Origin of the sequence: Nocardiopsis metallicus (genome assembly GCF_014201115.1) — a bacterium.
Lineage (GTDB): Bacteria > Actinomycetota > Actinomycetes > Streptosporangiales > Streptosporangiaceae > Nocardiopsis > Nocardiopsis metallicus.
Genome location: NZ_JACHDO010000001.1, coordinates 4242012 through 4299682, shown reverse-complemented (window position 1 = coordinate 4299682; position 57671 = coordinate 4242012). Strand labels below are relative to the sequence as shown.

Sequence of the window (57671 nt, the reverse complement as noted above, 5' to 3'; positions counted from 1 at the left end):
GACGCCCCGCTGGTGGGCCGACCCTGGCAGGAGCCGGACGCGGTCCTGGTCTCCTCGGGCCGCACCGACCTGCACACGGAGATCGACACCGAGGGCCGCACCGGTGACCGGCGCGGCGACTTCGACGCCGTCTACGGCGACTGGGACGAACTCACCCCGGGCGTGGACCGCCAGGGCGCGCGGCCCCGGCGCCTGGACCCGGAGATCTCCGCGGCCCTGCGCAGCGCCGAACGCGACCCGGCGGGGCTCAGCGACTCCGAGGCCCTGGCCCTGCTGCACGCCGACGGGGACGCCCTGGAGGCGCTCACCGGCCTGGCCGACCGGGTCCGCCGCGACACCGTCGGCGACGACGTCACCTATGTGGTGACCAGGAACATCAACTTCACCAACGTCTGTTACACCGGCTGCCGGTTCTGCGCCTTCGCGCAGCGGCGCACCGACGCCGACGCCTACACGCTCTCCCTGGACCAGGTCGCCGACCGCGCCGAGGAGGCGTGGAAGGCGGGGGCCACCGAGGTGTGCATGCAGGGCGGAATCCACCCGGACCTGCCGGGCACCGCCTACTTCGACATCGCCGCCGCGGTCCGCGACCGCGTCCCGGACATGCACGTGCACGCCTTCAGCCCGATGGAGGTGGTGAACGGGGCCGCCCGTACCAACCTGCCGGTACGCGAGTGGCTGACCCGCGCCCGCGAGTCAGGGCTCGGCTCGATCCCGGGCACCGCCGCGGAGATCCTCGACGACGAGGTCCGCTGGATCCTCACCAAGGGCAAACTGCCCGCCAGCGAGTGGATCGAGGTCATCACCAGCGCCCACGACCTGGGGATTCCCACCACGTCCACGATGATGTACGGCCACGTGGACTCCCCGCACCACTGGGTGGCGCACATCAAACTGCTGCGGTCCCTCCAGGAACGTGCCGTGGAGCGCAACGGCAAGCGCGGCTTCACCGAGTTCGTGCTGCTGCCGTTCGTGCACACCAACGCGCCGATCTACCTCGCGGGCCTGGCCCGCACGGGCCCCACCGTCCGCGAGAACCGCGCGGTGCACGCCCTGGCCCGGCTGCTGCTGCACGGCCACATCGACAACATCCAGGGCTCCTGGGTGAAGCTGCACGAGGACACCTTCCGCCAGCTCCTCGACGGCGGCGTCAACGACGTCGGCGGGACCCTCATGGAGGAGACCATCAGCCGCATGGCCGGCTCCGGGCAGGGTTCGTACAAGACGATCAGCGACATCAAGGCCCTCGTCGAACCCACGGGCCGCCCGGTCCGCCAGCGCACCACCACCTACGGCCCGGTCCCCGCCGAACGCCAGCGGGTCGCCGAGGCCAGCGACGGGGTGGCCCCCAGCATCCTGCGCCCCAACCTCCCGGTGGTCTGACCCGGGACGAACGGCAGGGGAGGGACGCCGGGGGACGGCGTCCCTCCCCTGGTCGGTGGGCGGCCCGTCAGGGAGGGGCCGGATGCGCCGGACCGCCCGGGTCAGCGGGTGTCCGGGTCAGCAGGTGCCCAGGTGTTCCCAGACCCCCCACTCACCCGTGGTGCCCGGCTCCTCGCCCTGGGTCCACCAGCGGGCGCGGTACTCGCTCCCGTCGTGCGTCACCTCGTCGCCGGTGTTGTACACCGTGCCGGAACTCCAGGACGGCGCGTCGCACTCGCTGGGCCCGCCGCCGTTGTCGTCCCCGTCGCCGGGGCCCTCCACCAGCTCGCCCTCGCGGGGGTGGTCGTAGGTGAGGGCGTACTCGACGCCGCCCACCTCGATGCGGAAGTTCGACGGCTGGGAGATCGGGAGCTGGTAGTTGATGGTGAAGTCCAGCGAGCCCCCGGCCGGGATGCTCTGCCATCCGGGCACGGTCAGTTCCACCCGGTGGAAGTCGCCGTCCAGGCCGCCGACGTTGTTGTCCCGGGTATGTCCCCTGTGTACGTGGGCCAGTCCCATGCCGGACTGGTCGCCCATGGACCCGGGGGCCGAGGTGCCGTAGTCGAAGGTGATCTTCGAGCCGCCGGGGATGTCGGTGGCGGAGTTGTTGGTGATGGTCACCTCCGGCGTGATCGGGTAGTTGTTGTCGCCCAGCGCGAAGCCGCCGAACTCCACGTCCACGTCCAGGACCTGTTCCGGGGCGGGTGTCTCGGCCTTGACCGCGCCGTAGGGGCCCGCGTTGCTCAGCGTCTGGTGCAGGGACGTGATGAGCGTGTCACCCATGAAGTACTGCTCGGCGTCGGCGTCGTAGGAGTAGTCGCCCGCCATCTCCCAGATCATCACGCCGCCCAGTCCGGTGTCGGCGACGTAGTCGGCCTTGGCGCTGATGGTCTGGTCGGCGTCACCCGACAGGAACGTGCGGGTCTGCGGGTTCCACCACCACTCGTTCTTGGTCACGTCGTCCCAGTGGCGTTCGTAGGTGCCCACCAGCTCGGTGTCCACCCCGTAGTCCTCGACGTAGTCTCCGACGACCCCGTTCTCCAGGTTGAGGACGTGCCAGATCGGGTTGACACCGGCCTCGATCGCGTCGCCGGTGATCGGGTCGCTGTCGAACCACAGGTTGTCGATGCCCCCGGCGCCGTGGCCGCAGGGGTCGTTGATGCCGGTCCCCGGTTGGCACTGGGTCTGGTCGGGCAGGGCCGAGGTGCCCCACAGGCCGTTCTCCCCGCCCTGCACGTCCTGCCAGCCGCGGGTGTAGAAGGGCACGCCCAGGTTGATCCGGCCCGCCTGCATGGCGCCTCGGAAGTAGTGGTGGGCCCAGTCGGCGTTCAGGTAGCCGATGCCGTCGAAGGCGTTGTAGACGTCCCTCAGCTCGGGGTCCTGGCCGCTGTCGAAGAGCGCGCCGTTGTGGCCCACGAAGTGGTTCCAGGTGCCGTGCAGGTCGTAGGTCATCATGTTGACGAAGTCCAGGTACTGGACGACCTGGTGCACCTCCTGGCCGCGCAGCAGCCAGCCGGACGAGGGAGCCGCCACGGTCAGCTGGTAGTAGGTGCCGTCCGCCACGGCGGCCTCGTCGAGCTTCTCGCGCAGGACGCGCATCAGCTCCTCGTAGCCCTCCCAGAGCAGGCCGCGCCGGGCGTCGGAGATCCAGTAGTCGTCCGGGCTGCCCGCTCCCTGCATCGAGGTCGCGTACTCGTAGTCGATGTCCAGGCCGTCGAACCCGTACTCGCGTACGAACTCCACCGCGGAGTCGGCGAAGGTCTCGATCCCGGCGTGGTTCACACCGGTCTCGGTGGTGGTCATCGAGTAGAAGCCGCCGCTGTCCACCCGCTCTCCGTCGGGCCCGAAGAACCCGCCGGTCTCGGCCCAGCCGCCCACGGCGACCAGGGTCCGGACCCCGGGGTTGTCCTTCTTGAACTTGTTCAGCAGGTTGAAGTGTCCGTCGTAGTCGAACTCGGGGTCGGGTTCGAGACCGGGCCGGTCCCAGGTCATGCCGGTGGCGGGGTTGTCGGGGGTGTCGGGTCCGACTGAGAGCTCGTTGTCGGAGTTCACGTGCCCGAACGCGTAGTTGATGTGGGAGATCTTGTCCCAGGGGATGTCGTCGACCAGGTAGCTGGGCTGGTCGTTGGCCCCGTTGCGCCAGCTGGTGAAGTAGCCGATCACCCTGCGGTCGAGGCCGTTGGGCAGGATCTCGCGCCCGTCGGAGTCGTAGACGTCGCAGTAGGGGACGTCCAGACCGGGCGTCGGATAGAGGCCGTCGGGACGGCAGTCAGCGTGGTCGGACGAGGCGGAGGGCGGGGCCGGTTCCTGGGGAGCCGCGGCGGCCGGGGGCGCGAACAGCAGGCTCGCCGCGGTACCCAGGCCCGCGGCTGCTGCCAGGGCGCGTGCCCATCGGCTGGACGGATTGACTGTCATGGGGGATTCCCTCTGTTCTGCTTGGCGTGCCGGGGTACCTGTCCCGGTCCGGGGAGACAGGGCTCTGGGGCACCGGTGGGGGATCAGTCAGGTGGGGAACGACAGCGGGCGTGCGAGAGGAGGGTGACCGCTGGGGCGGGGACCGCCCCCCCCGCAGGTGTGTGCGTGAGGGGGCGGTCCCCGGTGGCCGCGGGCGGGAGCGGCTCAGGTGGTGGAGCGGCGTCAGCAGCTGCCGACGCGGTCCCAGACACCCCATTCGCCGGTGGTGCCGGGCTCTTCGCCCTGGGTCCACCAGCGCGCGGTGTAGACCGAGCCGCCGTGGGAGACGGAGTCGCCCTGCGTGTACACGCTGCCGGCGTTCCAAGCGGCGGCGTCGCAGTCGGGGTCGGTCGGGCTGGGGGAGGGGGTGGGAGTGGGGCTGGGCGTGGGGGAGGGGGCCGTGCCGGGGCCGCTGGCCAGGCGGTCGGAGATGGTGTTGGCGAAGTCGTAGCCGTTGGTGGCGTCCCAGTTGATGGACCAGGTCATCACGCCGCCGATGGGTCCGTACGGGGTGTCGGGGGAGAAGGAGCCGCAGCTGGTCCCGGCCTCCAGGCAGTCCAGGGCGGCGATGATGTCGCTCGGGGGCATGTGGCCGCCACCGGCGGCGGAGGGCACGGCGGGCAGGCCCAGACCGACCTGGCTCGGCTCCAGGCCCATCTCCAGCTGGATACAGGCCTGGGCGGCGACGAAGTCGCTCGTGCCCTGGCTGTACACGCTGCCGTCACAACCCAGCATGGAGCCGGAGTTGTAGTACTGCATGTTCACGATGGTGAGGATGTCGGAGATGTTCTGGGCCAGCTGGTAGTACCCGGCGCTGGGGCTCTGGAAGTCGATGGTCTGCGGGGCCATCGCGATGATCAGGTCCGAACCGGCCCGGTCGCTGAGGTCGCGCAGGGCGTTGGTCAGGTGCTCGGCGTTGATGCCGTGCTCGAGGTCGATGTCCACCCCGTCGAACCCGTAGTCCTGCATGAGCTCGTAGGTGGTGTCGGCGAAGTTCTGCGCCTGGGTGGGGTTGGTGACGTCGACGTTGCCGATCTCGCCGCCCACCGAGATGATCACCTTGCGGCCCTCGGCCTGGATGGCGGCGACGTCGTCGCGGAACTGGGCGTCGGTGTACCCGTTCAGCTCGCTGCTGGCCAGGTTGAACGTGATGCCGCCGTCGAGGGTGGGGTGGTTGTCGGCGAAGGCGATCGCCACCAGGTTGTACTCGCTGGGGATCTCCGAGAGCGGCATCACGGTGGAGCCGTTGTCGAAGTTGTGCCAGTAGCCGGTGAGCCACTGGTGGGTCTGCTGGGTCTGGGCGGTGTCGGACACGGTTTCTACCTGGGTGGGTCCGGAAACCAGGGAGCCGCATGCGGTGACGAGCGCTGTGGCCGTCGCGGCGAGGCCGCCGAGAAGGGCGAGCCTGGTTCTGCGGGTGTTGAGCATGGGGGTGCTCCTTTCGTCGAGCGGGGGTGACGAAGGGTGTGATCTGCGACGCAGTAATTGTTAGGAAACCTTAGAGTTGCCGTTGATGCCCGTCAACGGAAACGGTTAAGAAAGTTTGTAGTTTTCTTGGGGGTTTGGTTTCAATAGGAACTGAGACCCATCAAGAACTCAGGCCCAATTCAGGCCCCGTACTGACCGCTTCCGCTGTCCCGGATGTCCATGTCCAGGGTCAGTCTTGTGAACACGTCGTAGTCGATCTCCCCCGAGCGGTACAGCGCCATGAGCGCGTCTCGGCGGGCCTGGGTGACCTGGTCCAACAGTGCCTTGCGGTTCCGCACGGCCTCCTTGGCCTCGCCAAGGTCCGGCTCCTCCGCGTCCAGCAGCCCCTTCACGTGAGAGATCCGCTTCGCGTACCGCTCGCGCACGGCGTCCGCGGTCTTCCCGTCCACGTCGCCCCCGGTGAGCATCTCGTCCACCTTGCGCACGGCGGCGCAGTCCATCTCGTACTCGGCCCGCAGGAACTCCTGCTGCCGGGTGCCCTCGTCGGACAGCCCCAGCCTGCGCAGCAGCCACGGCAGCGAGGTGCCCTGGCCGACCAGGGTGCCCATCACCACCGCCCCCGCCACGAAGATCAGTGCGCCCCGGTCGGTGAACTCCTCCCCGCCCAGCGTCGCGGGCAGGGACAGCGCGATCGCCAGGGACACCGCCCCGCGCATCCCGCTCCACCCGATCGCCACGCGCTCCCTGAACGCCGACACGTCCAGCCGCGACCCCGGCAGGTACCGCTGCACCGGAACCACGAACAGCATGAGCACCATCCGCAACACGATCGCGGTGGCGGTCACGGCCAGCGCCACCAGCACCAGGTGCACGAAGGCGTAGTCCTCCTGTACGGACCGCACCACGGCGTCCAGCTGCAGGCCCAGGAGCACGAACAGCATCGCCTCCAGAAGGCTCACCAGCGTGGTCCAGATGGTCTTACCGCTCACCCGGACCCGGGGCGGCAGCAGCCCCTCGCCGCGGGTGCCCAGGTAGAAACCGGCCACCACCGCGGCCAGCACCCCGGAGAACCCCGCCATCTCCGCGGGGATGTAGGCCACGAACGGGGTGATCAGCACCGTCATCAGTTGCAACGACGCGTCTGGCATCCGGCTGCGCGCCCAGGCGATCACCACGGCCACGACGGCGCCGTAGACCAGCCCGCCCACCACCACCCTGCCCAGCTCCCAGGCGGCGTCCGCCGGGGTCAGCGGGTGCAGCATCGCGGTGATCGCCAGACTGAACAGCGTGAGCGCGACCCCGTCGTTGATCAGGGACTCGCCCTCCAGGATGGTGAGCACCCGGCGCGGGGTGCCCGCCCGCTTGAGGATCGCCGAGGCCGCCACCGCGTCCGTCGGCGCGATCGCCGCGCCCAGGGCGATCGCCGCGGGCCAACCCGCGTCCGGCAGCAACAGGTGGATGATCGCGGCCAGCCCGAACGCCGTCGCCAGGGTCATCCCCACCGACATCACGATGATCGGCCGCGCGAGGTCGCGCATGTCCTTGGGGGAGGAGAAGAACGCCGCGTTGTAGATCAGCGGCGGCAGGAACACCAGCAGGATGACCTCGGGGGCGATGGACAGCGAGTGCATCCACGGAACCACCCCCAGGAGCATGCCCAGCATCACCAGGACCACCGCGCCGGGTATCCGGATCCGCCCGGCGACCAGCTGCCCCACGATGACCGCCACCACCACGACCAGCGTGGCGATCACGTACTCCTCGACGGCCACCCGAACCCCCTCGCCTCGGCCCCTCCCCGCCCCAGCATGCCGGGGCGGGGAGGGGCCGAAGGGAAGGACGCGCCGCTACCGCACCTCGACGAAGGCGTCCGGGTCGCGGGGCCCGCCACTACGGCGAAGAGCCCCAGTGCATGCCCGCGTTCGCCTGCGGGGTATTGTCGCCCGCTCCGAGATCGTGTTACATGACGGGGAGGAGGATGTTGACCGCCGCCCCGTCAGTCAGATCCGTGGCGGCGGCCAAGAGGACGACCAACAGAGCAAGGGAGCACCGGTTCATGGTGTTCACCCTCCGAGAGAGTCCTCATCGAAAGGGGCGGCGATGACCACCCGCCGTCGAGCGAGACCACCCCTCGAAGAGTTCCCGCCCGCCGCCACGAGATCCATGCGGCTAACCGGAACGGCGCAGGCGGGGCCAGGGGGTCAGCTCTCGGATCCACCGAGTCTGCCGCCTCGGTGCCCGGTGGCGGGCACGGACGTCGTTTTCCGGGTCACCCGCGCTCCTGGGCGGGGGCCGTCGAGGTGCCGGAACCCGCACCACCGGCGCCAGGTTCAGCCGTGGTGCGGTATCACCGGTCACCCTGCGGATCTCCTCGATCAGTTCGGCGGAGTTGTTTCCGGAGAGCAGGACCATTCGGCCGGTGTGTGCGGCCCAGTACTGGCCGGTCGCACCGCCGTGCCAGAAGGTCCACCCGCGTCCCCGGAAGGTGGCGCGCGCTCGGTCGAGTTCCTGCCTGATCGAGCCGCAGTTGTGGTCCAGAGTGATCATCGCTGACCTCCCTCGGGCTGGATCCCCAGTACCGAGAGAGCCTTCTGGAGCTCCGTAGCGCTGGCGGCCACGATCAGTTCCGGCTGGCCGCTGGGGACGGTTCGGGTGCTGGTCGCCACGTAGCTGGTGAGTTCGGAGTTCACCCCGTGGAGCTCGCAGATGAGGAAGTCGGGGAACTCGGCGCGCAGCTTCAGGATCTCCGCGCTCGGTCGCAGGTGGTAGCCGGTCATGGTCATCACCGCTCCCACGTCAGAGCGAAGAAGACCCCGGGGCCGCGGTTCGACTCGAAGCGACCCCATCGGGTGGCCAGAGCGTCGACCAGCCACAGACCCCGCCCGCTCTCGGAGTCGGGAGAGGGGGAGGGGGCACACAGGTCCGGCAGCTGTCCGCTGTCGTCACGGACCTCCGTTCGGAGACCGCCGACACACAGGTGTGCCCGGACCACGATGAATCCGGCCTCCTGGTGCGTCACGCAGTTGGTGACCAGCTCGGAGAGGAGGAGAAGGGCGGTTGAGGAGGAGTCGCCGGGAACCCCGGCCATGGACATCCTCCGGTCGAGCCAGCGACGGGCGTCCTTGACGCATTCGGGCCGAGCGGGGTAGCGGAAGGTCGAACGGCGCAGCGGTGCCAGCCGCCTGCCTTCCGGGCACGCGGAAACGATACGGTTGCTCATGGGTCCTCACCTGGTTCAGTCAGGTAGTGGGCCAAGGCCCTGATCAGGTGTTCCCGCACCAGGTCAGGGCCGTTTTCATGCCTTCTTCTCCACGACATTGCATCGCGCAATTTGTGATTTTGGAAGGCGTGCCTCCAGTGTGCACCGAAGGGGTTAGGTCCACAAGCCGTTTGGCAATTTATTGTTCGATGCAACTTGTGCGAAGTTGGTGCCGCGCATCGCATCAGTGAAACTGTGGAGTTCCACAGCTGTCTCAGGAGGTGTCGGGTGGCGGAGGCCAGCCCCACGGTTGCACGTCGGATCTTGGCCAAAGCGCTTCGGGAGCGTAGGGAAGCCGCCCGCATCACTGGGGGGAAAGCCGCTGGCCACGCAGGCATGCACGCTGGCACCCTGAGTCGGGTCGAGAGCGCCTCGACCCGTATCCAGCCCGGCACCGCTCAGCTCCTCATGCGCTTCTACGGGGCATCCGATGAGGAGTGCGAAGCTGCCTTCCAGCTCGCGCACCTGGCTCGCCGCAAGGGCTGGTGGCGCTCCTACAAGTCGGTTCCGAAGTGGTTCGAGCCCTACCTGGGGCTGGAGGCCGATGCTGTCTTCCTGCGTGGCTATCAGGACCAGCTGTTGCCGGAGCTGTTCCAGACCGAGGAGTACGCACACCTCGTGGCACAGGCATCTATCCCGGCGCTCTCTGAGGTTGAAGTGCGCGAACGGGTCGAAATTTGCCTGAAACGTCAGGAACGTCTTACCGGGCTGAACCCGCTGAGACTGGACGTGGTCATGAGCGAATCCGCCCTTCGCCTGGAGGTGGGCGGTGCCACGACTATGAAACCGCAGCTCAGTTCGCTTCTGGAGCGCTGCGATCTACCGAACGTGACCTGCCGGATCTTCCCTTACTCGGCCGGGGCATTCCCGCATCAGAGTGGGTCCTTCACTTCCCTGTCCTTCGAGGAGAAGAGTCAGCTCGGATTCTCCTTCGGTGAGGTCGTCTATCAGGGCCACGAAGCCGGGGCCTCCTACCTGGAGGATGAGGACACCACGACTCGCTTCCGCGCGATCTTCGAAAACCTGCGAGACCGCGCCTTGAGCGAGGACGGCTCCCGAGCCCTCATCGAGCGAGTGCTCACCGAGTATTCATAACGCCTCCCCTCACACTGAACTACCAGCGCATGAGGGGTGAGGGGAGACGTTCAGGCTGCTCAGATCAAGACTTCACGGTGCTGTTCACGAACTGCAGGAAGGCCGCGGGCGCGAACCCGAGAGCACCGTCTTCCCGGTTCTGTGTGTCACGGACGTACACAGCCTCGGGTGTCTCAGCCACCTCTACGCACTGTCCTCCCTGGTTCCCGCTGTAGGTGGACTTGTGCCAAGGCAGGTCATCGAGCCGGTCGCTCATGTCTCTCCAATCCGGGCCGCCAGTTGGTCGATAGATTCCTCTGGCGACAGGGCAAGGCCAATCAGTGCGCTCATCCGTTGATCGCATTTTGCCACCTCGTCAGCATCAGACGTCACTTGACCGCTCCCGGGTCGCTCGGTGTAGAGCATGCGGTCCCGGTTTCCCGTCTCCAACAGGGTGAACGCCCCGTCCATCGCGGCGTGTGCGCCTTTGCTGAAGGGGAGGATCTGGAGGCGAACGTGTGACCGTTGCGCCGTCTCCAGCAAGTGCTTCAGCTGATCGACCATGACGTTCCGCCCACCCACGGGGCGGCACAGGACTGATTCTTCTAGCACAACCCACAACAAGGGTGCAGTTGGATTCGTGCGGCATCGAACTGATGTTGCTTCAGTTCGGTAGACACCTGTGAGCTGGGGTTTTACGCGGCCTGAGACAGCGCCGCAAGCCTGTCTTGAGCAACTTCGGTGTGGCGACGTTCATACTCAGCCGGGCTGAGCTGACCATTGGCCGAATGCCGCCGCCAGGGGTTGTAGAACCCCTCGATATAGGAGAACACCTCCCGCTCCGCATCCGCCCTGGTGGCGAAACGGGTGCGGTCGATCAACTCGGTCTCCAACGACGCGAAGAAGCTCTCGGTGACGGCGTTGTCGTAACACGACCCCGTCCGCCCCGTCGAGGGAGCGATCCCTGCCTCTTCGCAGCGGCGACCAAAGGCCAGACTGGTGTATTGCGATCCCTTGTCCGAGTGATGGATCAGCCCCGGACCGGGACGGCGGGCGGTCACCGCCATGGCCAGCGCGTCGCAGACCAGATCGGCGCGCATGTGAGGGGCCATCGCCCAGCCCACGATGCGGCGCGAGAACAGGTCCATCACCACCGCCAGGTACACCCACCCCTGGTCGGTGGGCACGTAGGTGATGTCCGCGCTCCACTTGGTGTTGGGGGCATGGGCGGTGAAGTCACGACCGACCAGATCCGGTGGGGCTGTGGCCATCCGGTCCTGGGAGGTCAGGCTTTTGCGGCCGGTGCGGCGGTGGACCCCGACCAGGCCCTGGCGGCGCATCAGCCGGGTGATGCGGTTGCGTCCAGCGCGGATGCCGTCGAGCTCGGCCAGGTCGGCCTGGAGCCTGGGGGAGCCGTAGGTGCCGCGGGAGCGCTCGTGGTGGCCCTGGATGCGCTCGGACAGGTCAGCGTCGGAGCGTTCCTTGGCCGTGGGGCCGTCCTGGATTCGGTGGTGGTGTTTGTAGTAGCCCTGCCGCGATACGCCGAGCAGCCGGGACATCAGGGAGACGGAGTGGCGTGTCTTTTCTTCGTCGATCAGCCGGAACATCACCGACTGGTCTCCCGGACGAAGAAAGCCGTGGCCTTGCGCAGGATCTCGCGCTCTTCGCGCAGCTGGGCGTTCTCTCGGCGAAGGCGGGCCAGTTCGGCCTTGTCATCGCTGGTGGTGCCCTCTGCCTGGCCGGAGTCGATCTTGGCCTGATTGATCCAGGTGCGGATCGTCTGGGCCGAGGGTTCGAACTCAGCTGCCAGGTCCTCGGGGCTACGGCCGGAGCGGGCCAGCGCGATGATCTGATCGCGGTACTCCGGCGGGTACGCAGGGCGGGTCTTGGGCACTTCAATCTCCTCGTTCAATGACAAAGTATCCGAAAGCGGACACCTGTCCACCGAACCGAAGCAAGATCAAACAACCCAACTGAACCATGCCCGCAAGACGGACTTCTCACGCACAAGAGTGCCGCTGAGAACCTCACCTGGGCTCTCAAGGCCAAAGGCATCAGTGCTGAGGTGGACGGTCGTCGCAGGACGGTCACCGCGAAGCTGAACGGCAAGTCCCAGGTCGTCGCCCTGCGCGGTTCGGATGACGACCTCCGGTGGTGCTTCGTCTGGCCCCCTGAAGGCCGCAGCGGACGCCCCACCCTCGATCCGGTCACCAGCATCGGGAACGAGCAGATCCTGGCCGGAAGAATTCTCGGAGTCCTGGAACTCGCGCAGCTCAAGGTCTGAATCTGCGGTTCCGTGGTGCTCCAGTACTGGAACTGCTTTCGATGCGGTCATACCTCCACCGAAGAAGACGCCCACAGGACGCATGAATGTCCAAAAGAACAGAAATTGGACAGTTCGTCTTCGGGTGAGGATGACGAATCGGATAGAGCGCTGACCTGTGCGCTGCGGGGGCGGGCACAGGTCCGACAGATGCCACCCACGAGGGAAGAGGACGTGGGCATCACATCAGCACGAGCACCGCCTTCATGTCACACCAGACCCCATCCGCATCCGATGAAGGAGAACACAGCATGACCGTGACCGGTATCAGCACGCAGACCCAGCCGAAGCCCCGCACGCAGATGGACGTTGGTGACCTCCTCGTCGCGGTGGAGGACATCGCTACCCTGCGCTCGCGCGGCGACCAGCCCTCCGACGGCGGTGGCACCGGCCGCTCCGACACCAACGACGGCTTCCACTAAGAACGGAGGCACGACCTTGTCCGCTGATCTGATCAGCGGCCGTCTGGGCGGGGACACGTTCCCCGCCCAGGTGCTCGGCCGCCAGCACCGGCACTATCCCGCCCCCGGCAACGCCACCGACTCCTTCACACACCTGCTCACCTGGCAGGACCTGAACCAGCTCATCGCGACCCAACGCCTGAACAGCCCTCGTCTGCGATTGTCGGCCGGGGAGAGCATCCACGTGGGCCGCTACACCCAACGGCGCCGCTACCGACGTATGCCCGACTGGGACGCTCCCGTTCCCCATCAGTTCCACCGACAGCTCCGCGAGGGCGCGACGCTGGTGGTGGACGCGATCGACGAGATGCACCCGCCCATCGGCGAGACGGTCGCTGGGTTGGAGACCTGGCTGGGCACCGGAATCCAGACCAACGCCTACGCCTCCTGGACTCCGAAGGAGGGGTTCGGGATCCACTGGGACGACCATGACGTGCTCGTGCTCCAGGTGTCGGGCCGCAAACGGTGGCGCATCTACGGCACCACCCGGACCGCCCCCTTGCACAACGACGTCGAGTTCGACGAGGACCCTCCCACCGACCCCATCGACGAGTTCGTCACGGCACCCGGCGACATCCTCCACGTCCCCCGGGGCTGTTGGCACGCGGTCGCAGCCTCCGAAGGCGAACCCAGCCTCCACCTCACCTGCGGGCTGAACACCACCACCGGAGCCGACTTCCTCACCTGGCTGACCGCTGGCATGGTCGAGCACGAGGAGGTCCGCGCCGACATCCCGCGCGACCCCGGCCAGTTCTCGAACTGGTCCCACCGGATGTCCGAACTGATCACTGCGAGGCTCCAGGCCCCGGCTGTGGTGAGCGAGTACTGGGAGCGACAGAACGAGACAGCCACGGCCCGAGCGGCGTTCAGCCTGCCCGTCGCCGTGACCGGAGAGTTCACCGATTCCACTCGGCTGCGTCTGGCGACCAAGCGGGGCACCTTGAGCATCACCGCGAACAGCGTCATCTACCTCTCGCAGGGACGACGCTGGACGTTCGCCACCCAGGCCGCCCCGCTGCTCACCCACCTGAACGGGCAACACAGTGCCACGGTCAAGGAACTGTGCCAGCTCGTTCCCGACATCTCGCGGGATACCCTCATCGGTCTTCTCCGCAGGCTGCTGGAGGACGGAGCCCTGGTCTGGGAAGGCGACGAAGGATGACCCTGCTCGGCCTGGGCACTTACCGCAGCCGCGATGCCGTCACCTCGGCGACCATCGCGGCTGCGGCCGGATGTCCGCTCATCGACACCGCCCCGGTCTACGGACATGGAACCCACCAGGCGGCGATATCGCCGGTTCTCAGAGCACACCCCCGGATGAGGATCGCCACGAAGGTCGGACACATGACGGCCGACCAGGCGCGCGCAGCCCTGTACAGCCGGGTGATCTCCGAGGCCGAAGCTCTGCGACGGCACAGCATCGCCCCCGACTACGTGCATTACCAGGTCGCGATGAATTGCGCGGAGGTACAGCGCGACCAGCTGGATCTGGTCTACCTGCACAACCCGGAGCACCGCCATTCCGGTGACCGTGACGCACTGCTCGCACGCCTTCGCTCGGCATTCGTCGCACTCGAAGACCTCCGTGATACCGGCACCGTGCTCGGCTACGGAGTGGCTACGTGGAACGGTTTTCGAGACGGTGCCTTCTCCGTCCGCGAACTGGTCAAGCTTGCTGAGGAAGCCTCAGGTGGAGGAGAGGCGGGCCTGCGCGCGATCCAGCTTCCGGTGTCCATGGTGGAGATCGGGCCGATCAGGCAGGCACTCGCCGGAGATGGCCCCATCCCCGCTGCCGGACAGGCAGGATTGGAGGTATGGGGGTCGGCCCCGTTGCACGGTGGTGAGTTGCTCGGCCGGATCAACGAGGGCTTGGCTGACTACGTCGCCTTCGGAGCCACCAACGCGCAGGCGGCCCTGATGGTCGCCGTTTCCACTCCGGGGCTCACCGGGCTGTTGCTGAGCACCGGAAGCGCCGACCACTGGCGTGAGGCCGCTGATGTGGTGGACTCCCCACAGCTGCCTCCGCTCCGACTCAAGGAGATCTGTGACCTGCTCCAACCCGTTTCCTGACCTGGCCGACCGGTGGAACCGTGCAGCGCGCGAGCTCGACGCCACACCCGACCCCGGAGCCGATCTGTATCCCGGTTTGGGCGGCAGAACCCTGAGCGGCCCGGCCACCGTCGACGGAGTTCCGGCATGGTTGCGGGTGATGAGTGCGACCAAGCCGGGCGGGAGGATGTGGGAGGGTTCTACGCTCGCTGACGTGCTACTCGATGACACGATTCCGCGGCCGTCTCTGCTCGGTGAACATGCCTGGGCCGAGCCGGAGACGGGCCTGGTGTTCCAGGCCCACCTATGGGAACGGCTCACCGGCCGTATGGCGTCGAAGACCCCTGACCTGTCCGAACCGCCTTCGGTCTCGGACCGCTGGTGGAACGAGTTGCGGGGCGCGCTCGATCGTCTTCGTCAGGCATCCGTGCCACAGCACCGGCAGCGAAGCCACACACCCGGGTTCATCGAACGCCTTCCGAAGTTCATCCCGGAGTTGGCGGGCACGGACCTCACCGTGTCGGAGTGGGAGACCTCTCACGGAGACCTCCACTGGGCCAACCTCACCGCAGTCCCGCTAGCGATCATCGACTGGGAGGGGTGGGGGATGGCCCCAGCTGGATACGACGCCGCCGTTCTCCACACCTACGCGCTTCCCGAACCGAGAACAGCGGCCAGGGTGCGCGAGGTGTTCGCCGACGTGTTGGAGACCGAAGCCGGGCGGTTCTCTCAGTTGATCATCGCTGCGGAGGTGATCCAGGCAGCGGTACGCGACGACCTTCACGCCCGCTTGCTCCCGCATGTTCGGCGGCGGGTGGAGGAACTACTCACCCCACGGTAGTGGCCTTCTGCGTTGTTGTTGGTGATGACGAGGCCCGTTGCTCCATCGAGAGGACACCGGGCCTCGCCGTGCGCTCGATCCTCCCGAGTTCGGTAAGGACCCGTTCGGTCTGGATCAGTCCCAGATCAGGCCGACAGGGCAGCCAACCACCGACAGGGTCAGCGGATCTCGACGAAGGCGTCCGGGTCGCGGGGTGGCCGCTCCTTGGGGGCCTCGGCCGCGTAACCCACGGCCACCGCGCCCATCGGCTGCCAGTCCCCGGGCACGTCCAGCACCTCGCGCACGACATCGGCGCAGAACATCGTGGAGGAGATCCACGCCGAACCCAGACCCTCCATGGCCAGGCCCACCAGCAGGCTCTGCACCCCGGCGCCCATGGCCACCAGGAACATCGACCGCTCGGCGTCGGCCCGGCGCTCGTCCGGATAGGGGTGCGCGCCGTCCGCGACCAGGAACGGAACCACCAGGTAGGGCGCGCCGCGCAGTACGTCCCCGCGCCTGGTCCGCCTGGCGATCTGCTCCTCGGTGAACCCGTCACCGCGCAGGTCGGCCACCCAGGCCTGCAGCATCGCGTCCAGCAGCCGCTTGCGGGTGTGGGCGGACTCCACCAGCACGTACCGCCAGGGCGTGGTGTGGTGCGGGGCGGGCGCGGTCACGGCGGCGGCCACCGCCCGGCGCACCAGAGCCGGATCCACCGGCCGGTCGGTGAAGGAGCGCACGGTGCGGCGGGCCGCGACCACGTCCCTGGACCCGTACCGGAACAGGTCGGCGTCGGCCGAGCGGACCAGCTCCGCGGCGCCGGGCCCGTCATCCTCGGTGACCAGGTCGCCCAGGCCCGAGACCACGGCGACCGGCACCCCGGAGGTCTTGCCCTTGACCAGCTCACCGGCGCCCGCGATCTCGTCGGCCACCGCGTTGACCGTGGCCTCCATGAGGTTGCCGTGGGTGTCGACGGTGCCGCGCAGGTCCTGGGCGGCACGCAGCCCGGCCGCGCCGATGGCGACGTCGGTCTGGCCGATCCGCCAGGGGCGCCCGAAGGTGTCCGAGACGATGACTCCCACGCGCACGCCCAGGCGCGCGCGCACGCCCGCGCGCAGGGCGCGCGCGGAGGCGTCGGAGTCCTCGGGCAGCAGGAGCACGGTGCCGGGTTCGACGTTGGAGGCGTCCACCCCGGCGGCGGCCATGACCAGGCCCTGCCGGGTCTGCACGATCCGGGTGCGGCCCATCCGGGCCACCACGCGCTGGGTCTCGGCGTCGATGGCCGCCTCGCGGTCGTCGCCCGGCAGGGACCGCCCCTCGGCCTTGCTGACGATCTTGGAGGTGACCACCAGGATGTCGCCGTCGGCCAGGGGCTGCTCCGAGGCGGCCACGGCGTCGGCGATCAGCGCGGCGAGGTCGTCGCCCGAAGCCACTTCGGGGATCCCGCCGAGTCCGCGCACCCGTACTTCTGAGACCCGCACGTCCGGCGTCAGGGATTCCGGCGTCCCGGGATGCGCGCTCACTGCCCCTGGGCCTTCCGCTCGGACAGCTCGACCGCCAGGTCCAGGGCCGCCTGGGCCAGCGCCTCGGTGGCCGCCGGGTCGCTCATGTACAGCGGGCGGGAACGCACCTCGATCCCGTCCACCTCGGTGCCCGCGTCGGCCTCGTCCACCAGCCAGCCGTCCAGCAGGTCCGAGCCGAGGTGTTCGGCGACCGCGCCCGCGCTGGTCTCCACCCCGATGGCGCTCAGGCAGGCGTCGGCCATCCCGCGCACCGGTGCGCCGCCGATGATCGGGGAGACGCCCACCACGGTCTTGTCGACCATGGCCTCGCGGATGCCCTCGATACCGAGGATGGAGCCCACACTCACCACGGGGTTGGACGGCGGGATGATGACGGCGTCGGCGTTGCGGATGGCGCGGATCACACCGGGGGCGGGCTTGGCCTTCTCCGCGCCCAGGCTGATGATCTGCTCGGCGGGCAGCGCGGCCCGGTGCTTGATCCACCACTCCTGGAAGTGGATGGCCCGGCGCCCCTCCTCGTCGTTGACGATCACGTGCGTCTCGACCTGGTCGTCGGTCATCGGCATCAGCCGCACACCGGGCTGCCAGCGGTCGCACAGGGCGGTGGTGATCGCGGAGAGCGGGTAGCCCGCGGCGATCATCTGAGCCCGCACGATGTGGGTGGCGGTGTCCCGGTCACCCAGCCCGAACCAGGTGGGCTTCATCCCGTAGGCGGCGAGTTCCTCCTTGACCGTGAAGGTCTCGTCGGTCCTGCCCCAGCCCTGCTCCTCGTTGATCCCGCCTCCGAGGGTGTACATCACAGTGTCCAGATCGGGGCAGATCCGGAGACCGAAGAGGGTGATGTCGTCACCGGTGTTGCCGATGACGGTGATCTGGTGGTCTGTGGCCTGGTCCGATTCGGTCGCAGCGTCGGTTCCCAGAGCGGCCTTGAGGCCGCGGAGGAAGCGCGCGCCGCCGATACCGCCGGCCGGTACGACTATCCGCATGCGCCCAAGTCTGGCAGGCTGGGGGCGTGTATGGGTCGTCTGCCCCACCGTGGGTACGATCTGGCGTGACCATTCCGGTACCGACGGTGTGTGAACCTTCGGGCGGCGGTCGCCATCCCACTCCATCGGCCCCGCGTTCGGTGTCCCCGTTTCCTTCCCCGGCGCGCCCCGGCCGATTCACCCGACAGCCCGACGATATGCCAAGCTTCCTCCGACGCGACGGCGAAGCAGCAGAGGGGAACCTCTCTTGAACAACGAAACACTAGAACGCCTGCGCCTTCCCGGGGCCTGGGTCCTGCTGGGGGCCGTGGGCGTCCAGATGCTTGCCGGACTTATCGAGCTGATCATCAGATCGAGTGAGTACAACGGGAGCTTCGCCTGGGCCATGGGTTCGGCCGGGTCCTCCTTCTACGGCATCACCATCACCCTGTTGCTGGTGGCCGCGGTAGCCCTGGTGCTCACCAGCGAGCGCACCCGCCCGGCGTCCTTCCCGGTGATCCTGACCGCGATGATCATGGTCGGTGTCGGCCTGCTCTTCGGTCTGATCGGCCTGATCAGCGGGTTCATCGATATCGACAACGGCGGTCTGGCCTTCGCGGGCTTCCTGCACCGGGCGGCCCTGCTCGCGGTGCTCGGCTTCTTCGGGTTCTACCTGATCAAGATCTTCAACGACCCCACGGTCGTTCCGCGGTCGCAGCCGCAGCAGCAGATGTACGGCCAGCAGCAGTTCCCGCCCGCGACCGGTGCCCAGCAGTCGTTCGCCCAGCCCGGCTACCCGGCTGCCGATCCGGCGCAGACGGGTGCTCCGCAGCAGGCCTATGGCCAGGACGCTTCGGGTCAGCAGCAGGCCTATGGTCAGGACGCGTACGGCCAGCAGGCTTACGGTCAGGACGCGGCTGCTCAGCAGCAGGCGTACGGCACCGGCGCCCAGCAGGCCTATGGCCAGGACGCTTCGGGTCAGCAGCAGGCCTATGGTCAGGACGCGTACGGCCAGCAGGCTTACGGTCAGGACGCGGCTGCTCAGCAGCAGGCGTACGGCACCGGCGCCCAGCAGGCCTACGGCCAGGACGCGTACGGCCAGCAGGCCGCCTACGGTCAGGACGCGGCTGCTCAGCAGCAGGCGTACGGCACCGGCGCCCAGCAGGCCTATGGCCAGGACGCTTCGGGTCAGCAGCAGGCCTATGGTCAGGACGCGTACGGCCAGCAGGCCGCCTACGGTCAGGACGCGGCTGCTCAGCAGCAGGCGTACGGCACCGGCGCCCAGCAGGCCTATGGCCAGGACGCCGCAGCCCAGGGCTACGATCCGGCGCAGTACGCGCCGCAGACCTACGAGGGGCAGCCCGCCGCGGACCAGCAGGCCCAGGACGCCATCCAGCACGGTTGGTACCAGGACCCGGCCCAGCAGGGTCAGACACCCTCCGAGCCCGGAGTTGAACCATTCTTTAACTCCGGTGAGAACACTGGTACCGAGACGCCCGACCAGAACGGTGCGTCGTACGGAAACCAGTACGAGTCCGGCTCGTCGTACGGCTCTGACCAGCAAGGACAGGGCGGTACGGACAACCAGCAGAACTGGTACGGCAACGATGGCCAGCGCTGATCCCGCCTGATCCGCCACGCTCCCCACGCCTTGGGAAGGTACGTGAATTGCGTGGTAATCCACAGAACGGACATCGCGGGCCTGCCGTTGGAGGTTCGTTACATGATATTCAGTGGATTACCACGCAGGGCGCTTGACTCGCAGTCATGCGCACGCGTGTAATTCCAATGTGGGATTTCCAGCCGGCCCGGGGGACGAAAAGGGTCGGGGACATCTATTGGGGGGCTACAGGAGGTGCGCATGAGCGAGGTCATCCCGCTGGCGCACGGCTCGGACGAAGATCTGGGCTGGCAGGAGCGCGCCCTGTGCGCGCAGACGGACCCGGAGGCGTTCTTCCCCGAGAAGGGCGGCTCGACGAGGGAGGCCAAGAAGGTCTGCCAGTCGTGCGAGGTTCGTGCGGAGTGCCTGGAATACGCGCTGGAGCATGACGAACGCTTCGGCATCTGGGGGGGACTCTCCGAGCGTGAACGCCGAAGGCTGAAGAAAGCCGCCGGGGGAGATTTCGATTTCCTGGCGGACATGCTGTAGGAGTACGCGTTGCGGCGCGTCCGGGTCACGAGCCCGGGCGCGCCTTTTTCATGTTCGGCACCCTTCACGGCCTTGGGCAAGATTGGGGCGGGTTGCCGCACCGGTGCCGAATGCTCCGATATGGTCGCCCCCGCCTCACCCCGACCGAATAGGTCCGTAATGACGCGGGGTGGCGTATCGTGATGTCCCGCGTTCGCGTCCGCGGGCCGCGCCCGGCGCACACGCGCGCCCACCGGCCGCCAAGGCCGGCAGACACCCCCGGACCCGCACACGGGCCCGAGACCCTTCTCCCGGAGAGAACCCACCACAGCCGTGCTTGACCTGGATTCCGCCCGCCATGTCGTCACCGCGGTCATCGTGTCCCACGACGGCGCACGGTGGCTGCCGGAAACCCTGTCCGCGCTCCGCGCCCAGACCCGGCCGGTGCAGCGGGTCGTGGCCGCCGACACCGGAAGTTCCGACGGCAGCCCCGACATCCTCGCCGACCACCTCCCGGCCGACGCCGTCCTCGACCTGCCCGCCCGGACCGGCTACGGCGACGCGGTCAAGGCCGCACTCGACCTGCCCAGGTCCACCACCGAGGTGAGCGGGTTCGACGAGGACGCCACGGAGTGGATCTGGCTCATCCACGACGACCTCACCCCGGAGAAGGACACCCTCGAACAGCTCCTGGCCGCCGCGGACAAGGACCCGCGCGCGGCCGTCCTGGGCCCCAAACTCCGGGACTGGTTCGACCGCCGCCTCCTCGTGGAGGTCGGCGTCACCATCGATGGCGCGGGCCGCCGCGAGACCGGGCTGGAGCAGCGTGAGTTCGACCACGGTCAGCACGACGGCACCCGCCAGGTCCTGGCCGTCTCCAGCGCGGGCATGCTGGTCCGCCGCGACGTGTGGAACCGCCTCGGCGGCTTCGACCCGGCGCTGCCGCTGTTCCGCGACGACATCGACTTCTGCTGGCGCGTGGGCGGGGCCGGACTGCGGGTCCGCATGGTCCCCGAAGCCGTCGCCTACCACGCCGAGGCCTCGGCCCGCCGCCGCCGGAGGATCACCGCCACCCGCAACCACCCCCGCCGGGTGGACCGCAGGCACGCGGTGTTCGTGCTGCTGGCCAACCTGCCCTTCGGCGGGATGGTGTTCGCGCTGCTGCGCAACTCCGTCGGGTCGCTGCTGCGCGTGATCATGTACCTGCTCATCAAGCAGCCGGCCAACGCGCTGGACGAGGCGGCCGCGATCACTCTCGTCTACGGTCGGCCCTTCCGCCTGGCCCGGGCGCGTTTCCGGCGCCGCCGCGACCGACGCCGCACCTACAGCGCCATCCGGCCCTACCTGGCCAGGGGTGTGGCCATGCGGCAGTTCGCCGACGCGGTCACCGGCGTCCTCACCGGTGAACGGGTGGGCGACACCGCCGGACGCCACCAGGCGGTCACCACCGCGCCGGGGGAGGAGGACGACGGCCTCGCCGACGACTCCAGTTCGTTCCTGCGCCGGGTGGTCCTGCAACCGGGGCCCCTGCTGGTCATCGGCCTGACCGTGATCACGATCATCGCCGAACGCTCGCTGCTGTTCGGCGGGATGCTCGCGGGCGGCGCCCTGCCCCCGGTCACCGGTAACGCCCTGGACCTGTGGAACCTGTACCTGTCCGGACACCCGGACAGCGGAGTGGGATCCTCCGGACCGATCCCGCCCTACGTGGGCTTCCTCGCCCTGCTGTCCACCCTCACCCTGGGACAGCCGTGGATCGCGGTGATGGTGATCCTGCTGGGCTGCGTGCCGCTGGCCGGGCTCACCTCCTACCTGCTCGCCCGCGAGGTGCTGCGCTTCCGCCCGGCCCGCCTGTGGATGGCCGGGGCCTACGCCCTGCTGCCCATGGCCACCGGAGCCGTCGCCCAGGGGCGCCTGGGCACCGCCCTGGTGCACGCCCTGCTGCCGATCCTCGGCCTGCTGCTGGTCCGGCTGGTCTCCCTGCCGCCCAAGTCCTCGCGGCGGGCCGCCTGGGGGCTGGGCCTGGCCCTCACCGTGGCCACCGCCTTCGTCCCCATCGTCTGGCTCCTGTGCCTGGTCACCGGGGTGCTGGTCGCGGTCGCCTTCGGTCACCTGGGCCGCCGCATCTACGTCAGTGTGGCGATCAGCCTGGCCGTGCCGGTGGTCCTGCTCATGCCGTGGACCCTCGAACTCCTGATGCACCCGAGCCTGTGGTTGCTGGAGGCCGGACTGCACCGGCCCGAGCTGTCCGATCCCGGGGCGACCCCCGTCGAGCTGCTCATGCTCTCCCCGGGCGGCCCGGGAACGCCTCCGTACTGGGTGACGGCCGGGTTCGTCGCGGCCGCCCTGTGCTCGCTGCTCCTGCTCCGCAACCGGATGCTGGTCGCGGCGGGCTGGTGCCTGGCCCTGTTCGGCATGCTCATCGCCGTTCTGACCAGCCGGGTCGTGATCGAACCCTACTTCGGCGGCCCGCCCGCCCAGGTCTGGCCCGGCGTCGCGCTGGCCTTCGCCGCCACGGCCGTGCTGTTGACGGCCTCCACGGCGGCCCGCGCCTTCGGGAACATGATTCGCACCGGAGGGCTCAAGCGCTACTTCGCCCTGGGGGTGGCCGCGCTCGCGCTGGCCACCCCCGTCTCGGCGGCGGGGCTGTGGATGTGGGAGGGCGTGGACGGCCCGATCACCGCGAACGCCCCCCGCGCGGTCCCCGGGGCGCTGGAGAGCGTCAGCTCCGACGGCACCGACCCCCGCACGGTCATCGTCACCCCGGCCGACGACGGCAGCGTCGACTACGTGGTGGTCCGCGGCCGGGAGCCGAGGCTGGGCGAGGAACGGGTCCTGCCCGAACCCCAGGCCCGCGCCGCCGTGGACCTGGCCGTGGCCGAGCTCGCCGCGGGCCAGGGCGGGGACCAGCTGCACACCCTGATCGACTACGGCATCCAGTACGTGCTCTACCCGCGTCCGGAACGCGGCGGCCCCGCCGACGCCACCCTGGTCGACACCCTCGACGGCACCCCCGGGCTGGGTCGGCAGTCGCTGTCGGACCACTACGGGCTCTGGCGGGTCGTGGAGACCACCGGCGCGCTGCGGACGGTCTCCGAGGACGGCCTGGAGGCTGAGGTGCTCCAGGTGGAGGGTGCGGCCGACCAGCTCACCGCGGAGGTCGGCGAGGGGCGCACCGGGCGCCGCCTGGCCCTGGCCGAACCGGCCGACGGCGGCTGGCGCGCCACCCTGGACGGCACCGAGCTCACCGAGGTGAGTACCGAGAACGGGACCCAGGCCTGGGCCCTGCCGGTGCACGGCGGTGAGCTGCGCGTGTGGCACACGGACCTGGTGCACACCGCCTGGGTGGTCACCCAGGGGATCCTGCTCCTGGTCGTCGCGGTGCTCGCCGCCCCGGGCGTGCGCACCGAGGAGGAGCGCAAGCTCATCGAGTCCACCCCGATGCCCCGCCCGCGGCGGCCGAGCCGGGGCCCGCTGGTCCGCTCCGGCAGGTCCACGAGGGGGAGTTCACGGCGCGGGAAACCGGCGGACACGGGTGCGGTGGAGGCCGTCGCGGTTTCGGACACGGAGCCTGCTGAAGGGCTCGCCGAGGGACCAGTCGCAGAGCGCCCGACGGCGGAGGGCGAGCCCGACACCGGGCCGACCACGACCGGTTCCATCCCCGTGGTCCGCGGCAAGCGCCGCGGCACCCGGGGCACCCGCCGCGCGGGGACTCGCAGGGCCGGGGGAAAACGCAGGGCCGGACCGTCCCGGGGCCGGGACGCCTCGGAGGGCACCGGCGACAACGAGCGGGAGGAGTAGGTCATGCGACTGATCGTGGAGAACCGGTTCGCGCTGTTCGGGCTGGTCGCGTTGGCGCTGCTCGCCCTGTTCGGGGTCGCGTTCGTGATCCGGCCGATCAACCCCGAGCTGGGCGTGTCCGAACGGGGCACGATCCGGCCCGAGCTGGCGGCGCGGGTCTGCCCGGCTCCGCACGAGTCCTCCGACGACGGAGCGGAGAGCTCGGTGGCCGCCTTCGCACCCCGGGTCAGCCGCGACGACGAGGGCGTGCTGTGGGCGGTCCCGCTGGCCGAGGCCGTCGAGCCGCCCCGTCAAGAAGACGAGGACGCCGACGCCGAAGACGAGGACGAGGGCGAGGGCGACGAGGCCACCGATGCCGACGAGGCGAGCCCGAGCCCGTCACCCAGCCCCGACGGCGACGCGGACGAGCGCGGCGAGCTCCTCGGCGAGGAGCAGACCGAACCCGGACGGGTCTGGCGTACCGACACCGGCGAGGCCGGCCTGCCCACCGCCCTGCACGCCGAGGGCTCCCTGGCCTCCGGCCTGGACGCCGCGCAGACCACCGTCTCCGACGACGGCATCACCGAGGTCCGCTGCGCCGAACCCTCCATCGGCACGTGGTTCGCCCTGCCCGGGGCCAACGACCCCGACGGCGTGGACCTGGACACCCTCACCGTGCACCTGTCCAACCCGGAGGCCTTCCGGGCCACGGTCAGCGTGGACGTCTACACGAGGGAGGGCCCCTCCTACTCGCCGGACAGCCGGGGCATCCATCTGGGCCCGGAGGAGTCCACCGAACTCGACGTCACCGAGCTCATCCAGAACACCAGCTCCATCGCCGTCCACGTGCGCACCAGCACGGGCCGCGCCGCCGCGGCCCTGCTCGCCGAGCACTCCGCGGGGCCCGCGGACTGGGTTCCGCCGACCCGGGCGCCCGATGAAGCACACGTCATCCCCGGGGTGCCCGGCGGCGACGGCACCCGGCGGCTCATCGTGGCGGCGCCCGGCGACGAGCCCGTCCAGGTCCGCGTGCACGCGATCACCGCCGTGCCCGAGGAAGCCGAAGACGACGAATCCGAGGCCGAAGACGACGATGCCGACGGCACCGCCGGAACCGCCGAGGACCCGCTGGTCCTGAACGTCCCCCCGGCCGCCTCTGCCTGGCTCACGCTGGAGAGCGTGCTCGGCGGGCTCCCGGGGACGGTCGTGGTGGAGGCCGACGCCCCCGTGGTCGCCGGGCTGATCGCCGAGGAGGTCGAGGTGGACGGCGACGACGTGAACGTCGTGGAGACCGCCTACACGGCCGCGGTGGACCCGCTGACGGGCCCGCTGGACACCACGGCGGTCATCCCGGACATGCCCGAGGGCGTGGACGTGGAGCTGGTCCTGGGTGCCCTGGACGGCGACGCCAAGGTCGTGGCGACGCCGATCGCCGCCGACGGCAGCACGGGAGACGCCGTGCGGGCCGAGGTGGCCGCCGGGACGACCCACGTCTTCGGTACCGACACCGACGGCTGGGCAGCACCCTCCGGGGTCGACCCCGAGGACGGCTACGCGGTACGGCTGGAACTGCTGGAGGGCTCGGGCCCGGTGTACGTGGCCCGCGTCCTGCGCTCCGGGGACGGGATCAGCGTCCTTCCGGTCCGCCCCGCCCCGGTCCGGGTCGAACTTCCGGTCGTCCGGGACAGCATGACCGGCGTGGTCCCCTGACCCGGAGCCCTGACCCCTGGGCCGCTGCTGGCCCACAGGCGGCCCACAGTCGGGCCCCAGGCCGCGCCGGTGGTCGTTCTGCGGGCAGAGGGCAATCACCGCCCCGGGGGTACTCTCCGGGGCGGTGCTGTGGCATCTGGGGGCCGGTGCCGGTCGGCTCTAGTTCTCCGGATCCACCGATTCCGGTTCCACCCCGAGCAGGTTGGCGACCTCCTCGACCACGGTCTCGTGGACCAGGAGGGCCATCTCGTCGGGATCCTTGGTCCGTATCTCCACGGGCCGCCGGTAGACGATGATCCGCGCCCGACCCGCGGGGTCGGTCTCCAGGCGGGAGAAGGGGATCGTCTCGGTCGGGTTCCCGTGGCGCGGAACCGGGGGAACGTCCTCCACGAGGAAGTCGACGTTCGCCAGCTCACGCGCCCACAACCGCTCCAGGCGTTCGACGGCGTCCAGGACAAGGTCGTCGAAGGCCTGCGCTCGGCTGCGGAAGACGGGCAGGTCAGCGGGCACGAGAGGACCGCGGATGCCTCGGCCGCGGCGGTCCCGGCGCCGCACTCGGTCTGGTTGGCCACTGGAAAGGCGCACACGTCGCACACCTTGAGACTAAGCCATCACGAGCCCCCCGCGTAGTCCTGTGGGCCCAGGAGTACCGAGAAGCGGGGCCCGTACCCGGCAGGGGACCGCGACCTGCCCGGGTCAAGAACTCTCGCCCAAAAACTGTGCGGGGCATGGGACGATGCTGGCGTGTCCCTCGGTAAAGGCATACAGTCAAACGCTGTGAGCCATGTTCGACGCTGTTCCCGCACCGCGTGCAGGCAGCCCGCCGTATTCACGCTCACGTACGTCTACGCCGACTCCACAGCCGTTCTCGGTCCGCTCGCCGCCTACGTGGAACCGCACTGCTACGACCTGTGCGCCGTTCACGCGGAGCGGTTGACCGCACCGCGCGGCTGGGAAGTCGTTCGGCTTCCGGTCGAGACGTCGGGAGGTGGTCCCGGCAGTGATGACCTGGAGGCCCTCGCCGACGCCGTACGTGAGGCGGCGAGGCCCCCGGCGCGCCCTGAGCCGTCCCCCGGCGAGCCCGTGGGGGAGGGGCAGGAAACCCTGCGCCGCGGTCATCTGCGCGTGGTCAAGTCAGACCGCGGGGAGCAGCGTCCGCCGCACCACCCCAACGGCTGAGCCCGCGACCTCTTGCTAGTTTTGTACGGCGCTCGACCACAACCGGGCGCTGGACCGAATTCGTCGCAGAACCGACCTGGCCGGAGCAGACGTGGCTGATCTCGGAAGCATCTTCAAGGCATACGACGTGCGCGGTGTGATTCCGGACACCTTCAACGCAGACATCGCCCGGGCGGTCGGCGCCGCCTTCGCCCGCGTGGTCGGCGGTCCCGCCGTCGTCGTCTCCCATGACATGCGCCCCTCCTCCCCGGAGCTGGCCCGGGCCTTCGCCGACGGCGTCACCTCCCGGGGCGTGGACGTGGTGTTCGCCGGACTCGGCTCCACCGACCTGCTCTACTACGGCTCGGGCTCCCTCGACCTGCCCGGTGCCATGTTCACCGCCAGCCACAACCCGGCCCAGTACAACGGCATCAAGATGTGCCGCGCCGGCGCCGCGCCGATCAGCGGCGAGACCGGTCTGGACGACATCCGCGCCCTGGCCGAGAAGATCCTCGACGGCGCCGACGACGCGCCCGCCCACGACGGCCCCGAGGGCACCGTCACGGAGCGGGACCTGCTGGCCGGCTACGCCGACTACCTGCGCGACCTCGTGGACCTCTCCGGGTCCCGCCCGCTCAAGGTCGTGGTGGACGCGGGCAACGGTATGGGCGGCCACACCGTCCCCGCCGTCCTGCAGCAGGGCCTGCCGCTGGAGATCGTCCCCCTCTACTTCGAGCTGGACGGCACCTTCCCCAACCACCCGGCCAACCCCCTGGACCCGGACAACCTGGTCGACCTCCAGGCCAGGGTCCGCGAGACCGGGGCCGACGTCGGCCTGGCCTTCGACGGCGACGCCGACCGCTGCTTCGTCATCGACGAGCGAGGCGAGCCCGTCTCCCCGTCCGCGGTCACCGCCCTGGTGGCCGCCGAGGAGCTCAAGCGCGAGCCCGGCAGCACGATCATCCACAACCTCATCACCTCCGCCGCGGTCCCCGAGATCGTCGCCGAGCGCGGCGGCAACCCCGTGCGGACCCGGGTCGGCCACTCCTACATCAAGGCGACCATGGCCGAGACCGGCGCGATCTTCGGCGGCGAGCACTCCGCCCACTACTACTTCCGGGACTTCTGGAAGGCCGACACGGGTATGCTCGCGGCCATGCACGTCCTGCGGGTCCTGGGCGCGGACGAGCGTCCGCTCTCGCAGATCACGGAGGAGTACTCCCGGTACGCGGCCTCGGGCGAGGTCAACTCCGAGGTCGCCGACGCCCCCGGCCGCATGGCCGCGGTGCGCACGGCGTTCGAGGGCAGGGACGGGGTCGCCGTCGACGAACTCGACGGCCTCAGCGTCACCCTGCCCGGCGGGGCGTGGTTCAACCTGCGCGCCTCCAACACCGAACCGCTGCTGCGGCTCAACGTGGAGGCCCCCGACGACACCGCCGTGGCCGCCCTGCGCGACGAGGTCCTGGCCATCGTCCGGGCCTGACCCGCTCCAGCGACCGGCCGGAACCCGACCGGGGTCCGGCCGGTCGCTGGACCGGCCGCACCGCCAGGGCGCGCTACCCGATACACGTGGCCGCCGCACGCGGTCATCACACGAGGAACGAGAACCATGAGCACGAAGATCGACGGCTGGCTGCTGGAGATCCTGGCCTGCCCGCAGAGTCAGGCGCCGCTGCGCCACGACCCGGAGACCGACGAACTGGTCTGTGACGAGAGCGGTCTGGCCTACCCGATCCGCGACGGTATCCCGGTCCTGCTGGTCGACGAGGCGCGCAAGATCTCCTGACCGCCGAAGGACGACCTGAAAAGGTCCGGCGGGGGACGGAACGTTCTCCCCGTTTCGGTAGTCATATCGGGTACGTCCGGGTAAGGGGCGCCCTTCGGGTGCCGGAGCCGCGCGCGGCCCTACCCGGCGTTTCCTACCCGTACCCTGATTTTGCGCTCCCCGCCCAAGACGACCTCCCTGGAGGACATCGATGCCCGGTCCCGAATCGCTACTGCCGAGCGACCCCTCCGCGTTCGGTGAATACAGCGTGACCGGACGACTGGGGAAGGGCGGCCAGGGCGTCGTCTACCTCGCCGAGGACCCCTCCGGCGACGAGTACGCGGTCAAGGTCCTCAACGACCAGTGGTCGGCCGACGCCGACCTGCGCAAGCGGTTCGAGAAAGAGGTCCGGGCCGCCCAGCGGGTCGCCTCCTTCTGCACCGCCGCGATCATCGACGCCCAGCTCGACAGCGACCCGCCCTACGTGGTCAGCGAGTTCGTACCGGGCAAGGACCTTCAGGAGACCGTCGCCAAGGGCAAGACCGTGCGCGGGGCCGCTCTCCAGCGCCTGGCCGTCTCCACCGCCACGGCGCTGGTCGCCATCCACAAGGCGGGGATCGTCCACCGCGACTTCAAACCCGGCAACGTGCTGCTGGGCCCGGACGGACCGCGCGTGATCGACTTCGGTATCGCCCGGGTCGACGACGGCACCGCCACCATGACCAACTCGATCGTCGGCACGCCCTCCTACATGGCCCCCGAGCAGATCGAGGGCCGCGGGATCACCGACAAGTGCGACATCTTCGCCTGGGGCTGCGTGATCGCGTTCTCCTCCACCGGGCGGGCGCCCTTCGGCTCCGACACCGTCCCTGCCGTGGTGCACCGCGTGGTCAGCGCCCCGCCGGACCTGGACGGCATTGACGACGCACTGCGGCCGATCGTCCAGTCCTGTCTGGACAAGGATCCGAACCAGCGCCCCAACGCCCAGCAGCTGCTCATGCGGCTGCTCGGCCACGACGGCCCGGACGAGTCCGCCTCCAGCAGCGCCGACGACGCGCTCAAGCAGGGCGAGCAGGTCTCCAAGACCGGTATGTTCAACGGCCAGCAGCTGCCGCCCGTGCAGCCGCAGGCACCGCAGTACCCGCCCACCGGCGCGCAGCCGGGCATGGGCTACCCGCCGGCTGTCTCCGACCCGCGCCTGGGCCAGAACCCCGGGGTCTCCAACCCCAACCCCTACGGCCCCGGGCCCGGCGTGTCCAACCCCCGCCCAGGCCAGTTGGGTCACCCGATGAGCTCGAACCCGCAGCACGGCGGGTTCGGCGCGCACCCGGGCATGTCCAACCCGCGGCCGGGTCTGCCGGGCCACCCCCAGCAGCCGCACGCCATGCACCAGAACGCCAACCCGATGATGACGGGCGCGGTCAACCCCAACCAGACCTACAGCCCGCACGGGGCGCACCGGCCGCAGCCCGCCCAGCAGGACTCGATCCTCCAGCAGGGCTGGGTGATCCCGGCGGTGCTGATCACCATCATCATCCTGTTGCTGCTCCTGGTGATCCTGGGCCTCAGCCGCTGACGGGCCCGGGGAACGGGCGCCGATCCGGGACCACACCCGCCTCTTCGGACCTCCTCAGGCCCGGGTGAGCTCGTTCATGGAGCGGGAGACCGCCTCGTCCACGAGGTCCCGCACCTGCGGCCAGCGGTCGTCCACGCAGTCCGTGGGCATCACCGTGACACTGTCGCTCCTGGACATCTCCAGCGTCTGCCTGACCCCCTCCGGGGTGACCAGTCGCGCGTTGGCGGTCACCGCCAGCACACCGCAGGGCGGGCTGCCCACGTCCTGCACGATCACGTACAGGGCCAGGGAAACCTCACCCGCCACCAGCTCCAGGCAGGTCCACCAGCGCGAGGAGCAGCCCTCCCCGGTGTCGGCCCCGTCCACCCCGTCTCCCGAGGTGACCGTGGCGCTCGCCCAGGGCGCCAGGGCACGCAGGATCAGCGCGACCGGTTCGCGCCGGGAGCGCACGTACTCCAGGACGCGGCGGCGCGTGACCGCGGTCAGCGGCGGGACCGGGGACTGGGCCGGGGGGACTTCCGTACGGCTCCGACCGAGTTCTCCGCGCAGCGCCCCGGTGACCAGCCGCGCGAAGTGAGCGACCAGGATCGCCAGCCGCTCTCCGCGGTCCCCTCCGGTACACGGATCCGGCGGCGGAGCGCCCGGATCGAGCAGCAGCGGGGGGAAGTCGGCCCGTTGGAGGACCTGGGAGGCCAGCACCCACGGCAGCGCCCCGGGTGGTCCGTGCGCTCCTGACGGCCCGGCCCCGGTCGGCTCCTCCCCGGCGGCCTCGGCCAGGACCCGCGCGCACTCGGCATAGGTGTGCGCGGCCCGCACCACGGGGTGCGCGGGGACCGTCGCGGCCCGGGCGAGGTCGTCGGCGTGCGCGGAGGACAGGACGATCCTGAGCGGTCGCAGCGCCCGCGCCACGGAAACCCCTTCGGAGGGCCGGCCGAGGGCCGGTTCGGGGATCCCGACCGCGGACAGCTCGGCGACCCTTCCGGCCAGCGCGGCGATGTGCGGGCCGGTCATCGGCTCCCCGGACACCGACGAACCGGTCAGCAGGAGGTCGGTGAGCCCGGGATCGGCGCCCCACTCCCGTACGCGCTCCCGCGTCAGTTCCCGCCGCGCGGCTCCGCGCACGTCCAGGGGCTGGTCCTGGCGCTGTCTGGTCCAGACCGCCCGCAGGCTGTCGACGTCCCTGAGGTCTACGCGCACGCGCTCGGGGAGTGTCTCCCAAACGGTGTCGCCGAGTTGGCTCTCCACGGTGTCATCCGTAGCCCGTGGGCTCTTTGCCAAAACATGCCGAACGGTTGGTCTGGGTGTCCGGAGGCGGCCGTGGCCCCGGGTCAACCAGAGTGCCCGGTGCGCGTCCCGGTGCCGGAGGGGCCCGGGCGCCGGGAGTGCAGCAGGCGCATGGCCTTCTCCTTCTCGAAGTCCAGAGCCCTGGTGGGGGCCGCGGCCAGCCTGCCCAGGCGTTCACCGTGCGCGCGGACCCGGGCCAGCACGTCCGGTTCGGCGAGCACGCGCAGCGCGAAGGCCAGCGCCGCCGGCGGGATGTCGAACTCGCGCTCCAGCTCCAGCCCGCCCTCGATGGTGCGCAGGTCCTCCTCGGTGAACCGGCGGTGCCGGTGACCGCGCCCGGTGGGCTGCTCCTGGGTGCGGGGGAGCAGGCCGAGGCCCTCGCGGTAGCGCAGCATGCGGGCGGTGCTGCCGACCCGCTCGGCGGCCGCGGAGATGGGGACCGGCGCGGGGTCGGGTCCGGGCGCTGTGGGGTCGTCGTCGAGGGCGGCCATGGAGGCGACCCTAACCCACCTCCGCCCCCACATCGCGCAAATCTGACATCTCGCTGTGAGCTTTGTGTCCGGGGCGCGTTCCCGGGCCTAGAATCGGGACGCAACCATGACTTGACGAGTGAGGAACGCATGGCTTTCGACTTCAAGGTCGCCGATCTCTCCCTGGCCGAGTTCGGCCGCGACGAGATCCGTCTCGCCGAGCACGAGATGCCCGGCCTCATGGCCACCCGCGCCGAGTTCGGTGACAGCAAGCCCCTCACGGGCGCCCGCATCATGGGTTCGCTGCACATGACCGTGCAGACCGCCGTCCTCATCGAGACCCTCGTCGCCCTGGGCGCCGAGGTCCGCTGGGTGAGCTGCAACATCTTCTCCACCCAGGACCACGCCGCGGCCGCCGTGGTGGTCGGCCCCGACGGCACCGTCGACGACCCCAGGGGTGTCCCCGTCTTCGCCTGGAAGGGCGAGACGCTGGAGGAGTACTGGTGGTGCACGGAGCAGGCCCTGACCTGGCCGGGCGCCGAGGGCCCCAACATGATCCTGGACGACGGCGGCGACGCCACCATGCTCGTCCACAAGGGCGCCGAGTACGAGAAGGCCGGTGCCGTCCCCGACCCCTCCACCGCTGACAGCGAGGAGTTCGAGGTCGTCCTCAAGCTCCTCCAGGAGAGCCTCAAGAAGGACTCCACCAAGTGGACCGAGATCGCCAAGCGCATCAAGGGCGTCACCGAGGAGACCACCACCGGTGTCCTGCGCCTGTACGAGATGCAGCGTGACGGCAGCCTGTCCTTCCCGGCGATCAACGTCAACGACTCGGTCACCAAGAGCAAGTTCGACAACAAGTACGGCATCCGCCACTCGCTGCCGGACGGCATCATGCGCGCCACCGACGTCCTCATCGGCGGCAAGGTCGCCGTGGTCTGCGGTTACGGCGACGTCGGCAAGGGCTCGGCCGAGGCGCTGCGCGGCCAGGGCGCCCGCGTCATCGTCACCGAGATCGACCCGATCAACGCCCTCCAGGCCGCCATGGACGGCTACCAGGTCGCCACCCTGGAGGACGTGCTGGAGACCGGTGACATCTTCATCACCACCACCGGCAACTTCAACGTGATCATGGCCGACCAGATCGTGCGCATGAAGCACCAGGCGATCGTCGGCAACGTCGGCCACTTCGACAACGAGATCGACATGGCCGGCCTGGCGAAGGTGCCCGGGATCAAGAAGAAGGAGATCAAGCCGCAGGTCCACGAGTGGACCCAGGAGAACGGCAAGTCCGTCCTGGTGCTCTCCGAGGGCCGTCTGCTGAACCTGGGCAACGCCACCGGGCACCCCAGCTTCGTGATGTCCAACAGCTTCACCAACCAGGTCATCGCGCAGATCGAGCTGTTCACCAAGCAGGACGAGTACCCGGTCGGCGTCTACACCCTGCCGAAGATCCTCGACGAGAAGGTCGCCCGTCTGCACCTGGCCGCGCTCGGCGTCAAGCTGACCGAGCTCACCAAGGAGCAGGCCGCCTACATCGGCGTGGACGTGGCCGGGCCGTACAAGCCCGACCACTACCGCTACTAGGGGCGAGTCCTTCCACAGATGACACTCCCCTCACACGAGGTGGCGGACCTCGGCCTGTCCAGGGCCGGGGTCCGCCGTGTGGCATGGGCCGAACGCTCCATGCCCGTCCTGCGCAGCGTCCGCGCCCGCTTCGCCGAGGAACAGCCTTTGGCAGGTCTGCGGGTGGCCGCGTGCCTGCACGTGACCGCCGAGACCGCGAACCTGCTCCGCGTCCTTCGCGCGGGCGGCGCCCGGGTGTGGCTGGCCGCCTCCAATCCGCTGTCCACCCAGGACGACACCGCCGCCGCGCTGGTCAGCGAGTACGGGGTGGCCGTGTACGCCTGGGCCGGGATGGACACCGCCGCCTACGACCGCAACCTGGTCACGGTTCTGGAATCCCGGCCGCACCTGCTGCTGGACGACGGCTGCGACCTGGTCAACACCGCCCACGTGGACCGCCCCGAACTGCTCGAAGGCATCCTGGGCGGCTGCGAGCAGACCACGACCGGTGTCATCCGGCTGCGCAGGATGAGCGCCGAGGGCGAACTGCGGCTGCCGATGGTGGCGGTCAACGACACCCGCACCAAGCGGATGTTCGACAACCGCTACGGCACCGGGCAGTCGACCGTGGACGGCGTCCTGCGCGCCACCAACACCCTCCTTGCCGGACGCACCGTGGTCGTGGCCGGGTTCGGCTACTGCGGTCGCGGCCTGGCCGAACGCTTCCGCGGCATGGGCTCGAACGTGGTCGTCACCGAGGTGGACCCGGTCAAGGCGCTGGACGCCGTGATGCAGGGGTACACGGTTGCCACCATGGACACCGCCGCCCCGGTCGGGGACGTGTTCGTCACCGCCACCGGCAACCGCGACGTGATCCGCCGCGAACACCTGGCGGTGATGCGCGACGGCGCGATCCTGGCGAACTCCGGCCACTTCGACCTGGAGATCGACCTCAACGCCCTGGACGCGCTGTCCGTGGCGGTCGACCGCGGCGTACGCGAGCAGGCCGACGAGTACGTGTTCGCCGACGGTCGCAGGCTCCTGCTGCTGTCCGAGGGCCGCCTGGTCAACCTGGGCGCGGCCGAGGGCCACCCGGCCGCCGTCATGGACATGTCGTTCGCGGTGCAGGCACTGACCACCGAGTGGCTGGCCAAGGAGCACGGTGCCCTCGAACCGGGCGTGGCGGACGTCCCGGAGGAGATCGACAACGAGGTCGCCCGCCTGGAACTGGCCGCCCTCGGGGTGGGCATAGACACCCTCACCCCCGACCAGGAGGCCTACCTCAACTCCTGGCGCCCCTGAAGATTCGGCGGCCGACAGTGAACGTGGTCGCCGCGACGGTCACCAACGGTGCTGCGGGTTCTGGCCCTGGCCAGGGAAGCTCTGTTGGGGCTGCCCCTGCGGGAAGCGCCCCTGGCTCTGGTAGACCTGCGGGTCCTGGGCGCCCTGTGGTCCCTGACCCATGGCCTCCAGGCTGCGGCGGCGGCGCTCGGCCAACACAGCGGCCAGGAAGAACGGCGGGGTGGTGCCGGGCGGCGGAGGCGGGCTGACCTGGGCGGCGACCGCGTCGGCCAGCTGGATGCCCATCTCATGCCGGGTGTGCTCGGCGAGCTCGCCGTAACGCAGCACGTACTGGCGGGCGGAGTTCGCGGTCTCTGGGGAGAGGCGGGACAGCTCGGTGCCCGCCGCCCAGGCCGCCAGGTGCGGTGGCATCGCGATAACCGTGTCGCGGCGCTTTCCGGTGCGCTCCTCCACCACCATGGTCCCGGCCACGAAGTCGCCGACCCGGCGGCCGTCCCGGTTGAGCATCGAGGTGACCAGGGCGATCACGCCGAAGGTCATCCACAGCTCCACGAATCCCGAGAGCGCCCGGGCCAGCGCCTGGCGGAAGCGTTCGGGTGAGCCGTCGGTACCGACCACCCGCAGGCCCAGGGCCATCTTGCCGAGGGAACGCCCGCGTGAGATGGACTCGAACGCGGTTGGATAGCCGACGATGATCAGGATCGTGGTGGCCAGGGAGATCGCGGCCGTCGCGGCGGGGTCGACGCTGAACGCGATCCAGGAGACGACCAGGCCCAAAGCGATCAGCGCGATGACCTGCACCAGGAAATCGATCGCGATGGCGGCCGCGCGTGTGGCGAACCCGGCCGGGCGCAGTTCGAGTACCACCGCGTCACCGGTGACCAGCGGCGTCGTGCCGTACGCGTTGTCACGGGACTCGCCGCCACCGGGATAGGACACCAGTACACGCTCCCTTACCGGGTGTCTGAAACCGTCTCCCAGAGACTACCCGTCCGTGCGGCGGTCCGTTCGCATCAGTCACGGCCGCGGGGCCCGGATCCAGTAGTGTCCCATACGTGGATATCGACGTGTTCGCCGCGGCGCACGCCCGGGAGTGGGACCGACTGGACGAACTGGTGCGCAGGCGCCGTTCGCTCACAGGTGAGGAGATCGACGAACTCGTCGAGCTCTACCAGAGGGTGTCCACCCACCTGTCGGTGGTGCGCTCCTCGGGTCAGGACCCGGAGCTGGCCGCCCGGCTGTCCTCCCAGGTGGCCCGGGCCCGGTCGGCGGTCAGCGGTGCGCACTCCTCCTCGTGGACCGACGTCATCGGCTTCTTCACCCGGGTGTTCCCGGCGGTGCTGTACCGGCTGCGCTGGTGGTGGATCGGCGTCACCGCCGGAACCCTCGCGGTGGCCACGGTGACTGGGGTGTGGATCGCCACCAACCCCGACGTCCTGGCCGCCCTGGGTACCCCCGAGTCCATCGCGCGCTACGTCGAACACGACTTCGCCAACTACTACGTGGAGAACCCGGCGGGTTCCTTCGCGGCCCAGGTGTGGACCAACAACGCCTGGGTCGCGGCCCAGGCGATCATCTTCGGCGTGGCCTTCGGCCTGCCCACCCTGGGGGTGCTGTTCCTCAACGCGGTCAACATCGGCGCGGCCGGCGGCATGATGTTCGCGATGGGCCGCGGCGACGTGTTCTTCGCCCTGATCCTCCCGCACGGCCTCCTGGAGCTCACGGCCGTGTTCGTCGCGGGCGGCGTGGGCCTGAAACTCGGCTGGACCCTGATCGCCCCGGGCGAGCGGACCCGCCTGCGCGCCCTGGGCGAGGAGGCCCGCGCGGCCATCGCGGTGGCCCTGGGTCTGGTCCTGGTCCTGTTCGTCTCCGGCCTCATCGAGGGGCTGGTCACCGGCTGGGTCACCAACACCTGGATCGCCATCGGCATCGGCGTGGTCGCGGAGGTCCTGTTCCTCGTCTACGTCTTCACTGTGGGCAAGAAGGCCCATGAGGAAGGCGAGACCGGCGACATCAAGGACGCCCCGGCCGCCGTCCCGGTGGCCGGTTAGGCGCTGCCGCAGGTCGGCCCCATGCCGATCGGCGCCACCGGTCCCGGGTGGAAATTAGCCCGCGCGGTCAGGGCGGGGTGCGCGTCCGGATCGCCCGCATCCCGGTGAACTCCGGCTCCGCCGCCGGACCGGGGCCTGCGGTGGCGCGTCCGGGGTGACACCGCCGTGGAGGTCCCGGATTCGGAGCAGCTGCCCGTAGACGGCGCCCCGGGGGGGGAGCCGCGGGCGCTTCGGGGCGAGGCCATGCCACCCATGATGCCGGACGGGCAGCCGCTGAGCCCGCCGGAAACCGGAACGGGCTGTGGCAGTATCCGGACATGGACGACTACGCGCCCCGCTGGTTCAAGAGCAGCCACAGCAGCCTTGAGCACGAGTGCCTGGAGGTCGCGGTCACCGATCCGGTGTGGCGCAAGAGCAGTTACAGCAATTTCGCCATGAACTGTGCGGAGGTGGCCGCCCGGGCCGAACCCGAGTGGTTCAAGAGCAGTCACAGCAGTATGGAGAACGGCAACTGCGTCGAGGCCTCCCTCACCGGCTCTGTCACGGTCCTGTTCAGGGACACGCAGAACCGCGAGGCCGCGGTACTGGCCGTCCCCGCGCGTGAGTGGGCCGGGACCGTCTGCCTGGTCTCCGGCAGACGCGGCTGATCAGCCCTCGGCCAGCCGCCTCGCCTTCTCGAACCACTCCCGGGTCATCGAGGTGAGGGGGTGGTCCTCGCCCAGGAGCTCCTCACAGGTCTCCAGAGTGCGCGCGAACCCCTCCGCCGCGGTCCGGTGGTCCCCCCGTTCGAAGGCCACCCTGGCCAGGTTGAACCCGGTCTCGACCGTACGGGGGTGCAGCCGCCCCAGCAGGCGGGAGCGCGCCCGCCCGACCCTGCGGAACCCCTCCTCGGCGGCGTCGTGCTCCCCCTTGTACATCAGGACGAAGGACAGGTTCTCCAGGGCCTGCAACGCGCCTTGGTCCTCCTCCCGGGAGGGCTCCGGGTGCTCCTCCCAGAGGGCGCGGAACTCCGCCTCGGCGGTGGCCAGGTCACCGCGCAGCCCTCTCATCAGCGCGACCTGGTGACGGCTGCTCAGGGTCTCCGGATGTGTGGGACCCAGTACGGACCTGCGCTTGCCGAGCACCGTACGGAAGATCTCCTCGGCCTCCTCGAACCGGTCGAGGCCGCGCAGGGCGTCGCCCAGCGCGGGCTGGGCCCGCAGGCTCTCCGGATGGTCCTCGCCCAGGTCGTCCCGGCTCTGATCGACGATGACCCGAAGGTTCCGCTCCGCCTCCTCCTGAAGGCCGCTGATCATGAGGGCCCGTTGGGCGCGGGTGTTCACCCGGACGGAGTCGGGGTGTCCCGGGCCGTGGATCCGCGACAGGACGTCGTGGAGGACTGTGTAGGCGCCCGTCTCCAGAACGGAATCGCGGTCGGCGCGCCAGCGCAGGAGCCGCTCCGCCGTCTCCAACAGGGGAAGGGAGTCCCGACCCAGGCTCGCGCGGATGCTCTCGGACACCAGCGGGTGCAGACGCAGGGAGGTCTCCCCGGTACGTCGGCCGACGGTGACCAACCCGTGGACGACGAGTGCGTTGATCGCGCGGACCAGCCTCACCTCGTCGAGGTCGGACAGGGTCCCGTCCGCCAGTTCGGGCAGCGGCAGTCTGCGCAGGGGGACGGCGACGGCGTTGCTACCCAGGACGGACAGGATCCTGAGGAGGGGAGCCGACATCGGCTCCTTCCGGGCCACCAGGCGAAGGGACAGGTCCCAGACGCCGGAGAGCTGTTGACGCTCGTCGCCGTCCGTGCCGGTCACCGGGGCGGCGAGCTGATCGAGCTCGGAGATATCCCCGTCGATCCGCTCCAACAGGGAATCCGCGTCGGGGAACAGGATCCCGTGCGTGGCCAGGATGCGTCCGGCCAACGACAGCGCCAGCGGCACCCCGCCGAGGCGTTCGGCCAGCCCGGTGCCTCCGGGCAGATCGGTCAGCCCGGCGTGGTCGGCCAGCGCGGTGGCGGCGTCCTCGCCCCCGAGGACCCCCACCCGGTGTACGTCGGCGGGCGCCCACAGCGCGGGATCGTCGACACGGCTGGTCACCAGTACGAACCCGCCCGGGCTCGACCTCATCCAGCCGCGCTGCTCGCCGGGGCGGTTCTCCGGGTCCAGCAGCTCCGGCTGGTCGGCGTTGTCGATCACCAGCAGCCAGGGGCGGGGCGCGGTGTCCAGGTGGCGCCAGACCCAGCGGGCAGCCGATCTCGGAGCGGTCTTGAACTGCTCGGCCTCCTGGCGGGAGCCGCCCAGTTCGACCGCCACCTCCAGCATGCTCGGCACGATCGCGTCCGGTCGTACCCAGAACACCGTCCAGCCCCGCGCACGGGCGCGCTCGGCGAGCGCGGCGGCCACGGTGGTCTTGCCGAAGCCTCCCGGGCCGGTGAGCACGTGCGGGACCGGAGCTCCGCGTTCCATGGACTCGTGCAGCGTCCCCAACAGCTCCGCACGCCCTCGTACGGGCGTCGCGGGGCGAGGTGGGTCCAGGGACACGTCCGCGACCGGAGGGGGCGCCTGGGCCGCGTTCACGGTGACGCCGCCGTGGATGTCCCGGACCTGGAGCAGCTGCCCGTAGACGGCGCCCCGGACGTCGTTCGCGTTGCGGTTGTGGGCTTCGGGGGGTGAGGCCATGACGCCCATCATGCACGAGAGAGGCGCCCTCCCACCGGGGGAGAGCGCCTCCACAACGTCTTCCCGCGACTTCCTACAGCCGCCCCTGAGCCTTCAGGTTGATGTACGCGTCGGCCAGCGCCGGGGCGATGTGCTCGGGGTCCGCGTCCACGACCTCGGCGCCCATCTTCCGCAGTTCCGCGCTGATCCGGCGGCGTTCGCTGAGGGTGCGCTCGGCGGATGCCGCCCGGTACAGGGCCCCGGCGCTACCCCGTTCCGCCGCCATCTCCTCGACCTGCGGATCCTGGATCCCCGCCACCATCAGCAGGTGGTGGGAGGACAGCAGCGGCAGCCTCGGCAGCAGCCCCTCCTCCAGGGAGGTGGCGTTGAGGTCGGTCAGCAGTACCACCAGCTTGCGGGCCCGGCCCTGGGTCAGCACCGCGCTGACCAGGCCCGCCGGGTCCGACTCCACCAGTTCGGCCTCCAGCGGGGCCATCGCCTCCACCACCCGGTTGACCTGGCTGCCCTTGCCCGAGGCCTTCACCTGAGCGCGCACCGCGCGGTCGTAGGCCATGAAGTCCACCCGGTCGCCCGCCTTGCCCGCCAGCGCGGTCAGCAGCAGCGCGGCGTCCATGGCGTGGTCCAGCCTCGGGGTGTCGCCCACCCGCCCGGCCGAGGTTCGCCCGGTGTCCAGCACGATGAGGATGCGCCGGTCCCGTTCGGGCCGCCACGTGCGCACGACCACGCCGTCGTCGCGGGCGGTCGCCCGCCAGTCGATGGAGCGCACGTCGTCGCCGGGCACGTAGTCGCGCAGCGAGTCGAACTCACTGCCCTGCCCGCGCACCATCGCGGTGTGCTGGCCATCCAGCTCGCGCAGCCGGGACAGCTTGCCCGGCAGGTGCCTGCGGCTGTGGAACGGCGGCAGGACCCGTACGGTCCAGGGGGCCTGGAGCGTGCGCTGTCGGCCGGCCAGCCCGAGCGGGCCGACGCTGCGCACCGTCACTCCGGCGGAGCGGGCGTCACCGCGGCGCGTGGGAGTGAGCGCGGTCCGCACACGACGGCGCTCCCCGGCGCCCACCAGCAGCGGCTGGACCCTGGGGGAGGAGTGCGAGCTCGGCGGCCAGGCGTCGCGGACCGAACCGCGCAGCCGCCGCTTCGTCGGGTTGGAGACGGTCACGGACACCTCGGCGGTCTCACCCAGGCGCAGCGAGGTGTCACCCTCCCGGGACAGGCGCAGCTTCCGCGGGCCGGTCGCCAACAGCACGTCCAACGCGACCAGGACCAGCACCAGGCCCACGGAAAGGTAGGTGACGGTCCCGCCGATATCGCCGGATATCGCCACCGCTCCCGTCGCGAGGAGCGCCAGCAGTGCGGCCCGGCCGGTGACCACCATCAGCGCGGCACCGGGACGGAGGCGAGCACACCGTCCAGGATCCCGTCGGTGGTGGCGCCCTCCAGCTCGGCTTCCGGGCGCAGCCCGATCCGGTGCCGCAGGGTGCCCTTGGCCAGGGCCTTGACGTCGTCGGGGGTCACGTAGTCGCGGCCGGACAGCCACGCCCACGCCCGGCTGGTGCGCAGCAGCGCGGTCGCGCCCCGGGGGGAGGCACCCAGCTGGAGGGAGGCGGAGAACCGGGTGGCCCGGCACAGGTCCACGATGTAGCCCAGCACCTCGGGGGCGATCCGCACCTGAGCCACCGCGTTGCGGGCGGCGTGCAGCTCGGCGGCCCCGGCCACCGCCCGCACCCCGGCGGCGGCCAGGTCGCTCGGGTCGAAACCGGCGGCGTGGCGGCCGAGCATGTCGATCTCGGCGTTGCGCTCGGGCAGCGGGACGGTCACCTTCAGCAGGAACCGGTCCAGCTGGGCCTCGGGCAGCGGGTAGGTGCCCTCGTACTCGACCGGGTTCTGGGTGGCCGCGACCATGAACGGGTCCGGCAGCGCCATCGGGCGCCCCTCCACGGTGACCTGCCGCTCCTCCATGGCCTCCAGCAGCGAGGCCTGCGTCTTGGGCGGGGTCCGGTTGATCTCGTCGGCCAGCAGCAGGTTGGTGAAGACCGGCCCCTGCATGAACTCGAACTTCGCCGTGTGCTGGTCGTAGACGAGCGAACCCGTCACGTCACCCGGCATCAGGTCCGGGGTGAACTGCACCCGCTTGTGGTCCAGTGACAGGGCCTGGGAGACCGTGCGCACGAGCAGCGTCTTGGCGACACCCGGCACACCCTCCAGCAGTACGTGGCCGCGGCACAGCAGTGCCACGACCAGGCCGGTCACCGTCTCGTCCTGGCCCACGACCGCCTTGGCCACCTCGCGGCGCAGGGCGGTCAGCGCCGCCCGGGCCTCGTCGGCGGAGGGCAGTGCCTCGGGTGTGAAGGCGCTCACGTGCCGTCTACCTCTCTCGATACGTCAGTGACCCCATGGGTCTGTTCGGGTCTGTGCGGCTCACATCTGTGCGGCTCGCGGCCGTTCGGCCCACGGTCGAGCGGTGAGCGGCTGCTGCCGGGGATCACCGCAGCCTCCCGGCGAGCTGGTCGATCTCCCCGGCGAGCCGCAGCATCGCGTCGTCGTTCGCCGCGTACGGGTCCCGCTGGGCCGGGTACAGGAGCGGCCACAGGGTCTGCGGGTCGTCCCCGCTGCGGGCCGCCACCGCGGCCACGACCGCCTCCGGTCCGGCGTCCCGGCGCAGGCCCAGCTTGGGCAGCGAACGCTCCAGGAAGCCCTCCCGCAGCGCCGAGACCGCACGGTCGCGCGCCTGGCGGGACTGGTAGAGCCCCGCCCGGCCCTCGGTGGTCTCCGCGGCCCGCACCACCACGGGCAGGGATTCCGGTACGAGCGCGCCCATCCGCCGCCCGCGCCAGAGGGCGAACAGCAACAGGGTGAGCGCCAGCGGGACCAGGGACCAGCGCAGCCCCGACGGGACGAGCTCCCACAGGGTGGCGCTGCCGATCTCCTCGGGCGGGTCCGGTCGCAACCAGACCACGTCCTCGGCGGCGAGCAGGTTCAGCATCAGCGAGGCGTTGCCCGCCGAGTCCAGGTCCCGGTTGGTCAGCGGGGCACCGGTGCCCAGCAGCGTCGTGGTGGTGCCGTCCGGCGCGGTCACCTGGAGCAGGGCGGAACCGCCGTCGGCCGGGTAGCAGCCCAGGGCCTCGGTCCCGGGCTCTGCCGAGTACAGCTCGCCGACCACCCCGGCGTCACCGGCGGCGGACGCGGCGGGCAGCTCGCAGTCGGAGCCGGGTTCGAGGGTGCGCCCCTCGTGGGCCCGACCGGTCACGTCGGTCCCGGGCGCGAAGGTGTTCAGGGAGCGCAGGGAGGGCTGCACCAGCACGGTGTCGGCCTCCAACTCGGCCAGGGCGTCCAGCTCCTCGGGGAGCAGCCGGTGGTCGAGGAAGAGCACCAGTACGGTGTCGTCCCCCGCCCGCTCCACGGCCCGTGCCGCCGCCTCGGAGCCGCGGGTGACGGTGACGTTCGCGTCCTGCTCGAGCAGCCGCACCAGCGCGCGTGAACCGTTGGGTTCGGGGTTCTGGGGCTCCAGGTAGCCGGAGGGGAACGGCTCCCGGCCCAGCGAGACCAGGACCGCCACGACGACCAGCAGGGTGAACGCGGCCAGCGGCAGCCTGCTGGCACGCCACAGGCGTCCGGCTGCGGAGCCGCCGGGGGCCGCTGGCCGGGCAGGGCCGGTCGTCGCCTGGGACCGCGGCTCGGGCGGCGCGGTGGTCGTCATCGTCGCCCTTCGTCGTACGGCTGGTTGTCGGTGGGGGCCGGGCCGCTGTGCTGGCCCGGCGGTTCGGCGGGGCCGGTCGGAGCGCCCCCGGCGGGCACCGGTTCGCTGAGGACCGGGCGGGCCGTGCTCAGCCGTCCGTCCAGTTCACGCATGAACCGGGCGGTGTCGGCGGTCGCGGCGCGGTCGCCGTAGGCCACGTCGTTGAAGATGCGGGCTCCCTCGCGCAGGCCCTCGGCCTCGCCGGGCAGTGTCCGGGCGGCCTCGGCGGCGAGTTCGGTGGCGGTCCGCCCGGCCTTGGGGGAGATGATCACCCGGTCCTCCAGGTCCACGCTGATCGCGCGTAGCCGCTCGGTCACCGCCGCGGCGAAGTCACCGGCGGCCTCGGCGCGTTCGGAGAGCGCGCGGTGGTCGGCGGCGGTGCGGACCTCGCCCTCGTGCAGCGGCGCCTCGACCCGGCGGTTCCGGGAGGGGCGCAGGTAGAAGATCATGGCGACGACCAGTACCAGGACCACCAGGAGCACGCCGGCCAGGAGCCAGCCGCCGGGGACGACCCCCTCGCCCGCCCGGCCCAGCCAGTCCAGGAACTCGCCGAGCCACATGAGGAGGCGGTCCAGCAGGGAGGGCTCGTTCTGCCCGTAGACCGGGTCGGACAGCTCCTCGATCGCACGGCGGCGACCCTCCTCCCGGGTCACCTCCAGGGGAGCGGCGTGGAGGGGACTCACGTGCGGTACCTCGGCAGGAAGATCTCCGAGCCGACGGCCTGACCCTGCTGCGCGGCCTGCTGCAGGTGCAGGTCCAGGCCCTCGCGGCGCATCCGCAGGTCGAGGTAGAGCAGGGTGTTCACCCCCGCCAGGAAGGGCTGGGTGAGGGCGTAGACCAGCACGGTGATCACGTAGGAGATCACCGCGGTGACGACCACCCCGTAGTCCCCGTACGGGAGGACGTCGAAGCCGAGGACCACACCGAACGGCAGACCCAGGATCAGGTTCACCACGAACACGATCAGCAGGGCCAGCAGCCAGTAGCCGAACGTGCGCCACCAGGCGCCCTGGGACAGGCGCCAGGAACGGGCGATGGCCTGGAAGGGGCCGAGCCGCTCCAGCACGACCAGCGGCATGGCGTAGTAGAGCCGGATCCAGATCCACAGGGCCGGGGCTGCGACGGCCGCGATCCCCACAAGGACGATCAGCAGGCCGACGGCGACGGCCGCCCCGAAGCTCTGGAACGCGAAGCTGAGGAGTACGGCGACGAAGACCACGATCATCATCGCGATGAAGAAGACGATGGCCATGATGATCTGCATGCCGAGCTTGATGAAGGCGAGGCCGATGATCGAGCCGACCTGGCCGCGCACGGCCTCCCACGCCTCGGCGACGGTGAGCCGTCGGCCGAGCACCGCCATGGCCACGACCGCTGCGAGCAGGCCGAGCAGGATGGCCCCGCCGACCAGGGTGATCAGGCCGCCGACCAAGCTCAGCAGACTGACCAGCGGCGATGTCTGGAAAATGGGGTCGTCGGGGTCGAGGGCGGCGGGATCCGCCAGGATCTCGTCGAACGAGGTGAGGGTCTCCGCGGGTAGCAGGGCCGAGGCGATCGCGCTCACGCTGCTCGCGATCGCCATGACCACCAGGGCCAGCACGAAGGTGGTCCGCGGGTTGTCGCGGATGTAGCTGAACGCACCGTTGAAGATGTCGCCGAGCGTCATCGGCCGGAGCGCGACCACTCCGGTCTTGATGGGCTGCGGACTCGGTCCCTGCGCGCTCTGCCCGTGGGGGCCGTAGCCGGAGGGGCCGCCCTGGCCGGGGGGACCGTAACCCGGGGGCGGACCGCCCTGACCGTGAGGTCCGTAGCCGGGAGTGCCTTGACCGGGGGCGCCGTAGCCCGGTGCGCTGTAACCGGGGGCGCCGTATCCCTGCTGGCCGTAGCCGGAGGGAACGCCCTGGCCGTGAGGCGGCCCGTAACCGGGAGTGCCGTAGCCGGGGGCGCCGACCTGCTCACGGGGCCCGTAGCCGGGGGCGCCGTAGCCCGGGGGAGTGCCCTGCCCCTGGGGTCCGTAGGCCTGCCCGCCGTAACCCTGCCCGCCGTAACCCTGGGGCGGCGCGTACCCCGGCGGGGGTTCTGGCGGTCCGTAGCCGGGTTGGCCGGAGCTCGGGGGAGCGCTCCGGCTCCCCTCGGGAGAGGACGGGGCTGAGCCCTGACCGGGGGCGGCCCATCCGCCCGCCCCGGTGGAGTCCGCGGACTCGGGCGGCCCTTGAACCTCGGGGCCGTCTCCCGACCCCTCCCGGTGGCCGTCCTCCTGGCTCATCTGCCTGCCCTCCATGAGGCTCGGTTACTGTGCGCAAGCGTTTTCGCGCCAATTCTGACCTGTCGGAAACCAACCTACCGGCCGGTTCCACCGCTTCTCAGTGGCGTTGGAGTGTGTCCCACGACAACCCACGCACTTCATTCCTTTTGTATGCTTTCTGTTACCAACCGGCCAAGTCACGAAGCTTTCCGGGCCTTCTTCGCCAGGGACGACGCCGCCGGTGACCGAAATCGGTTCATAAGGGCCCAACACCGCTGACCGCTCTTCCAACACCGTCCGAAGCTGGCAAGGTTGGGGGAGACGAAACGCAGTTCCCCGCGGCAGGGGAGTGTCCCCCGGGAGTCGGGGAACACGGGCACCGACCACTGACGCCGCTTGAGTGTTCCAGGAGAGAGGAGTAGGCGCCGGAACTCCCCCCGCCCACAAGGCGGTGGCGGACACCTGGCGCCGGATACGCCGATGAAGGGACGTGTACTGGTTGTCGACGATGACCTCGCCCTCGCCGAGATGCTGGGCATCGTGTTGCGGGGTGAAGGGTTCGAGCCCTCGTTCGTTCACGACGGGGACAAGGCTCTGGAGGCCTTCCGCGAGACCAAACCCGACCTGGTCCTCCTCGATCTGATGCTGCCCGGGGCCGACGGGATCGACGTGTGCCGTCAGATCCGTGCCGAGTCCGGGGTTCCCATCGTCATGCTCACCGCCAAGAGCGACACCGTCGACGTCGTCCTCGGCCTGGAGTCGGGCGCCGACGACTACATCGTCAAGCCCTTCAAGCCCAAGGAGCTCGTGGCCCGCGTGCGCGTGCGGCTGCGCCGGACCGAGGAGCCCGCGCCCGAGGTCCTCCAGATCGGTGACATCACCATCGACGTCGCCGGGCACGCCGTACGCCGCGACGGCGAGCAGATCAGCCTCACCCCGCTGGAGTTCGACCTCCTGGTCGCCCTGGCCCGCAAGCCGCGCCAGGTCTTCACCCGCGAGGTCCTGCTGGAGCAGGTCTGGGGCTACCGCCACGCCGCCGACACGCGCCTGGTCAACGTGCACGTGCAGCGCCTGCGCGCCAAGATCGAGAAGGACCCGGAGCACCCCGAGGTCGTCGTGACCGTTCGCGGCGTCGGCTACAAGGCCGGAACCGCCTGAGCCCTCCGGGACCCACATGACCGCGTCCGAACCCGAGGAGGGGCGGGGCAACGACCCCGAAGGGGATCGCTCCGTCCCCGCCTCCGGGCTGCCCGCGGCCGGAGACGGCTCCGGCGGCTGGCGTGACAACAACACCGGCCTGACCAGGGCTTACCTCCTCGCCCAGCGCGCCGCCCGCGCGCTGGTGCGCGGGGTGCACACCAACTGGCGCCGTTCGCTGCACCTGCGGGTCATCAGCACGACCCTGGTCCTGTCCCTGCTGGTCATGGCGGGGCTGGGATACGTGCTGATCTCCGAGGTGCGCGGCGGTCTGCTGGACGCCAAGATCAACGCGGCGGTCAACGACCACCGCGCGGGGCTCAACTACGCGCTCGTGGAGCTCCAGGAAAACGAGATCGGCGACCGCAACCGGCTGCTGAACAACATCGCCAGCGAGCTGACCAGCCGCAGCGGTGACACCGGGCTCTACAGCGTGTTCATCCTGCCCTCGGTGAGCGACGAGCTCGGCTGGGCCACCGGCGAGGGCAGCGTCCCGCCGCGCCTGATCGAACAGGTCCGCCAGTCCGAGGTGTTCGACCAGCAGTACCACACGTACACGCGCATCGACATGGAGGACGGTTCGACCGAACCGGCCCTGGTCGTGGGCGCCCAGCTCACCCACGCCTACGAGCTGTACTACATCTTCCCGCTCCAGCACGAGCAGGAGATCCTGGACCTGGTCCAGGGCACGGTCGCGCTGGTCGCGGTACTGCTGGTGATCCTCCTCGGGCTGATCGCGTTCATGATCACCCGCCTGGTGGTCACCCCGGTGCGCTCCGCCGCGCAGTCGGCCGAGCGCCTGGCCGCGGGCGACCTCACCGAACGCATGACGGTGCAGGGCGAGGACGACCTCGCCCGGCTCGCGATGTCCTTCAACGACATGGCGGGCAACCTGCAGGAGAAGATCCAGGAGCTGGAGGAGCTGTCCAAGCTCCAACGCCAGTTCGTCTCCGACGTCTCGCACGAGCTGCGCACCCCGCTCACCACCATCCGGATGGCCGGCGACCTGCTCTTCGACGACCGGGAGGAGCTCGACCCCTCCCAGCGGCGCTCCGTGGAGCTTCTGCAGAGCCAGGTGGAGCGGTTCGAGGAGCTCCTCGCGGACCTGCTGGAGATCAGCCGCCACGACGCCGGGGCCGCCACCCTGGGCATCGAGTCGGCGGACATCCGCGACTCGGTGATGAAGGCCGTGGGCGACGCCGAGCAGATCGCCGAGCGCCGCGGCATCAAGGTGGTCCTGCGCCTGCCCGCCGAACCCTGCGTGGCCGAGTTCGACACCCGTCGGATCAACCGCATCCTGCGCAACCTCGTGGTCAACGCCATCGAGCACAGCGAGGGGCGCGACGTGGTGGTCGCCGCCGCCGGTGACCGCGACGCCATCGCCGTGGCCGTGCGCGACTACGGGGTGGGGCTCAAGGAGGGGGAGGAGCACCTGTGCTTCGACCGCTTCTGGCGCGCCGACTACTCCCGGGTGCGCACCACCGGCGGTACCGGCCTGGGCCTGTCCATCGCAAAGGAGGACGCCACCCTGCACGGCGGCTGGCTCCAGGCGTGGGGCCTGCCGGGCCAGGGCTCGCAGTTCCGGCTGTCCCTGCCCCGCCGCTCCGGGGCCGAGCTGCGCGGGTCCCCGCTGCCGCTGGTCCCGCCGGAGATCGCCCTGGGGCGCAACTTCACGGCCTTCGGCGACAAGGACGGCGGAACCCCTGGAACCGCCGCTGCCGCCGCTGCCGCCGCTGCCGCCGCTGCCGCCGCTGCCGCCGCTACGGCCGGGGCCAAGGGCGGCGGCGCCAAGGACGGCGCAAGCGGCTCCGGACCCGCCGCGGGAACGGGAACAGGCGCGGACAGAACCGGGAGCCCCGACCGGGGACGGCCCGGAGCCGACGAGGAGGAGGCGCTGTGAGCGACGTGGCAAGCCCCGGACGCCTGGCCCGGGTCGCGCGTACCGCTGCCGCCGGAGCGCTCGCCTGCGTGTCTCTGGCGGCCTGCGCGAGCGTACCCATGACCGGCCCCGTCGTCCCCGGCGAGGGTGGAGACAGCACCGGCGATCCCTACGGCGGCTACGTGCGCCTGCTGCCCGCCGGGCCGCAGCCCGGCGTCGAGCCCGAAGGCCTGATCGACGGCTTCCTCAAGGACCTCGGCAGTTTCGAGGAGGACCACAAGGCCGCCCGCAGCTACATGCTTCCCGAGATGAGCGAGGACTGGTCCCCGGACGGCGCGGTACGGGTCTTCTCCGACCAGGACGCGGTGGACCTGGACTCGGAGATCTCCACCGACGGCCTCAGCGCCACCGTGCGCATCCGCAGCAACGAGATGGCCAGCATCGACGAGAGCGGCAAGTACGTTCCGGCCGAGACCGGCACCATGCTGGAGGAGACCTTCACCCTCGCCCGTGAGGACGGCGACCCCGAGGGCGAGTGGCGGATCCGGGACCTGCCCGACGAGATCATCCTCAGCCAGCTGGACGTCGAGCGCACCTACCGCCCGTTCAACCTCTATTACTTCAACCCGACGGGCTCCGCCCTGGTGCCGGACCCGGTCTACCTGCCGGTCAGCACCGACCAGCTGGCCGAACGCCTGCTGCGCAAGCTCATCGGCGGCCCCACCGACTGGCTGGCCCCGGCCGTGATCTCCGCCTTTCCCGAAGGCATGGTCCCGCGCACCGAGATCGACGCCGAACGCGCCGTCATCAACATCGCCGGGGTGCCGGACGCGGACGAGTACAGCATGGGCGCCCAGATCGCCTGGACCCTGCGCCAGCTGCCCGAGATCCAGGAGTTCACGCTCAAGATCAACGGCGAGGAGGTCAGCTTCCCGCAGTCGGACGGGGACAGCTCCGACCGGCCGCGCCCGGGCAGCGACTACTGGGCCAGGGTGAGCCCCGGGGCCACCGCCTCGGGCATCCGCGCGTACTTCACGCACGACGGCCAGCTGTGGTCCGCGGCCGACTGGGAAGCCGACACCTTCGACGACGCCGAGCGGGTAGCCGGCCCCCTGGGCACCGGGGACGTCCCGCTGGAGCGGTTCGCGGTCTCGCTCGACGAGAGCACCGTCGCGGGGATCACCCTGGGCGGCAGCGAGGTCGTCACCAGCTTCGCCAGCGCGGGGGCCGAGCCCCGGGAGGTCCTCAGCGACGGCGTGTTCACCGAGCTGTCGTGGGACGTGAACGGCAACCTCTGGGTGGTCGAGGAGACCAGGGACGACGGCCGTTCCGAGGACGACGAGGACGAGGAGGACGCCCCGGCGGGGGACGAACCCGTATCCACCGGCACGGGTGGCCAGGACCCGCCCGCCCCCGGGGACACCGCGCTGTGGCTGCTCCGCGACGGCGACGAGGTGGTCCGGGCCGAGGTCCGGGGGCTTCGGGACCACTCCCTGGTGCACTTCAGGATCTCCCGGGACGGCACCCGCGCCGCCGTGGTCACCGAGCAGGACGGTCAGCGATCGCTCCAGGTCGGACGCGTGGTGGAGGGCGAGGACGGCCAGGTCTCGGTCGGCTCCTTCATCAGCCTCGCGGACCAGGAACTGGAGGACGTCACCGGGGTGGCCTGGCGCTCCAGCGACCAGCTGGTCGTCCTGGGCAGCCGCGACGGCGGCACCACCCAGGCCCTGTTCGTCGCCCTGGACGGCGGCACGCCCGCCGCCAGCGCGGGCACTCCGGTCGCCGGGATGGTCACGATCTCCGGCGCACCCGGCCAGCCCCTGCTCGCGGGTTCGGACGACGGCAACATCTGGGTGTCCACCGACCCCCTGAACTGGAAGAACGTGGTGGAGGGCAGCTCCCCGACCTTCCCGGGCTGACGCGGGCCGCCCTGATGGGTCGGCCTTCCCGGCAGCCCCGGCCGCACCGGCTGCACCGGCTGCCCCGATCCTTCCGGACGGGGCCGGTCTTCTTGGCGGGGCCGGTCGTTTCGGGCTGTTCTCGACCTCGTCGGCCGGGATCGGACCTCCCCGGCCGAGCGCGGGGGTGTTCGCGGGTCGGTGGGCTCGCCGTGGGGCGGGAAGTTATCCACAGGCTGAGAACCGCGGCTGGCGAGGGCGGCCCTGGTGACCGACGCTGGAAGCATGGCTCCACCCCCTGACTTCCCTTCCGCCGAGTCCCCACTCCCGAACGCCCGGCCCGCCGGCGCCCGCCCTCCTGACAGCGGATCCTCCCAGACCTGGTCCAGGGGCGTTCGGGCCCCGGACACCCCTCGCGGGTGGTGGGCGCACCGGATGTCCACCGTGGTGCGCCGTCCGCTCTCCGTCCTCCTCGACCCCCTGCTCGAACTCCTGCTGCCGCGCCCCTGCGCGGGGTGCGCCGGTCCCGACGGCCCTCTGTGCACGGGCTGCCACGCCGTGCTGGAACGCCGACCGCACCGTGCACGGCCTCGTGAGCGCTGCCCTCCGGTCTGGGCGGCGGGTCCCTACTCCGGGTACCACCGCCGGGTCCTGCTCGCCTACAAGGAACACGGGGACGAACAGCTGACGGCACCCCTGGGGGAGAGGCTGGCCTGCGCCTACCGGGCCTCTGGCTGGGCCGCGCCGGACACACTGCTGGTGCCGGTTCCCGGACGCGGTCCCTCGGGCCGCCACGGGCCGGTCCTGCGGCTGGCGCGGGCCTGCGCGCACCTGGCCGGTGAGTCGGTCACGGGCGGGGTCGCGCCGGTGCTGCGCTACCGCCGCGGAGTTCGCCGCCAGGTCGGCCTGGGGCGTGCCCAGCGCCTGGCCAACCGGGTGGGGGCCTTCACCGCCGCACCAGGGCCGGTACGGGCGCGGCGGGGCCCTGGGAAGCGAGGCGCCCGGGTTCGGGGCGGAGCGGGACCGGAAGCAACCGGATCTGTTCGAGAAGGCGTGGAACGAGCGGTACCGGTGCGGGGGAGACCGGGCCGGAGAGGAAGCGGCCGGAGGGGAACGGGCCGGGGCGAGCGGAACCGGTGGGACCTGCGCGGGCAGCGGGTGGTCGTGGTGGACGACGTGCTCACCACCGGCGCCACGGTCGCGGAGGCGGCCCGCGCGCTGCGCGAGGAGGGCGCCACGGTGGTGGGAGCCCTGGTGCTAGCCGAGAGCCTCCGCTCTTCGGGGGCGTGCGAACCTCGGCCGAAGGCAGGGGCGGCAAGAAGGTTTTACAAACCCTCGTGAACAGGCGAAAGGTGCCTGTTAGCAAGGGTTTGCGGCGCTTGTCGGCCGGTTGGTCCCCCGTTCGCTACCTGACATCCGCGCTAGGACAGGTTACGGTCCAGGTATGGCACCCGTCCGGGTCCGTGGTTGCGTCGGATTTTCGGAGCCCCCGGGAACACCGGGGAGCTCCTCCGGCAAGCCGATGCCAGGCGCAGGCGAAACGGCCCACGTAAGGCGACTTTTCGTCGACCGATCACGGTGCGCCTTAGAGGTAAGTCCTGCCCCGCGGAGGGTCCCGATGTCCCTCATGACAGGGAGAAGAGCAGTAGTCGCGGATAAGAGCGGCGACACTCTCAGCAGGCGGATGTGGGGACGAAGACCAGGTCGGCCGGACGGGTGGCATGCCGACGTGCGGGGGTCCGTGACGCCCGGAGCGAACGCTCCGGGGGTGTGGACCCCCACCCGTCTCCGCCGCGCCGCGTCCACCCGGGCGTTTGTGCCCGAGTTCCTCCCAGCCCAGGTCAGTCCCTCATTCCGGGGTGGCTTCTCCGAACTCTTGTTCCGGGCCGACCTCTCCGACCACGTTCCGCCCGCCCCTGCCTCCCCGCCCGGTGGGCGACTCACGCCAAATAGGTCAAAAGTTCTTTTTCCCAGTTCAGGGGTCTCAGGCAATCGTGTCCTTGGGGCGCGTGATGACCCTGCCTCTGATGGGTATACGCACTTCCAACCGAGTCGTGACCCCGAGAAGAACGGGGCGCAGACGGAAAGGGGCTAGCGCGTCACACCCTCCCCAACGCGGGAGGGGAGCAGAGCCAGCCTGGCCGTCGCCTTCACGGCGGCCACGCGATGAAGGGGGTCCTATGGACATCATCGTCAAAGGTCGACGCACCGGTGTGAGTGAGAAGTTCCGACAGCACGTCGAGAACAAGCTCGACAGGCTCTCCAAGTGGGAGCGCAAGGGCATGAGCGTCGATGTGGAGGTGTCCCAGGAGCGCAACCCCAAGCTCGCCGACGTCCGCGAGCGGGTTGAACTGACCATCCACTCCGACGGCCCGGTCATCCGGAGCGAAGCCGCGTCAGTGGACCGTCACGGCGCTCTCGACCTCGCGATCGACAAGATCGAGGCCCGACTCCGTAAGTCCGCGGACCGCCGCAAGGTGCACCGCGGAAACCACACTCCGGTCTCCGTGGCGGCAGCGACCGCCCACCTCCCCGGAGACCTGCCCTCACTCACCCCGACACCAGCCAAGGCGACCCCCGCCCAGCGCGGCGGGGACGAGGAGATCGACGGCGTCGAGGTCGACGGCCGTTTCTCCGACGAGTTCGTGGAACTCGACACCCAGGGGGAAGCTCCCGTGATCGTGCGGGAGAAGTTCCACCGGGCCAAGCCGATGAGCATCGACCAGGCGTTGATGGAGATGGAACTCGTCGGACACGACTTCTACCTCTTCCATGACGAGGTCAAGGACACCCCGAGCGTCGTCTACCGCCGGAAGGGCTTCAACTACGGCGTTCTGAGGCTCGTGGACTAGGACCTCGCCCCCGTCCTTCGAAGAACTCCCCCGCACGGGAGGTGGAAGAGCCGGCACACGCACCGCGGCGGGCCACGGCGGCCCGCCGCGGTCGTGCGTTCGATGGCGATCCGGCCGCTTCGCCCGGTGCGCCACCGGGCGAAGCGCCAGCCGTCCAAGGGGCGGCCAGTGAGGGGCCAGGCGGCTGCCGATCAGTCACTCTGGGACCGTTCGGCCTGCTTGATCCGGTGCAGCGGGGTCTGGTGCGGCTCCTCCGGCTCGTAGCGCGGCGGGTCCAGCACCACGTCGCTGAGGATGTCCCAGACCACCGCCACCACCAGCGCCGCGACCATCAGGACGGCTCCGGCCACCAGCAGCGGCACCGACCAGTCGAGCACGATCGCCAGGCCGCCGAGGCCGAAGCCCACCGTTCCGAGGGCGACGCAGACCCACGAGGCCGCGCTGCCCCGGTGGCCGCTGGTCGGTGCGAGGCTGCCGCCCTGGCGCTGGAAACCCCGGATGCGCCCGTGCCGGTCCTGGTCCTCGTCGGTGGGGCGGTGGAGCTCCCAGCCCAGACCGGGATCATCGTCCTCCCCCCGCCTGCGTCGCGAATCCTGCCCTTCGACGGCCTCCTCCACGGCATCGGCCGGTGTGGGCGGTGGCACCGGTCCCCACCGCGGGTTCCCCGCCGAACGGTCGTTCCGGTTCGTTCGCATGGTGATCCCTCCCGGGAACACGATCGAAAGTCGGTGTACTCGCGGTGCGGCAGGTGGACGGATCGCCCTCCTGTCCACCACTTCCTATTGCCCTACCCGGAGGAATGCGCGAGTCTGCACAAACATCATGAAAAGGGCGGGAACATCTATACCCATCCCACTCGTTTGTCGGGAGGACGGGAAGCGGTTCCGGGTCCTCTAGGATGTAGGCCCGAGGACCCAGGATTCTCCCCCTGACCTCCGTTGCCACGGGAAGCGGTCAGCGGGCCTAGATCTGACTCTCCGCCCCCAGGCGGAGCCAACCGCGATCTGCGAGGAGCGCATAGGAAGTGCCAGGCATACTCGACAAGCTCCTGCGCGCGGGTGAAGGAAAGATCCTGCGCCGGCTCAAGAAGTTGAAGGACCAGGTCAACGCGCTCGAGGACGACTACGTCGACCTCACCGACGAAGAGCTGCGGGACCTGACCCAGGAGTACAAGGAGCGCTACGAGGACGGGGAGTCCCTGGACGACCTGCTCCCCGAGGCCTTCGCGACCGTCCGTGAGGCGGCCAAGCGCACCCTGGGTCAGCGGCCCTTCGACGTCCAGATCATGGGCGCGGCCGCCCTGCACCTGGGCAACATCGCCGAGATGAAGACCGGTGAGGGCAAGACCCTGACCGGAAGCCTCGCGGTGTACCTCAACGCCCTGGCGGGCAAGGGCGCCCACGTCATCACGACCAACGACTACCTCGCCCGACGCGACGCCCAGAACCTGGGCCGCATCTTCCACTTCCTCGGGCTCGAGGTCGGCGTGGTCGGTCCCCAGATGACCGCTGAGGCCCGCCGCAACGCCTACAAGGCCGACATCACCTACGGAACGAACAACGAGTTCGGTTTCGACTACCTGCGTGACAACATGGCGCTCTCGCTCAAGGACACGGTCCAGCGCGAGCACTTCTTCGCCCTGGTCGACGAGGTCGACTCCATCCTCATCGACGAGGCGCGCACGCCGCTGATCATCAGCGGACCCTCCGAGCAGAACTCGCGCTGGTACGCCGAGTTCGCGAAGATCGCGCCCCGCCTGAAGAAGGAGACCGACTACGAGGTCGACGAGAAGAAGCGCACCGTCGGCATCACCGAGTCCGGCGTGGCCAAGGTGGAGGACTGGCTGGGTATCGACAACCTCTACGAGGCCGTCAACACCCCGCTGATCAGCTTCCTCAACAACTCCCTCAAGGCCAAGGAGCTGTACCGCAAGGACAAGGAGTACATCGTCAAGGACGGTGAGGTCCTCATCGTCGACGAGTTCACCGGACGCGTCCTTGCCGGTCGCCGCTACAACGAGGGCATGCACCAGGCCATCGAGGCCAAGGAGCGCGTCAAGATCAAGGACGAGAACCAGACTCTCGCCAAGGTCACGCTCCAGAACTACTTCCGCCTCTACGAGAAGCTCGCCGGCATGACCGGTACCGCCCAGACCGAGGCGGCGGAGTTCACCCAGACCTACGGCGTCGGTGTGGTTCCCATCCCCACCAACCGGCCGATGGTCCGAGAGGACCTCAAGGACGTCGTCTACAAGCACGAGGACGCCAAGTTCCAGGCCCTGGCCGAGGACATCGCCGAGCGCCACGAGGAGGGGCAGCCCGTCCTGGTCGGTACGACCAGCGTCGAGAAGTCCGAGCTCCTCTCCCGGATGCTCAAGCGCGAGGGCGTCCCGCACGAGGTCCTCAACGCGAAGAACCACGCGCGTGAGGCCTCGATCATCGCCCGCGCGGGCAAGCTCGGCGCCGTCACCGTGGCCACCAACATGGCCGGTCGCGGTACCGACATCATGCTCGGCGGCAACCCGGACTTCATCGCCAACGAGGAGCTCCAGAACCGGGGCCTGACCCCGCTGGAGACCCCGGAGGAGTACGAGGCCGCCTGGCCCGAGGCGCTGGAGAAGGCCACCGCGGAGTTCGAGGCCGAGCACGAGAAGGTCGTCGAGGCCGGCGGTCTGTACGTGCTCGGTACCGAGCGACACGAGTCGCGCCGCATCGACAACCAGCTCCGAGGCCGTTCCGGCCGTCAGGGTGACCCGGGCATGTCCCGCTTCTACCTGTCGCTCCAGGACGACCTGCTGCGCCTGTTCAACTCCAGCCGTCTGGAGGTGTTCATGAACCAGCTGAACATCCCGGACGACCAGCCGATCGAGTCCGGCATGGTGAGCAAGGCGATCGCCTCCGCCCAGGGCCAGGTCGAGACGCAGAACTTCGAGATCCGCAAGAACGTCCTCAAGTACGACGAGGTCCTCAACCGCCAGCGCAAGGTCATCTACGCCGAGCGCCGCAAGGTCCTGGAGGGTCAGGACCTGCGCGACCAGGTCGTGGAAATGCTCGAGGAGGTGCTTCGCGGCTACGTCGTGGAGGAGACCGCCCAGGGCGACCCGGACGAGTGGGACCTCGACAAGCTCTGGCGGGCGTTCAAGCAGGTCTACCCGATCAGCTTCACCGTCGACGAGTTCATCGAGCAGAACGGCGAACTGCACACCCTGACCGGCGACCTGATCGCCACCCAGGTGGTCGAGGACGCCAAGGCCGCCTACGACGCCCGCGAGTCCGAGCTGGGCGAGGAGGCGATGCGCGAGGTCGAGCGCCGCGTCATCCTCCAGGTCATGGACCGCAAGTGGCGTGAGCACCTCTACGAGATGGACTATCTCCAGGAGGGCATCGGCCTGCGCGCGATGGCTCAGCGCAACCCGCTGATCGAGTTCCAGCGCGAGGGCTTCGACATGTTCCAGCAGATGCTGGAGGCCATCAAGGAGGAGTCGGTCGGCTTCCTCTTCAACGTCGAGGTCCAGGTCCGCAAGAAGGAGGAGCCCACGCTCACGGCCTCCGCCGCCGCGCAGACCGCCGCCGCGGTCGGCGGCGGCTCCACCGGTGCGACCGCTGTCGCCACCGCCGTGGAGGAGGACGCCGAGGCCGCCAAGGCCGACGCGCCCAGCGAGGAGGCGGAGGGCGCCGAGGACGTGGTGGTCCCCGGGTTCGGCGAGGACCAGCCGAGCCGGCTCCAGTACTCCGCGCCGAGCGAGGACGGCTCCGTCGAGAAGCACAGCGAGGCCGTGGACAGCGAGTACGCGGGTACCGCCCGCAACGCTCCCTGCCCCTGCGGCTCGGGTAAGAAGTACAAGAAGTGCCACGGTGACCCCACGGCCCGGTAACGGCTGAGGTGCACCGGTAGCGCGTGCGGGCGCGGCTCCTTCGGGGCCGCGCCCGCACGCGTGTCAGCGCTGGTTGAGCCGGGCCGCCTGGCGGGTGAGGTGGTCGCGTTCGGCGAGGTTGGGCGCCCTCAGGGCAGCCTCGGCGTACAGTCGGGCCGCCCTCTCCGGGTCCCCGGCCCGCTCGTGCAGGTGGGCGGCGACCGCCGTGTAGCGGGGGAGTGACTCGTCGAGCTCCGCCAGGGCGGCCAGCCCCGCGCGGGGCCCGTCGGCCTCCCCGACGGCCACCGCCCGGTTGAGCCGGACCACCGGGCTGTCGGTCAGCAGCGTGAGCTCGTCGTACCACTCGACGATCTGCGGCCAGTCCGTCTCCTCGGCGGTGGGCGCGTCGGCGTGCAGCGCGGCGACGGCTGCCTGGGCCTGGTACTCGCCCAGACGGTCGCGGGTCAGCGCGGCCTGGAGGATCCCCACCCCTTCGGCGATCAGGCCGGTGTCCCACCGGCCGCGGTCCTGTTCGGCCAGCGGTACCAGGGCGCCGTCGGGCCCGGTCCGGGCGGCGCGCCGGGCGTGGTGCAGCAGCATGAGGGCGAGCAGCCCGGCCACCTCGGGGTGGTCGACCCCGGCCGCGAGCTGACGGGTCAGCCGGATGGCCTCAGCGGCCAGGTCCACCTCGCCGGAGTAGCCCTCGTTGAAGACCAGGTAGAGGACGCGCAGCACGGTGGCGACGTCCCCGGGCTGCTCCAGGCCCTTCTCCGCGACGGTGCGCTT

47 protein-coding genes and 1 pseudogene (2 of these 48 cut by a window edge) are annotated in these 57671 nt (G+C 70.3%); 25 read left to right on the top strand and 23 right to left on the bottom strand.

All coding sequences use genetic code 11. The features are described from left to right. Nucleotides 1-1383, top strand: partial view of a bifunctional FO biosynthesis protein CofGH gene (locus tag HNR07_RS18700; RefSeq protein ID WP_184366095.1) — the 3' portion only. The gene continues 1245 nt to the left of window position 1, outside the view; the window shows 1383 of its 2628 coding nt (coding positions 1246-2628); its start codon lies beyond the left edge, outside the window; the stop codon is at nucleotides 1381-1383. A 117-nt stretch (nucleotides 1384-1500) separates the two neighbouring features. Here HNR07_RS18700 and HNR07_RS18695 read toward each other — a convergent pair whose 3' ends face one another. The 6 genes from HNR07_RS18695 to HNR07_RS18670 form a co-directional block, all read right to left on the bottom strand. Next, the gene (locus tag HNR07_RS18695; protein WP_184366094.1) at nucleotides 1501-3837 is read right to left on the bottom strand and encodes a chitinase C-terminal domain-containing protein; all 2337 of its coding nucleotides are present in this window, start codon (nucleotides 3835-3837) and stop codon (nucleotides 1501-1503) included. 222 nt (nucleotides 3838-4059) lie between these two features. Continuing rightward, on the bottom strand, nucleotides 4060-5304 hold the full coding sequence (locus tag HNR07_RS18690; RefSeq protein WP_184366093.1) for a glycosyl hydrolase family 18 protein: 1245 nt from the start codon (nucleotides 5302-5304) through the stop codon (nucleotides 4060-4062). 179 nt (nucleotides 5305-5483) lie between these two features. Continuing rightward, the gene (locus HNR07_RS18685; protein ID WP_184366092.1) at nucleotides 5484-7076 is read right to left on the bottom strand and encodes a Na+/H+ antiporter; all 1593 of its coding nucleotides are present in this window, start codon (nucleotides 7074-7076) and stop codon (nucleotides 5484-5486) included. A gap of 397 nt (nucleotides 7077-7473) precedes the next feature. Then, on the bottom strand, nucleotides 7474-7851 hold the full coding sequence (locus HNR07_RS18680; RefSeq protein ID WP_184366091.1) for a hypothetical protein: 378 nt from the start codon (nucleotides 7849-7851) through the stop codon (nucleotides 7474-7476). Further along, nucleotides 7848-8087 carry a hypothetical protein gene (locus HNR07_RS18675; protein WP_184366090.1) on the bottom strand — a complete coding sequence of 80 codons (240 nt, stop codon included), beginning with the start codon at nucleotides 8085-8087 and terminating at the stop codon, nucleotides 7848-7850. Before HNR07_RS18675 ends, HNR07_RS18680 begins: the two co-directional genes overlap by 4 nt. Further along, the gene (locus HNR07_RS18670; protein ID WP_184366089.1) at nucleotides 8087-8524 is read right to left on the bottom strand and encodes an ATP-binding protein; all 438 of its coding nucleotides are present in this window, start codon (nucleotides 8522-8524) and stop codon (nucleotides 8087-8089) included. The genes HNR07_RS18675 and HNR07_RS18670 overlap by 1 nt, the downstream gene beginning before the upstream one ends. Nucleotides 8525-8758: 234 nt before the next feature. On the opposite strand from HNR07_RS18670, the gene HNR07_RS18665 reads away from it, so the two are divergent. Further along, complete coding sequence (locus HNR07_RS18665; protein ID WP_312893885.1) at nucleotides 8759-9658, top strand: helix-turn-helix domain-containing protein; 900 nt, start codon at nucleotides 8759-8761, stop codon at nucleotides 9656-9658. A 64-nt stretch (nucleotides 9659-9722) separates the two neighbouring features. On the opposite strand, the gene HNR07_RS18660 is transcribed toward HNR07_RS18665, so the two are convergent. The 3 genes and pseudogenes from HNR07_RS18660 to HNR07_RS18650 form a co-directional block, all read right to left on the bottom strand. After that, nucleotides 9723-9914, bottom strand: a complete 192-nt coding sequence (locus HNR07_RS18660; RefSeq protein WP_184366087.1) for a DUF397 domain-containing protein — start codon at nucleotides 9912-9914, stop codon at nucleotides 9723-9725. Continuing rightward, nucleotides 9911-10267, bottom strand: a pseudogene (locus HNR07_RS18655) (DUF5753 domain-containing protein); the annotation flags it as partial. The gene HNR07_RS18660 and the pseudogene HNR07_RS18655, both read right to left, overlap by 4 nt. Nucleotides 10268-10332: 65 nt before the next feature. Then, nucleotides 10333-11531, bottom strand: a protein-coding gene (locus HNR07_RS18650) for an IS3 family transposase (RefSeq protein WP_184371482.1) whose coding sequence is annotated in 2 segments (ribosomal slippage) — nucleotides 10333-11288 and nucleotides 11288-11531 — 1200 coding nt in all. Because the reading frame shifts where the segments join, the coding sequence is not laid out codon by codon here. A gap of 171 nt (nucleotides 11532-11702) precedes the next feature. Between HNR07_RS18650 and HNR07_RS18645 the strand changes: the two genes are divergently transcribed. From HNR07_RS18645 to HNR07_RS18625, 5 genes are all read left to right on the top strand, one after another. Continuing rightward, the gene (locus HNR07_RS18645; RefSeq protein ID WP_184366085.1) at nucleotides 11703-11921 is read left to right on the top strand and encodes a hypothetical protein; all 219 of its coding nucleotides are present in this window, start codon (nucleotides 11703-11705) and stop codon (nucleotides 11919-11921) included. 290 nt (nucleotides 11922-12211) lie between these two features. Beyond that, a complete protein-coding gene (locus HNR07_RS18640; RefSeq protein ID WP_184373102.1) occupies nucleotides 12212-12382 on the top strand; it encodes a hypothetical protein in 171 nt (56 codons plus the stop codon). Between the two features lie 16 nt (nucleotides 12383-12398). After that, nucleotides 12399-13583 carry a cupin domain-containing protein gene (locus HNR07_RS18635; protein ID WP_184366084.1) on the top strand — a complete coding sequence of 395 codons (1185 nt, stop codon included), beginning with the start codon at nucleotides 12399-12401 and terminating at the stop codon, nucleotides 13581-13583. Then, entirely contained in the window at nucleotides 13580-14491 is a 912-nt protein-coding gene (locus HNR07_RS18630; protein ID WP_184366083.1) for an aldo/keto reductase, read from the top strand. Before HNR07_RS18635 ends, HNR07_RS18630 begins: the two co-directional genes overlap by 4 nt. Nucleotides 14492-14684: 193 nt before the next feature. Next, nucleotides 14685-15311: a phosphotransferase gene (locus HNR07_RS18625; RefSeq protein WP_254418398.1), complete on the top strand. Its 627-nt coding sequence runs from the start codon at nucleotides 14685-14687 to the stop codon at nucleotides 15309-15311. A gap of 158 nt (nucleotides 15312-15469) precedes the next feature. Here the strand turns inward: HNR07_RS18625 and HNR07_RS18620 are convergent, their stop codons facing one another. Next, nucleotides 15470-16813 (bottom strand): coenzyme F420-0:L-glutamate ligase, encoded by a 1344-nt coding sequence (locus HNR07_RS18620; RefSeq protein ID WP_312893884.1) that lies wholly within the window; start codon nucleotides 16811-16813, stop codon nucleotides 15470-15472. After that, on the bottom strand, nucleotides 16810-17799 hold the full coding sequence (cofD, locus tag HNR07_RS18615) for a 2-phospho-L-lactate transferase (protein WP_184366082.1): 990 nt from the start codon (nucleotides 17797-17799) through the stop codon (nucleotides 16810-16812). Before cofD ends, HNR07_RS18620 begins: the two co-directional genes overlap by 4 nt. A 247-nt stretch (nucleotides 17800-18046) precedes the next feature. Here cofD and HNR07_RS18610 point away from each other — a divergent pair, with 247 nt between their 5' ends. From HNR07_RS18610 to HNR07_RS18595, 4 genes are all read left to right on the top strand, one after another. Continuing rightward, on the top strand, nucleotides 18047-19399 hold the full coding sequence (locus HNR07_RS18610; protein ID WP_184366081.1) for a hypothetical protein: 1353 nt from the start codon (nucleotides 18047-18049) through the stop codon (nucleotides 19397-19399). A gap of 240 nt (nucleotides 19400-19639) precedes the next feature. Beyond that, nucleotides 19640-19927: a WhiB family transcriptional regulator gene (locus HNR07_RS18605; protein ID WP_014908913.1), complete on the top strand. Its 288-nt coding sequence runs from the start codon at nucleotides 19640-19642 to the stop codon at nucleotides 19925-19927. Nucleotides 19928-20239: 312 nt separating this feature from the next. After that, nucleotides 20240-23707, top strand: a complete 3468-nt coding sequence (locus HNR07_RS18600; RefSeq protein ID WP_184366080.1) for a glycosyltransferase family 2 protein — start codon at nucleotides 20240-20242, stop codon at nucleotides 23705-23707. A gap of 3 nt (nucleotides 23708-23710) precedes the next feature. After that, nucleotides 23711-25396, top strand: coding sequence for a DUF5719 family protein (locus HNR07_RS18595; protein WP_184366079.1), 1686 nt, complete (start codon nucleotides 23711-23713; stop codon nucleotides 25394-25396). Between the two features lie 159 nt (nucleotides 25397-25555). Here HNR07_RS18595 and HNR07_RS18590 read toward each other — a convergent pair whose 3' ends face one another. Continuing rightward, nucleotides 25556-25951 (bottom strand): metallopeptidase family protein, encoded by a 396-nt coding sequence (locus HNR07_RS18590; protein ID WP_184372272.1) that lies wholly within the window; start codon nucleotides 25949-25951, stop codon nucleotides 25556-25558. 222 nt (nucleotides 25952-26173) lie between these two features. Here HNR07_RS18590 and HNR07_RS18585 point away from each other — a divergent pair, with 222 nt between their 5' ends. From HNR07_RS18585 to HNR07_RS18570, 4 genes are all read left to right on the top strand, one after another. Beyond that, complete coding sequence (locus HNR07_RS18585; RefSeq protein ID WP_184366078.1) at nucleotides 26174-26575, top strand: DUF3499 domain-containing protein; 402 nt, start codon at nucleotides 26174-26176, stop codon at nucleotides 26573-26575. Between the two features lie 91 nt (nucleotides 26576-26666). Beyond that, complete coding sequence (locus HNR07_RS18580; RefSeq protein WP_184366077.1) at nucleotides 26667-28037, top strand: phosphomannomutase/phosphoglucomutase; 1371 nt, start codon at nucleotides 26667-26669, stop codon at nucleotides 28035-28037. A 126-nt stretch (nucleotides 28038-28163) separates the two neighbouring features. Continuing rightward, nucleotides 28164-28340, top strand: a complete 177-nt coding sequence (locus tag HNR07_RS18575; protein WP_014911237.1) for a Trm112 family protein — start codon at nucleotides 28164-28166, stop codon at nucleotides 28338-28340. 190 nt (nucleotides 28341-28530) lie between these two features. Further along, a complete protein-coding gene (locus HNR07_RS18570) occupies nucleotides 28531-29895 on the top strand; it encodes a protein kinase domain-containing protein (RefSeq protein WP_184366076.1) in 1365 nt (454 codons plus the stop codon). Nucleotides 29896-29949: 54 nt separating this feature from the next. Here HNR07_RS18570 and HNR07_RS18565 read toward each other — a convergent pair whose 3' ends face one another. Continuing rightward, on the bottom strand, nucleotides 29950-31140 hold the full coding sequence (locus HNR07_RS18565; protein WP_184366075.1) for a hypothetical protein: 1191 nt from the start codon (nucleotides 31138-31140) through the stop codon (nucleotides 29950-29952). Nucleotides 31141-31223: 83 nt separating this feature from the next. Beyond that, entirely contained in the window at nucleotides 31224-31670 is a 447-nt protein-coding gene (locus HNR07_RS18560) for a MerR family transcriptional regulator (protein WP_184366074.1), read from the bottom strand. Nucleotides 31671-31799: 129 nt separating this feature from the next. Between HNR07_RS18560 and ahcY (HNR07_RS18555) the strand changes: the two genes are divergently transcribed. Together ahcY (HNR07_RS18555) and ahcY (HNR07_RS18550) are read left to right on the top strand one after the other, a co-directional pair. Next, entirely contained in the window at nucleotides 31800-33236 is a 1437-nt protein-coding gene (gene ahcY, locus HNR07_RS18555; protein ID WP_184366073.1) for an adenosylhomocysteinase, read from the top strand. 18 nt (nucleotides 33237-33254) lie between these two features. Then, nucleotides 33255-34517, top strand: coding sequence for an adenosylhomocysteinase (gene ahcY, locus HNR07_RS18550; protein WP_184366072.1), 1263 nt, complete (start codon nucleotides 33255-33257; stop codon nucleotides 34515-34517). A 39-nt stretch (nucleotides 34518-34556) separates the two neighbouring features. On the opposite strand, the gene HNR07_RS18545 is transcribed toward ahcY (HNR07_RS18550), so the two are convergent. Then, nucleotides 34557-35456 (bottom strand): RDD family protein, encoded by a 900-nt coding sequence (locus HNR07_RS18545; RefSeq protein WP_184366071.1) that lies wholly within the window; start codon nucleotides 35454-35456, stop codon nucleotides 34557-34559. Nucleotides 35457-35572: 116 nt separating this feature from the next. Here HNR07_RS18545 and HNR07_RS18540 point away from each other — a divergent pair, with 116 nt between their 5' ends. Both HNR07_RS18540 and HNR07_RS18535 read left to right on the top strand, forming a co-directional pair. Next, nucleotides 35573-36568: a stage II sporulation protein M gene (locus HNR07_RS18540; protein ID WP_184366070.1), complete on the top strand. Its 996-nt coding sequence runs from the start codon at nucleotides 35573-35575 to the stop codon at nucleotides 36566-36568. Between the two features lie 317 nt (nucleotides 36569-36885). Next, nucleotides 36886-37215: a DUF397 domain-containing protein gene (locus tag HNR07_RS18535; RefSeq protein WP_184366069.1), complete on the top strand. Its 330-nt coding sequence runs from the start codon at nucleotides 36886-36888 to the stop codon at nucleotides 37213-37215. On the opposite strand, the gene HNR07_RS18530 is transcribed toward HNR07_RS18535, so the two are convergent. The 6 genes from HNR07_RS18530 to HNR07_RS35625 all read right to left on the bottom strand — a co-directional run bounded on the left by HNR07_RS18530 (nucleotide 37216) and on the right by HNR07_RS35625 (nucleotide 45227). Beyond that, nucleotides 37216-39228, bottom strand: coding sequence for a tetratricopeptide repeat protein (locus HNR07_RS18530; RefSeq protein ID WP_184366068.1), 2013 nt, complete (start codon nucleotides 39226-39228; stop codon nucleotides 37216-37218). It lies immediately after the preceding gene. Between the two features lie 73 nt (nucleotides 39229-39301). After that, nucleotides 39302-40600 (bottom strand): DUF58 domain-containing protein, encoded by a 1299-nt coding sequence (locus tag HNR07_RS18525; protein WP_184366067.1) that lies wholly within the window; start codon nucleotides 40598-40600, stop codon nucleotides 39302-39304. After that, entirely contained in the window at nucleotides 40600-41583 is a 984-nt protein-coding gene (locus tag HNR07_RS18520; protein WP_184366066.1) for an AAA family ATPase, read from the bottom strand. The genes HNR07_RS18525 and HNR07_RS18520 overlap by 1 nt, the downstream gene beginning before the upstream one ends. 124 nt (nucleotides 41584-41707) lie before the next feature. After that, a complete protein-coding gene (locus HNR07_RS18515) occupies nucleotides 41708-42922 on the bottom strand; it encodes a DUF4350 domain-containing protein (RefSeq protein ID WP_184366065.1) in 1215 nt (404 codons plus the stop codon). Beyond that, a complete protein-coding gene (locus HNR07_RS18510) occupies nucleotides 42919-43644 on the bottom strand; it encodes a DUF4129 domain-containing protein (protein WP_184366064.1) in 726 nt (241 codons plus the stop codon). The genes HNR07_RS18515 and HNR07_RS18510 overlap by 4 nt, the downstream gene beginning before the upstream one ends. Then, nucleotides 43641-45227 (bottom strand): glycerophosphoryl diester phosphodiesterase membrane domain-containing protein, encoded by a 1587-nt coding sequence (locus HNR07_RS35625; RefSeq protein WP_281386916.1) that lies wholly within the window; start codon nucleotides 45225-45227, stop codon nucleotides 43641-43643. The genes HNR07_RS18510 and HNR07_RS35625 overlap by 4 nt, the downstream gene beginning before the upstream one ends. A gap of 459 nt (nucleotides 45228-45686) precedes the next feature. On the opposite strand from HNR07_RS35625, the gene mtrA reads away from it, so the two are divergent. From mtrA to hpf, 5 genes are all read left to right on the top strand, one after another. Next, nucleotides 45687-46364 (top strand): MtrAB system response regulator MtrA, encoded by a 678-nt coding sequence (mtrA, locus tag HNR07_RS18500; RefSeq protein ID WP_014908694.1) that lies wholly within the window; start codon nucleotides 45687-45689, stop codon nucleotides 46362-46364. Nucleotides 46365-46380: 16 nt separating this feature from the next. Beyond that, nucleotides 46381-48303 (top strand): MtrAB system histidine kinase MtrB, encoded by a 1923-nt coding sequence (gene mtrB, locus HNR07_RS18495; protein WP_184366063.1) that lies wholly within the window; start codon nucleotides 46381-46383, stop codon nucleotides 48301-48303. Then, entirely contained in the window at nucleotides 48300-50201 is a 1902-nt protein-coding gene (locus HNR07_RS18490) for an LpqB family beta-propeller domain-containing protein (RefSeq protein ID WP_184366062.1), read from the top strand. Before mtrB ends, HNR07_RS18490 begins: the two co-directional genes overlap by 4 nt. A 414-nt stretch (nucleotides 50202-50615) precedes the next feature. Next, the gene (locus HNR07_RS18485; RefSeq protein WP_184366061.1) at nucleotides 50616-51521 is read left to right on the top strand and encodes a ComF family protein; all 906 of its coding nucleotides are present in this window, start codon (nucleotides 50616-50618) and stop codon (nucleotides 51519-51521) included. 839 nt (nucleotides 51522-52360) lie between these two features. Continuing rightward, entirely contained in the window at nucleotides 52361-53032 is a 672-nt protein-coding gene (gene hpf, locus HNR07_RS18480) for a ribosome hibernation-promoting factor, HPF/YfiA family (protein ID WP_017583254.1), read from the top strand. 191 nt (nucleotides 53033-53223) lie between these two features. Here the strand turns inward: hpf and HNR07_RS18475 are convergent, their stop codons facing one another. Beyond that, a complete protein-coding gene (locus tag HNR07_RS18475) occupies nucleotides 53224-53727 on the bottom strand; it encodes a hypothetical protein (RefSeq protein ID WP_184366060.1) in 504 nt (167 codons plus the stop codon). A gap of 329 nt (nucleotides 53728-54056) precedes the next feature. On the opposite strand from HNR07_RS18475, the gene secA reads away from it, so the two are divergent. Then, entirely contained in the window at nucleotides 54057-56906 is a 2850-nt protein-coding gene (gene secA / locus HNR07_RS18470) for a preprotein translocase subunit SecA (RefSeq protein WP_184366059.1), read from the top strand. A gap of 63 nt (nucleotides 56907-56969) precedes the next feature. Here the strand turns inward: secA and HNR07_RS18465 are convergent, their stop codons facing one another. Beyond that, nucleotides 56970-57671: the 3' portion of an RNA polymerase sigma factor gene (locus HNR07_RS18465; RefSeq protein ID WP_184366058.1), read on the bottom strand. 435 nt of this gene lie beyond the right edge of the window; 702 of the gene's 1137 nt are visible here — the last part of the coding sequence; its start codon lies beyond the right edge, outside the window — the gene reads right to left on this strand; the stop codon is at nucleotides 56970-56972.

Bases quoted from the DNA above. Each gene is read 5' to 3' on its own strand.
- HNR07_RS18560 (WP_184366074.1), bottom strand. From the start codon at position 31,670: ATGGCCGCCCTCGACGACGACCCCACAGCGCCCGGACCCGACCCCGCG.
- HNR07_RS18680 (WP_184366091.1), bottom strand. From the start codon at position 7,851: ATGATCACTCTGGACCACAACTGCGGCTCGATCAGGCAGGAACTCGAC.
- HNR07_RS18640 (WP_184373102.1), top strand. From the start codon at position 12,212: ATGACCGTGACCGGTATCAGCACGCAGACCCAGCCGAAGCCCCGCACG.
- HNR07_RS18660 (WP_184366087.1), bottom strand. From the start codon at position 9,914: ATGAGCGACCGGCTCGATGACCTGCCTTGGCACAAGTCCACCTACAGC.
- HNR07_RS18475 (WP_184366060.1), bottom strand. From the start codon at position 53,727: ATGCGAACGAACCGGAACGACCGTTCGGCGGGGAACCCGCGGTGGGGA.
- ahcY (WP_184366073.1), top strand. From the start codon at position 31,800: ATGGCTTTCGACTTCAAGGTCGCCGATCTCTCCCTGGCCGAGTTCGGC.
- HNR07_RS18690 (WP_184366093.1), bottom strand. From the start codon at position 5,304: ATGCTCAACACCCGCAGAACCAGGCTCGCCCTTCTCGGCGGCCTCGCC.
- HNR07_RS18675 (WP_184366090.1), bottom strand. From the start codon at position 8,087: ATGACCATGACCGGCTACCACCTGCGACCGAGCGCGGAGATCCTGAAG.
- HNR07_RS18570 (WP_184366076.1), top strand. From the start codon at position 28,531: ATGCCCGGTCCCGAATCGCTACTGCCGAGCGACCCCTCCGCGTTCGGT.
- mtrB (WP_184366063.1), top strand. From the start codon at position 46,381: ATGACCGCGTCCGAACCCGAGGAGGGGCGGGGCAACGACCCCGAAGGG.
- HNR07_RS18630 (WP_184366083.1), top strand. From the start codon at position 13,580: ATGACCCTGCTCGGCCTGGGCACTTACCGCAGCCGCGATGCCGTCACC.
- HNR07_RS35625 (WP_281386916.1), bottom strand. From the start codon at position 45,227: ATGAGCCAGGAGGACGGCCACCGGGAGGGGTCGGGAGACGGCCCCGAG.
- hpf (WP_017583254.1), top strand. From the start codon at position 52,361: ATGGACATCATCGTCAAAGGTCGACGCACCGGTGTGAGTGAGAAGTTC.
- HNR07_RS18535 (WP_184366069.1), top strand. From the start codon at position 36,886: ATGGACGACTACGCGCCCCGCTGGTTCAAGAGCAGCCACAGCAGCCTT.
- ahcY (WP_184366072.1), top strand. From the start codon at position 33,255: ATGACACTCCCCTCACACGAGGTGGCGGACCTCGGCCTGTCCAGGGCC.
- HNR07_RS18525 (WP_184366067.1), bottom strand. From the start codon at position 40,600: ATGGTGGTCACCGGCCGGGCCGCACTGCTGGCGCTCCTCGCGACGGGA.
- HNR07_RS18530 (WP_184366068.1), bottom strand. From the start codon at position 39,228: ATGGCCTCACCCCCCGAAGCCCACAACCGCAACGCGAACGACGTCCGG.
- HNR07_RS18605 (WP_014908913.1), top strand. From the start codon at position 19,640: ATGAGCGAGGTCATCCCGCTGGCGCACGGCTCGGACGAAGATCTGGGC.
- HNR07_RS18485 (WP_184366061.1), top strand. From the start codon at position 50,616: ATGTCCACCGTGGTGCGCCGTCCGCTCTCCGTCCTCCTCGACCCCCTG.
- HNR07_RS18515 (WP_184366065.1), bottom strand. From the start codon at position 42,922: ATGACGACCACCGCGCCGCCCGAGCCGCGGTCCCAGGCGACGACCGGC.
- HNR07_RS18695 (WP_184366094.1), bottom strand. From the start codon at position 3,837: ATGACAGTCAATCCGTCCAGCCGATGGGCACGCGCCCTGGCAGCAGCC.
- HNR07_RS18595 (WP_184366079.1), top strand. From the start codon at position 23,711: ATGCGACTGATCGTGGAGAACCGGTTCGCGCTGTTCGGGCTGGTCGCG.
- cofD (WP_184366082.1), bottom strand. From the start codon at position 17,799: ATGCGGATAGTCGTACCGGCCGGCGGTATCGGCGGCGCGCGCTTCCTC.
- mtrA (WP_014908694.1), top strand. From the start codon at position 45,687: ATGAAGGGACGTGTACTGGTTGTCGACGATGACCTCGCCCTCGCCGAG.
- HNR07_RS18670 (WP_184366089.1), bottom strand. From the start codon at position 8,524: ATGAGCAACCGTATCGTTTCCGCGTGCCCGGAAGGCAGGCGGCTGGCA.
- HNR07_RS18575 (WP_014911237.1), top strand. From the start codon at position 28,164: ATGAGCACGAAGATCGACGGCTGGCTGCTGGAGATCCTGGCCTGCCCG.